Below are 57,671 nucleotides of genomic sequence, written 5' to 3'. Positions count from 1 at the left end.
TTAATCCTACAGCCAACGAATCTGTCAGTGCGTCATTAAGCCGCGCTGTGTCACGTGTGGACATCATGTTCATCCAAGCCAAGAAAAACGATGACGGAACTTATACCGAAGTTTCCGACAGCGCAGATGTATTTGGAGTGTCACAACTTGCCGACATCGAAATGCAGTTTACCGGACTGAACAGGAATGTCAACCTGCTCGGTACCAAAACAACAACGGACGAAGGCTCTTTGTTTAATGAGAATTTCACTGTTCCCGACCTGGGAAATACAGTCACCCGCGGTACCTCTACTGACGATACCAAAGTAGGTACCACCGGTTTTCTGAATTACGATAATATCAAGACGGATGACATCAAGACCGGTTCCGCGCATGTGCATGGAGCTTACTTGTTACCATACGATGAGGCTATCAATACCACAAACCTTACCTTAGTACTAACAAACGGCTTAGGAGACAAACGCACCATTGTTGCTCCGAAAAATCTCCCGTTGGAACGTAACAAGGTGACTCTCGTCAAAATTTATGTTTTAAGCGGAACCGTATTCAACACGGATGTCAAATTCAACGTAACAATTGATACGGCTTGGTTGGAAGCCAATTCTGTTGACGGTGAGATAAACTAAAAAACAGCGTTTATATACTTATGTGTATGCGGTTAATTATCGTTTCTCTAGCATTCCTGCCGTTGTTATTCTCCTGTTCCGGACAAGAGGAACTGACAACCAGTTCCGGCATGCCGGAAGAGAATATCCCGGCAGGGATTACAAGGGTCGCTTTCAAAAGCGGCCCCCAACCACAGTGTGTGTACATATTCCGTAAGGAAGGAAACAGCTTCCGGTATGATTCGACGATAACCGGCGGTTGGTCGGCAGAAGGAACAATGACTGCCCGGCTTCTGGTAGGCGATTATAAGTTCCTATTTACCGGTCCGTTAGATAATCAGACAAATGTGCTTCCGGCTTCCTTGGATCATACGGTCACCTTCGAGCAACTTTGCTTCGCTACCCTCACAGACAGCGAACATCCCGGGAATATTCTTCCCGCCGGTGAACTTTTTCTTCCGGAACCTACCGTTGCTGATTCTGTTTATACCATTGCCGGCGGCGATGAGATTGAATGTACGTTAAAAAGAAGAGTCGCCCAATTGACATTCATATTGAAAAGAGGATACAAAGAAGGGGATGACTACATTCCCCAACCTTATAGTGAAGGACATCATGTACTGGAGAATGTCCGCGAACTTCGGGTTGAGCTAACAGGCATTGCCCGGCAATGCAACTATCTGAATACTTCAGGAGAAGGTACACTTATCCGCAACTACTCCGCTACCGAATATGAAAGTATCGACACGCAAGGATTCGCAACGTTTACAGGCCCTTTTGTCTTTCCCACCGCCACCGGGACAGATGCCGGCCTGAACATCACACTCGTCCCCGTATCGGGAGAGCCCTATCCGCCCCTTCAACTGTCCGGCAAGCTTGAGGCCAACCGTAAACTGGAAGTCAGCCTATGGCTCACCTCTTCCTACTTTGATATAGGAGTAACTATCCAAAACCTTCCCATTTCCGGACGAACCAATGGAGATGAAGGAATATGGGAATAATAAAAATCATATAAACCAAACATCCTATGAAGAAAATACCCGTAAAATACATCGTCTTTTCCGGTTTGGCAACTATCATTGGAGGATTTTTCCACGCTTGCACGGAATCACAGTCGTTCACACCGGATTGGGTGGATAGCAAACCGGACATATCACTCCGGACAGACTTCCGGCAAGGAATCTCCGGCAACGGCTTGCTAACCAGACTTTATGTGTTCAGCAGTGAAAGCGGCAACAGCTATCGTCTTTCCGACTCCCTGCCACAAGTTATCAGCAGTTCTACCAGACTGAAGATCAGTCTGGCCGACCTGAATAAAAAGAACTACCGGTTCCTTTTTATCGCCACTCCGGAACAAACTCCCGAAATACACGTGAGACATTCCGACAATTCTCCTTTCGCTTTTGGTACCGAATGGGAAAAGGTGGCGATAGAAATGGCAAATGACAGCCTGTCAGTAGACAATTACTACGGGATTAAAGACCTCACAGGCAACGAAATTCTACAAACCGGAACCATTCAGGGAGAACTGACACGGCTAGTGGGACAGATGTTGTTTTGTTTTTATAAGGCAGGTCCGGGAGGCGTCAGTGACCCGGTTCCGATGAATGATAAAACAGTGGCATCGGTCATGGACAGGATTTCTTCTATTGACATTACTTATGAAGGAGTGCCGCGTCTGATAACATTTGACTCCGGCAATCACCCGGTTGTCTTGCCAGGTTCGAAAATTACGTTGAACCATACCATTCATTTCTCCCTGACCCCGGAAGGACAAAAGGTTCCGCTTCCCCAAACAAATGTTCCGGTAGAAGTGGCAGACTCTATTCCCGGTGGGGCTATACTAAAAGGTACCTGCCTACTGCCCACCCGACAAGAGGTTCGGGTATCAATGTTTTTTCATTATTACGATACCACTCCGATATGCAACCACACGGAAACCGCGCATATCCACGGGACAGAATGTTTCACAACCGGACTTCTGTCACTCCGTCTACCTCAAAATTCCGAATCACCGGGACTGGACATACTACCGGATCACTTCACCGTCAACAATGCCGGACTCCCGTGCAACCGGATAATAGATATCGACCACACATCGGACATAGAGGTAAATACCGCATGGAATTAACTTATAAAGATATAGAAAGAGTATGATAAAGGAAAAGATAATCGGAATGCTGGTCTGCATTTTCATCCTGTTGCTGGCATGCTCGGAACCGGACGAAAATGATAGTCTGATAAACAGAAACATTATGGGAAAAGACAAGGTGAATGTCTCCCTCAGCCTGTCATTACCGGAAATGCAGCTGGAAGGTAATACAGACTATCGCCCAATGTCCTCACGGGCAGCAGGGAATATCCGTTCTATTATTGCCAACTCCTACAAATGCCTGGTAATAAAAGAGATTGGCGATAAATGGTATGTGGATACACTGACCCAACGGAAATTAACGACAGCCGGAACATATGCCCAAGTATCCATCACAGACGATACCCGTTTCAATGACCTTCAATTGACATTACGTCCGGGACACTATCGGGTATTGGTAGTACTAAATCCCCGCTCAACTGTTTGGAATCCCAACTTGATTCCGGGAGCAATCGTCAAGGGTGCGGCTGATACTATTGCTCATGCCTATACATACAGTTACCAGACAGATCCCTTTTATGCGAATATCGGCAAACGGGAGGTACGCTATGAGGTCTTTGCAGGAACAGCGGAATTTACAGTGGAAAAAACATCCGGACTACACTCAAATCCCGTGAACGGAAATACCCACATCGCTTTCGCACGCAAAGTGGCACAACTGCGTTTCTTATTGAAAGACGAGGAATCTAAAGAAAATAAATTCAACTTTGTAACAACCCAGCATACCGTATATGCCACATTAAAAGCCACCCAGACGGAAAATCCTTTTTGTGACGGTCTGGATTGCTGGGGAGACGCTTATTACAATCATCACACTCCGACCACGGAGATCGAGATATGTACCAATATTGACCCGGATTGGCGGGTTGCCAAAACGGGAATACAATACAAAATGATTTCCGGTCATGTGACAATTTATTCTCCTTTTGTTTTTACGGATGACACCCGGCAAGTTGACTACCAACTGGAAGCGTTCAAGATTGCCGGACAATCCGGCCAGGGTGGTTTCACCTATGTATATTCGCAGCCGATTTCCGGTTTAAAATTGAAAAACAACGCCATCCGGCAATTCGTTTTCCGAACAACGGATGAAGTCGACCCGGATGCCGCTTCCCCACAATTGCAAGTGGGATTAGAATATTTGGAGGATGAAAGCAACCAAGATTTGTTCGATTCTGATTATGAATGTAACATACCCTAATTTCTTTTGATATGAATACCAGATTATTATTCTTGCTGTCTATAATACTGCTTGCAGGATGTGTTCATGAGACATTGGATCCATGTCCTACGGGAGACGTGAAAATCAACATTTACGTAGAAAAGTTCCAGGCAGTCACCCATGATTACCGGACAGACATGGAAGTTTCTTTCAATACCCGCATCAAAGACATTCATTATTTCCTGTTCAAAGACAACGCCCTGGCAGAAGAAGGACGTATCCCGGACTGCACAACCTACGTAGCTTCACCCTATACTTTTCAGCGTAAAGGACTTGCCTTTGGAGACTATTGCCTGGCCCTTGTGAGTAATTGTAGTGCTTACGTAGGCGGGAATGCACCTACCGACCTATTCTTTACCTATGCAGGTGTAGAAAATAAAGAAGATTATTTCGCTGTCTGTTTTCCCTTCCGGATAGATTGCGATTGCCCAAGCGAATATAACGCTTATATGGAGCGTGCACATGGAGTAATTCGTTATACATTCAGCGATATACCCGAAGACTTGACGGGAATCGAGATGACGATGACCAATTTAGGAAACAAAAAAATGATTGACGGAGATTACTCCGGACAAATGGAAGTAACCAAATTTATCCCGATAGAGAAACTCATGCATGCAGCAAATGAAGATGAAGATATCTCTGTTGTGCTAGGAACTTTTCCGACAACGGTTGGAATGCGTTCTGTTTATCGGTTAAGCCTGTACAGAAATGGAGAGACAGAACCTTCGTATAACGAAACCGTCACAGATACGCTGACAATCCGGAGAAATCAACTGTTGGATATCTCCACCCGGTTTACAGGAGATATCCCCTCTTTCGAAATACGGGTCAATACAACGTGGGACGGAACAAATTCGGGAGGAGAAACCGATATCAATTAACAGCATCTTATATGCAGAAAAGCCACAAGGATAACCGGACTAGTTTTCTCTTGTGGCTTTTATTCTTTATATAGTTAAGATTAGACTGTAATATCCAGCAAAACTTCCCCTTCGACATTCAGCACCTTAATCTGCAACTTATCTTTCTTCTTCTCCAGAATCATCACAGTAGCACTGTCCATCTTATACCCGCCACCAATAATGACCGGATAATTATTGCCCAACTCACCCTTCGGATGAAAAGCATATTTATGGGTATGTGCATTCAAACTCACATTGAAAGGTGCTTTCTCCAATAACTTAGTCCACAAATCGGCACAAAGATTCTTTTCATAATTACCATAAAGCGGAATATGATGAATAAGGATACGTTTCTTCGCTTTCTTGAATTCTTTGGCGGACAGTTCCTTTTTCAGGAAATCGACCTGTTCATTACGCAGTTGAGTAAAATCATTCAAGCCATAATATACCCAGTGGGAATCCAGTTTGTCTTCTCCGCAGTCGAGCATGACGATACGGGAATCTCCCCAGTTGAAAGAGCCGTAGGTCTTGTCTCCTACATAGTCGTAGTGGTCACGCAAACCAATAGAATATGCATTGCGGATTTCATGATTACCGCGCATAAAGAAAGTCGGTATACGGTCGCCATGAACACCTTCGGTCAGTTCGCTGATAAAAGTAGTAGCTTGTTCATGATCGACAGGGTCGTCCACACAATCACCGTTGAAAACTACGAAGTCATAATTGATATTCTGTATTTGCTTGCACAAGGCACGGAAAGTTTGCGTATGCTGATGCAGGTCATTAAAAACAATGGCAGTAAAAGAGTCTGTATCCGTTGTCGGAAGGGTGAACTCACTGAAAAACGACTGTGCTGTATTGCCGAACACCTTTTTATATGCCTGATAAAGCAGCATTTCCTGTGAGCATACACGATAATAATACTTCTGACCGGGTTGCAAACCATCTATACGTATTTTGTGCAAGTAGTTATTGCAAACCACCTGTCCGTCTACAATGGTACGTGCACGTTTCAGTCGGATAGTGTCTGTACCATATTCCACCCAACAATATGCAGGGACGGTAGTTTCCCACATTACTGTAATGCCATTGCCTACCGGATTCTGTAAATAGGGTTTCGTGCGGAATATTTTGTCTGCTTTTTCGGCAGTACGCAGTTCTACAAGTATAGGACGGTGGTCGGAAGCCACAGGCTCATTCAATACCCGGGCAGATATAAGAGCAAAGCCGTTCGCGTTTGATTTTAATGCTGTAATATAGTCTATCGTTTCCTTAGGTTCAGGGGCCGGATAAGTATGCTGTTTGGGATTGGAAAGTATCTGAAAATCCTTTTGCAGTTCTTTAATAAAGCCGGATTCAGGTTCGGCATTCATGTCTCCGGCCAGGAAAAGAGGCTTTTTATAAGGAGCAGTAAACGACTTCACCATCTTCAATGATTCCATTCGGTCTTCTTCCGTCAACGACATATGGGTACAACAGTAAATATAATCCTCAAACTCCGCGAGAATCAAGGCACGTTCCTCTTCCCTTCCCGGTAAAGGTATAGTTTGCAGACGTATGGGAACTTGTTTCGTCAACAGTCCAATTCCATATTTTCCACCATCAAAATTAATGGCGGGTGCAAAGTAGGCATGCATTTGTGTGCGGTCGGCAATTTCTCCTAATACATACTTCTGTCCGCTTCGACTTGTCATACTATCCACTTCCTGTATAGCCACCACATCGGGAGAAGCGTTGTTTATCACATTCGCTACACGCTGGAAATCACAGACATTATCCATGCCATTTGCATTTTTGATATTGTAGGTCATCAGCTTTAATGTATTCTGAGCCTGTAACGGAAAAATAAATAGAGTAGCAATAATTAATAAAAGATTCTTTTTCATGTTTCTCATTTTGGGGGTTAATGTTAAGCGGCTCAAAGGTAGTGAAAAAACAAAAGGCCGCAAAGATATGTGTCCATACCTTTGCAGCTTTTACCATGAATTGTTTGTGTGTGACTATTATATCTGCAAGTTTCAAATAATACCCCGCACCCTATCATCAAATGCGGAAAGCGCAGCTTTCGCTCCTTCTCCCATAGAGATAATGATTTGCTTATATGGTACGGTCGAAACATCTCCGGCTGCATAGATACCCGTCACATTAGTACGGCAATGTGCATCAATCACAATTTCACCCGGGCGATTGGTTTCCACCACTTCACGGAATACACTGCTATTCGCAGAAAGTCCGATTTGTACAAACACACCATCCAGTTCAAAGAGACGTTCTTCTTCTGTTTTACGGTCTTTGATGCGCAGGGCAGTCAGTTTATCACTGTTTCCTATCACTTCCGTAGTTTGAGAGCTTACAAAAACCTCTACGTTCGGCAATGATTTAAGTCGCTCCTGAAGTACATTATCAGCTTTCAATTCATCCATAAACTCAAAGACAGTAATTTTAGAGCAGATACCTGCCAGGTCTATAGCTGCTTCGATACCGGAATTTCCGCCGCCAACTACCGCTACATGTTTTCCTTTATAAAACGGCCCGTCACAGTGAGGGCAGAAAGCAACACCGCGACCTATATATTCCGCTTCTCCCGGAACGTTCAGTTTGCGCCAGCTTGCACCGGTTGCAATAATCAAGGCAGGAGCCTGAAACTTCTCGCCGACAGAAGTAGTGACCAGCTTTTGTTTTCCCATAACTTCCACCTTTTCCACTTTACGATGTTCAAGTAAATCTACGGGATAACGCAATAAATGAGTTTTCAGATTGTCGGCAAGCTCGTTTCCTGTTGTCTCGGGTACAGAGATTAAGTTCTCGATGCCGACTGTTTCCTTCACCTGTCCGCCAACACGCTCGGCTACAATGGCCACACGCAATCCTTTACGGGCGGAATAAATGGCAGCCGATACACCTGCGGGGCCTCCACCGACTACAATCACATCATATTCCTTCACTTCCGCTTCCGCTTTGGTTTCATCAATACCGTATTGTTCTTCCAGTTTCGCAAGCAACTCACCGAATTCACCACGACCTACATGAAGCAGTTTGCCATCTGCAAAGACAGAAGGTACTCCCTGTATCTTCAATGCATCCACTTCATCCTGATAGAGCGCACCGTCTACCATCTCATGGGTGATGGAAGGATTCAGTGTAGTCATAGCATTGAGAGCCTGTACTACGTCAGGACAGTTCGTACAAGTCAGTGAGACGTAAGTCACCAAATGTATCGGGCCTTTCAGTGCTTTCACCCGGTTGCAGACAGCCTCATCGGGGAAGTTCTTCCCTTTGCCGTCCAAGTTTAGGATAGCCAGTAACAGCGAAGTGAACTCATGTCCGTTGGGAATCCCACGGAAGGTTATTCCTGTACGGTCGCCGTTCTTCAACAAAGTAAATTTCAGCCCGCCTCCTTCATTCACCTCACAAGTGATGTGGTCGGAACAATCCGCTACATCTCCCAGCAGTTCTAACAATTCCGTTCTGTTCTCGTGACTGGATGATACCGATATATCAAAAGTAAAATTCGCCTCCAGTCCGGCAAATATACCCTTCAGTTGTTCTTTTAATGCAGATTCTAACATACCTGTTCTCCTTTCGTTTTTTGAAAAGAAAGGCCGGCAGCGTTTCCCGTTACCGGCCTTCCATCATCATCATTATCAAAGTTCTATCAAATCTTACCTACCAGGTCGATGCTTGGTTTCAGGGTAGATTCACCCTTCTTCCATTTGGCCGGACAAACTTCCCCGTCATGGCTGGCTACAAACTGTGCAGCTTCTACCTTACGAAGCAGTTCGCTCGCATCACGGCCAATGTTGTTATCATTCAATTCCACCACTTTAATCTTTCCTTCCGGGTTGACAACAAATGTACCACGGTAAGCCATACCTTCTTCTTCGATATAGACACCCAACGCACGGCTCAAAGCGCCGGTCGGGTCTGCCAACATCGGGTATTGGATCTTGCGGATACTTTCAGAAGCATCATGCCAAGCTTTGTGTACGAAGTGAGAGTCAGTGCTTACCGAATAGATTTCTACGCCCATCGATTTGAACTGATCGTACTTTTCAGCCATATCCACCAATTCGGTAGGACATACGAAAGTAAAGTCGGCAGGATAGAAGAACAGAATCGCCCATTTACCTTTCAGGTCATTGTTGGTTACAGTCTTGAAAGCTCCGTTGTGAAAAGCCTGAACACTGAATTCAGGAAGTTGAGAATTTAAAATTGGTTCCATAATCTTTATTGCTTTTATTGTTATTAATTGATTTGACTTATAACATCAGAAACTTCGTTTTGTTTCTTGTTTCTGATGCAAAGATAAAGGCGGAAGACCCGCCTTTGCAAAAAAAGTCCAATCGAATAATTCTATGCGGTGATAGATGAAACCGATAAGTCCGTAAAAAGTTCTATTTTTAAGATTCTCATCACAACCGGGATTGTAAAATTCTCACTAAGAGAAGAAATAGTGTATAAAACAACGAATATATATACTATTACTTAGCCTTTTATGCATATAAACAAGACGGATATGCATAAAACAGCCGTTTTCCGGATTGTTTCCCAGTGAGGTACAAAGTGTTTCCCGTAATGAAACAAAGTGTTCCCCGGTGAGGAACAAAATGTTTCAAGGCAAGAAACAATTCGGACACGATAAAGAAGGATTTCAAACACCTATTTGAAGCATTATTTACCCTAGTTGGCATAAGAGCAAGAAATAACCGGCATCATCATTTTCAAACAGAGCCCTCAATATTCCTTTCCACAAGCACCAATAACCAGCAAAAGAGCGACACATTAACAGGAAACAATCCAATATAGCAACATCTGCAAACTTATCAGTGCCAAATCCTTCGATTTTTTTCCTTCAGGCCTATTCCGGATCGTATATTTCAGAAAATAGAATGATTGAATATACAATTTTTCATATCTGGTCTTTTTCCGGACTATTTATAAATCAGCACTCCTCTCCCCTAATTTTAAGGCGTACGCAGATAATTTAAAAGAGAAGTTTGTAATTTGGTAAAGAGAAAAGTACTATAAGTCAAAGCCCGAATATTATAAATCGCTTTATTTGCATCACCATTTAAGTCTATTTGTATTTATTCTTATTATAAACTTTAATATCTGCACTATGAAGAGAAAGGTACTATTAAGCACATTGTTCCTAATGCTCCACATGACGGTAGTATTAGCACAGCAAGTAACTATTTCAGGGCAAGTGTTGGATGAGAAGAGCGAACCTCTGATCGGTGCTACGGTAAATATCGAAGGCACTACCAACGCCGTAATTACAGATTTAGAAGGAAAGTTCACAATAAAAGCGCTTCCTTCCGAAAAGATTGTCATCGGTTATCTGGGATATAAGCCCAAAACCGTGGCTATCGGGAAAAACCGCAGGTTCAATATAGTTCTTGACCCGTCGGTGACAGAGATGGACGAGGTAGTTGTCGTAGGATACGGCAGCCAGCGAAAAAGCGATATCGCAACCGCCGTAGCATCAGTCAACATAAAGGATATTGCCCAAAGCAGTTCGGCACAGACCCTGCAAGCACTGCAAGGCAAAATCAGCGGTGTACAGATTATCCCGACAGACGGCTCACTATCAAGCGGAATGACTTTCAGAATCAGAGGTGTCAACTCCATCACAGGCGGAACCCAACCTCTGTTTGTAATCGACGGCGTCTCTATGCCAACCCAACAAATTACGAATGAAGATACCGAAACGGTAAACAACCCTTTGTTAGGACTGAATCCGAACGATATCGAATCAATGGAAATATTGAAGGACGCAGCGGCAGCAGCCATTTATGGAGCTAAAGGAGCCAATGGCGTTGTCATCATCACCACCAAACGGGGAGCAGCCTCTACCAAACCTAAATTCTCGTTCAGCCTGACAGGAGGTTTGGATATGAATCCCAATATTCCGCTGGAAGTATTATCTCCGGAAGAGTACGCAAAGAAAATGCTTGATTACGGAACATACGATAGTCCGAACCTCATCAATTTCTGGCAAAACGTGATTGACAACAAAGGTTGGAGCGACCCGTCCGTACACAATTGGATGGATGAAATTACCCGGACAGCCAGGAAATATGAAGCAAACGCAAGTATATCCGGCGGAACAAAAGGGACAACTTACATGCTCTCCCTCGGATACCTGAACAATACGGGAATTATCAAACGCTCCGCATTCGACCGTTTCACCTCACGCCTGAACTTGAATCAGGAGGTCAATTCCAAAATCAATATCGGAATTAATTTATCTTATTCTACGTCCAAGGACAAGAATCCGGTCAGCGACTGGTCACAGTCGGGAGTTATCCTCAATGCCTTGCAAATTTCCCCTTTCCTGTTTTATCCGGGACTGGCAGATATCATGAATTACAGCAACGTCAATATCATGAGCCCACTGGTAGCAGTGGAGCAGGTCGACATAAATAACCGATACAGTGAACTAAACGGCAATATCTACTTCAACTACAAGATATTGAAAGACCTGACGTTCAGCACCAGTGCTTCCTACCGCCAATATTCTATGAACCAAGACAAGCTCTGGGGCTCGGACACATGGTACGGGCAATCGGAAAGGGGCCGTATGGAAATCAGCAACCGGGAAGAAAACAGTTGGGTGTACGAAGCACGCCTGCAATATGCCAAAAACATAAAGAAGCACTCTTTCTCATTAATGGGAGCCTTCGAAACCAGCAAATGGTCGATGAAAGACATCTACAACAAATCGACAAACTTTGAGGATATGGCTGTCGGTATATGGGGAATAGACAAAGGGCTGGTTACTTACGCTCCCAAATATACGTATGACAGCAACCAGATGGTTTCATATATCAGTAGAGGAACCTATACCTTCGACAATAAGTATGTATTAAATGCCTCCTTACGTGTCGATGGTTCATCCAAGTTCGGAATCAATAACAAATACGGATATTTCCCTGCCGTCAGTGTGGCATGGCGCGCTTCCGAAGAAGAATTCATCAAGAAGTTTGATTTTATATCCAATTTAAGGGTGCGTACCAGTTTCGGTATGACAGGCAACAATCAGATACCCTCTTACCAATCTCTGTCTCAGTTGGAGAATAACAAAGTAGTAATGAACGGAAGCTCGATAGAAATCGGTCGCTACCCTTCCAATGTCACCAATGACGACCTGAAATGGGAAAGCCAGAAACAGTACAACATCGGATTTGATTTCGGAGTATTGGACAACCGTTTCTCCATCACAGCAGACTTTTACTACAAAAGGATTGACGACATGTTACTGCAAGTAAATATACCTTCCACCTCCGGTTATACCAAAGCCTGGAAAAACGCAGGTTCGATGGAGAACAAAGGTATGGAATTCGCCATCAACGCAAACTGGCTGAAAGGCGCTTTCAACTGGTCGACGGACTTCAACATCTCCTTCTACAAGAATAAGATTCTGTCATTGGACAAAGGGCAGTACCAACAATTCTATGACAGGGGGATTAATGCCAAAATCACCAGTGACGTCTTGCTCAGAGTGGGCATGCCGGTAGGTATATACTACGGTTATATCAGCGACGGAACCTACAACAATGACGCCGAAGTCATCAACGGTTATCCCGGTCCTAACCTCGGGTTGGGACAGCTCAAAGTGGTCGACGTAAATAAGGACGGTGTGATTGACTCGAACGACCGCACCCCCATTGCGGACGTTAACCCCAAGCATACAGGAGGAATCGGAAATACATTCTCTTATAAAGGTTTTGATTTGTATGCCTTCTTCCGATGGTCATACGGCAATGACGTGGTTAACGGCAACGCATATTACCTCGTAGGCACGACCAGCATCAATAATGTACTGAAAAGTGTCTATAAAGATGTATGGTCTGCCAACACTCCTGATCACAATTATCCTTTGTACGGCAGAGGTACATGGGGAGAAAGCGTACTTAGAAGCGACCTTGTAGAAGACGGTTCATTCTTACGGTTGCAAACCCTGACTCTGGGCTATAACTTCCCTGCCAAACTAACCGGCAAAATGGGACTCTCCAAAATGCGTATAGCACTGACCGGAACGAACTTATGGCTCTGGACCCGTTACTCCGGCTTCGACCCCGAAGCAAATACCGGTTACGGAACAGTAGCCCGTCTGGCTCCCGGACTCGACATGAGCCCGTACCCGAGACCACGCTCCTTCTCGCTTTCAATCGAACTAGGGTTTTAATCATAAAAGAACAAGTACATGAATAAGTTTAACATATTAATTGCAATGCTTGTATGCCTGAACATTTGTGGCTGCTCCGATTTTCTGGAAGAAGACCCCAAAGGCAGACTGACAACTGACAATTTCTACAACAGTGAATCCGATGCGCGACAAGCCATCAACGGTGTTTACCGCAGATTATCCGACTCGTGGGTGACGGGATATAATATCAAGCAAATCCCCAACGACCTGCTGAAACGCGCAAGCTGGGACGAAGCAAGCGGACTAAGCAACTTCACATACGGTTCTGAAAACACCTATATCGCCGGTATGTGGCAAAATCACTATGCAGTGATTAAAGACTGCAACTCGGTGATAGACAACGTGACTGCCAATAAAGAGAAAATCAACAACTGGGAAAGATATGTCGGACAGGCACATGGCATCCGTGCTTTCCTGTATTTCGACCTTGTCAGGTGGTTTGGTGATGTACCGCTGGTATTGACCGATACCAAATCTCTTGACGGATTGGAGGTGACACGCACTCCGCAGAAAGAAGTATTCCGGCAAATCATAGAGGATTTCGAATACTGTATCAGTCACACAATGGATAAGGGCGACACTTCAAAAGGCTATCAATACGGCAGATTGACCAAAGACGCCTGTCATGGTTTCCTGGCTAAAGTATATTTATGGTTGGGTAGCGTAGCGCAACGGGACGGAAAAGAAATATCAGGCAATGCAGCCGACAATTTCAAGAAGTCACTCGAACATTCAAGTGCTGTTATTCAGGGCGGACGTTACAAACTGGTAGACTATTATCCGGATGTATTCAATGCCAAGACCCGGGACAAGGCACCGGATGAAGTTTTGTGGTGTGTTCAGGGATTGACAGGTGACGATACGGGAACATGGACAGGCATGATGTTCGGTATCAGAGGCAACCAGAACCTCGGAGGTTCGTGGGATAACATTTCAAGTTCGGACTACCACCGCATGATGTATGAACCGAGCGACTCTATCCGCCGTTTATGGAACTGCCCGCGAATGACCATACAAGACGACGGAACGTTATGGGGCTGGGACTACAAGATGTATTGGGACACAAGGGGCGACCAGAAGCTGAGCGAGGCCACGGAAAACAATAACTGGCTTCAATGGAGTATCGGCAAATTCAGACGATATCCGTTGGCAGACCCTTCATCATACAATTACACCAACTTCGGTATGGATGAACCTCTGCTCCGCTATGCGGACGTGTTACTGATGTACGCGGAAGCATACAACGAAGTCAACCACGGTCCCGGCGACTACCGACCTTCTTCAGGAATGGACATGAGCGGAATCTCCATACAGTCTGCTTACGACGCTGTCAACCTTGTGCGCAAACGTTCGCGAATCGCCAATGAAGGCATTATGCACCAGGATGTACTGCCCCGTAAATTAATTACCGACTATGCCACCGAAGTAGACGAATGTGTACCCGACTGGAAACCCGGAGCATACGGTTATATCTACGATGGAGTAAGAACTGCCTGGGAGTATAACAGATACGGCGATGATTATACAGCCTTCAGAACTGAAATACTTAACGAACGGGCACGCGAACTAGTAGCCGAGTCGACCGACAGGTGGTGCGACCTCGTCCGCCGCGGTATCCTGGTAAAGCAGATGCAGGCATGGCGGCAATACAACCCGTTCATCAGTAATACGGAACGGGAAATCACAACTCCCGGAGCTCCGGAGAATATCCAATCCCGCAATATGTTATTGCCCGTGCCCTTGAGTGAAATAGATGTGAACAAGAACCTGACTCAGAACCCGGGATATTAATCTTTTGTGTCAACTTAAAACGATAAGAGAATGAAAACAACCTATACTAAATTCATACTTCTGCTCGCAGCAACTACATTTATTGCGTGCAATGAAGAGAAAGCCCCCAACTTACATATCTCCGCCAGCGCAGACAAGACAGAGGTAAAGGTAGGAGAACCCGTCATATTCAGTATCCGGCATAATGCAATGGCCGTATCCATTTACACCGGAGACGACGGGCACGACTACAAGAGCAGTGCCTACTATCTACTGCAAGGAAAAACCAACGATGATTTACAAAACAACAATTATCGCCCTATCGATCCGGAAATTACGCCGTATAATTGTAACTTTGCCGATACACCCGCCGGTTCCACTTCCATTACGGACAATCTCGCAGAAGTTGTGAACGCAGGCAGTGGCGATAACCTGATAGGTTCGGAAGTCGAAATCGAGTATGACGAGTCCATTCAGCAGAATGTACTGAAAATCACATCCGTTCATCCCGAATGGTGGTATCAGGCACTCCGCCTGCATACGGACGCCAAACTGGGAACAAACAAAAAGCTGAATTTACGGATGAGATTCGACAAAGACATTCTGGAAGATGTCAGTTCGGGAGAGCAGCGTCCGGACATCACAACCTTTCAGGTAGTCATCCGCCTCGGCGGCATTGGAGTCGGTGAAACGGAGGTTATATTCAGAGATGAAACCGTCTGGGACATATACTGGAATCCCAATACCGCGTTTACGGACTACTCCGTTGATTTGTCAAGTGTTATAGACGCCTGGCAGGGAGCTACGGGAAAAACTATGGGTACATTGTCATACATACAGATCTTATTTACTCCTAGTAATAATGCCGGATATTTAGGCGATTACTACATAGCTTCCGCAAGTTATGGCGATATAGACTATATTCCGTTCTCCACAGGCCAGTCTCTGAACATCAATGACAACTCCGGAATATTGAAATATCAATATACGTATACGCAACCGGGTAATTATCAGGTAGTCGTAATAGGCACCAATACAAGTATGAAAAACTATTCGGATAGCGGGTATAAAGACAATGTAGGAAACAATATTCATGCAAGTGAATATGATTACAACACTCAGTTCTCTACCATTGACATAACCGTTCGTCCATAACACAGACGTTTTTTGCTTATGAGATATTATAAACAAATCATTCTGTCACTTATCGTTCTTTCCTGTGCATTCATAACCGGCAATGCACAGGAAGAACTCCTGTTCCGTCATCTGACCAGAAACGAGGGACTGCTACACGATAACGTGACCTGTATCGTACAAGACTCCTTAGGATATATGTGGTTCGGAAGCCATAGAGGGATTAATCGGTACGACGGATATTCCATTGATTCCTACAAGTACGAAAACGGTATTATAAATTCAGTCTATTATAACAGAGTTTATAGTATTCAGATAGTAGGCCGCTATATCTGGCTGGCTACAGAAGCCGGACTGGCTTGTTTTGATATCAGAACCAAGCAATTTGTCAGTTACCGGACAGAGTCTCAACCCGATCCCGCCTTTTATTCCAAAGTCAGGGTGCTCAAGCAGGGCATTGGTAATCAGTTATGGCTCATATCGGATAACCAAATCAGATTGGTAAAAATCGAATCTTCCGGAAAAGATAACGGGAAACCGGTCATTTCTGCCAGAAAGATAGGAGACACTTACAATTATATTTCCGACGAGTTGAACCCGAAGGTAGCAACAGACAGCTTGGGAAATGCCTGGATTTCGGGAAAAAGGTATCTGTCTGCCTACAAGGTTGACGCTGAGGGAGAACTGAAGTTTTCCGGCAATATGAATAATAACATAGGATCGGGAGTCAGGGATATTTGTTATGATAACGGAGATTTATGGATCATCTATCAGGAACATCTGGCTAAATATAAAATCGAAAACGACGGCAGTTATACACTAGCCAAGCAGGTCATGTTCCATACTCCGGGTGGAGTACTGTCCTTATGTGTTGACCCCGAATATGTATGGATAGGAGCAAACGAAGGGCTTTTCCAAGTATGGAAAAGCAATGAGTCCACCTCTGTCATGGAACATAAGCACTCACCGTCCAATCCCTATTCGGTAGGAAGTGACATCAACAATATCTTCCTCGACAGGGACAATAATCTATGGGTATCCGCCTGGACCGCAGGCGTGTCTTATGCCAATACAAGGACCCGTTTTTTCAAGACAGTCAGATACAGTCCTTTCAAAACGTCCGATACAAGTATCGGTTCCGAGTTTATCAGTTCCGTACATTACAGCAAGGATGGCCATGTATATATGGGAAGCAAGTTTGGCGGATTGAGCTGTTTCGATATCAGAACTAAAGAGGTAATATGGGATTATTGTCACCTTCCCCAGTTATTTCCGAGTATCACAAGTATACAGTCGGATAACAGGAATGTCTATGCAGCTGTCAGAGATAATATCGTCATTATCAATAAAAAGACAAGAGAAGTTACCCACTCACTGCGGACAATCAACGGCGGTTATATTTTCTGGCTGGATTTCGACAAGTTCAACCGTTTGTGGGTCACGACGTATGCCGGACTGGAGTGTTTCGAAGAGATCAACGGTCTATGGAAAAACACGATGACCTATACCAGCCGGACACCCGCTCCCTGTAATCTGTCCACCGACTTGCTTCACAACATATATAGCGACACAACTAAAAATGAACTCATTATCACATCGGCAATGGGTATCAACCGTGTCATATTCGATAATGAAGGCAAAGTAGTCCGTATCGTCAAATATCTGGCGAGAGAGAACGACGAGAACAGTTTAAGCAGTAACTACATCTGGCCTATCGACAAGGGAAGTGAATCTACTTACTGGATAGGCACCATGGGCAACGGGCTTAACAAAGTGACACTGATAGACAGACCCAACGGGATTTATGACTACTCAGCCGAAAGTTACGGGATAGAAGCCGGAGCTACGTCCAACGACATAGAGAGTATCGAAGTCGACAAGTTCGGGCGTGTATGGTGCGGAGGCTTTAACCTGAACTACTTCGACGACGGGATAAAACGCTTCAATGTATTCGACACAAACGATGGCTTACAAAGTTATGTGTTCGGTACTTCCTCTTCCGCCAAGGATGACGAAGGAAACATATACTTCGGAGGAGCCCACGGCCTGAACTACTTCACTCCTATTGCCGAAACTCCGCATAACACCTCATATCGTGTTTACTTTACCGGTTGCCATATCAACGGAAAACCTGTAGACTCGGACATCGAATTTTCCAACAGTCTTGAACTCAAGTATCCTGATAATAATTTCTCCGTCAACTTCACCTCATTATCTTACAGAAACCAGCACCACATACGCTACCGCTACAAACTGGAAGGATATGATAATGAATGGCGACATATAGAAGCAGGCAAGGAACCAGCCGTAGCTTATCAGAAAATTCCGTTCGGTTCGCATACCTTACTGGTGGAAGCAGGCGACTGGCAAACATGGAGTAATGAACAATATGCATTGCAGATTTACTCCCACCCCCCTTTCTGGATGACTTGGTGGGCTTATACCCTATATATCCTCGCCATTCTGGGACTGTTCTACGTAGGTTTCCGTTACTTCATCAAGTGGACTCAGATGAAGAATACGATTTCCATGCAGAAAGAACAGGAACGACAGAAAGAGGAAATGATGCAAATGAAAATGAGATTCTTCACGGATGTTTCTCATGAGTTCCGGACCCCGCTGACCTTGATAAGCCACGCTATCAATGAGATTGCTGAAGACGAGGACATTTGCACAAACAAATATGTAAATATCATAAAGCATAATACAGGCAAACTGTCAAACATGGTCAACGAACTGCTTGATTTTCACCGGGCAGAAGTGAAGTCCGCCCAACTCAGGACGGCCTATACTTCTATTCCTGAATACGTGAGCGATATTTACGAAGAATTCAAAGGTTGGGCGGAAGCCTCCGACATCCATGTGAACTTACAAATTGACAATCCGGAGATCGGGATGTGGATAGACCCGGAGCATTTCGGTAAAATACTGTCGAATATCCTTTCCAACAGTATACGCTATTCTCATGCCGGCAGTGAAATCAACATTCAGGTTGCTAAAGGATACATGAATGACATTGTTCCCCGCTATAAGGATTCTTTCTGGAATACCAAAGAAATGATTCCCGGCGAACAGGCGATAATAAGAGTGAGCGATACAGGGATTGGCATAGAGAAAGCCGTACTGCCTACCATTTTCAAACGTTTTCATCAGGTGCAAAATAATACAGGTAAACAGCATACCGGTTCGGGCATCGGGTTATCTCTGGTCAAGTCCCTTATCGAACTCCACCACGGCGGAATTATCATCAGCAGCAAGCCGGATACAGGAACCGAAGTTATCATAGCCCTGCCGATATCGGACACCTATCTGGCCAAAGAGGAAAAAATAGAAGAAAGTACTTTCGTACTAAAAGACTATTTATCAAACTATGCAGTAGAGTACGAACCATTGGAGATAGAAGAAACCACAGCCATCTATATGGAAGGCAAACCTACGATTCTGCTGGTAGACGACAACCACGAAATACTTATGATATTAAGGGAGTATTTCGTAAAAGACTATAATATCATCATGGCTATTGATGGACAGGAAGCCTTGGACAAATGCAACCGCAGCCTTCCGGACATTATCATTTCAGACGTAATGATGCCCAGAATGAACGGTATAGAACTGTGTGCAACTCTAAAGAAGAACTTACAGACTTGTTTTATTCCTATCATTCTGCTTACTGCAAAATCGCAGGTTGAGGACCAGATTGAAGGGATTGAAATGGGAGCGGATGCGTACATCCCCAAACCCTTCAACCCCAGACTTCTCAAAGCAAATGTCCGCAATCTTCTCAATAAGAGTCATCAGACACGGAATCTGTCTACCGCCAACAACGTCCGGCAGGAGATTCAAGACAAGAAACAGAGAGAAGTGTTTGACAAACTAGTAGAGTTGGTTAATGCCAATCTAACCGACCGGCAATTCTCTGTCGACCACCTCTGCCTCGAACTTGGGATGAACAGGAGCAAATTATATAGTTTTATCAAATCGACAACCGGAATGTCTTTGGGAAATTACATCCGTAAGATTCGGTTGGACAAGGCAGCAGAATTGTTAAGAACCACCGATATGTCAATCAGTGAAGTCGGTTATGCCGTCGGAATCGAAAGTCCGTCTTATTTCACGAGAACATTTAAAGAACAATTCGGCAGTTCACCTTCCGAATTTATCAAGCATTAGTCACATTAATATTTATATTATGAAGAAATTAATCCTCAGTATCCTGGCATTCAGCCTCGCTACAACCGCTTTGCCACAACAGGTAAAAGAAATAGAAATCCTTCCCAATGAAAAATGGTGGGGAGGAGCTACCGACCTCGGCAATAAAATGCCTTTCTGCGATAACACAATAGAAGCCGACCTGCAAACCCAGAATTTTAATAACCAGACTACCCCGTTACTTATCTCGAATAAGGGACGTTATATCTGGTGTGACGGTCCATTCCGGTTTCAACTGAGAGACGGCAAAATCCGCATAGAATCCGCCAGAGGAACAATAGAGTGCGCTACCGCGGGAAACACATTAAAAGAGGCTTACCTAGCCGCTTCCGGAAAGTATCTCCCACCCGCCGGTATATTGCCGCCCGAACTGTTCTTCTCAAAACCGCAATACAATACCTGGATAGAGCTTATATATAATCAGAATCAAAAGGATATCCTGGAATATGCAAGAAGTATTATCGACAACGGATTTCCTACCGGCATACTGATGATTGACGATAACTGGCAAAAAGATTACGGAAACTTCAACTTCCGCCCGGACAAGTTTCCGAACCCCAAAGCAATGGTTGACGAACTTCATGCCATGGGATTTAAAGTGATGTTATGGGTAAGTCCGTTTGTATCACCCGATAGCGAAGAATTCAGGTATCTAAAGACAAAGGGATATCTGGTAAAAAGAAAAGGCAGTGACCAGCCGGCAATTCTCGATTGGTGGAACGGTTCCAGTGCCTGCTATGACCTGAGCAATCCCGACGCTTATAACCATTTACGGAGTACGCTCAAGAAAATGCAGCAAGACTATCATATCGACGGTTTCAAATTCGATGCGGGAGACCCAGAAAGATATCCGGAAAAAGAGGTGGATGTTTTCGACCGCCAATCGTATGATACCGAACAGACTTATTTATGGGCTAAGTTGGGGCTAGAATTTCCTTATAACGAATTCCGAGCCTGTTGGAAATTAGGTGGCCAGCCTTTAGTGCAGCGTCTGGGTGACAAGAAATACTCATGGAACGGAGTGACAAGCCTGGTTCCCTCAATGATAGCTGCCGGTCTGTTGGGATATTCGTATGCCTGTCCCGACATGATTGGCGGTGGAGAATATTCCAGTTTTCAGGGTATTGATGCGTCCGGTTTTGACCAGACATTGATTGTACGCTCCTGCCAGATACATTCCATGATGCCGATGATGCAGTTTTCAGTAGCCCCCTGGCGGATTCTAAGCAAAGAGAACCTGGAAACGTGCATCAAGTATGCCAAATGGCATGAGCAACTAGGTGATTATATACTCTCACAGGCAAAAAATGCCTCTATTACAGGAGAACCTATTGTACGTCACATGGATTATGCCTTCCCTAATCAGGGATTTGAAGAATGCAGGGACCAGTATATGTTGGGGGATAAATACCTGATAGCCCCCATTATGTCCAGCGACAATACACGTACAGTAAAACTCCCCAAAGGTAAATGGAAAGATGATCTGGGAAAAGTCTATAAAGGAGGTAAAACGTATACCCTCGATGTCCCTCTTTCACGGCTTCCCTGGTTTGTAGAAGTTAAATAATCCCGAATATTCACACTTCATATATAGTATCCCATGAAAAGACTCTTGTTATCTCTTTTTTGTATTCCGGCTCTGTTATTGACTTTCTGCAATGACAAAGTAAACTCCAAAGAAGAAACAGAATCTCCCGCTTTCAGTGCACCGGATCAACTGGAGAAAGTAACATACCAACCCTCGGAGGAAATAATTTGTAACCCGGAGAGAGGATTCTTCACTCATCAGGAATATGCCACGGACAATAACCACTCCATTACCCCTGCCTTCTTGAAAGAATGTCGGGAGAAAGGCATGAGCCTTATATTCACCGCCTACTACATGAGAGATTTCAAAGATAAGTTGATTTCCGAAGAATATCTGCAACGGATACGCAACAATATGTTGGCTCTCAGAAAAGGAGGAGCAAAATCTGTATTACGCTTTGCATATACTTCCTCTGAAAACGAAAAACCATGGGATGCTCCCTGGGAACTCACGGAACAGCATATCCAACAACTAAAACCCATTCTGGAAGAATTTTCGGATGTAATATGTGTACTCGAAGCCGGATTTGTCGGGGTATGGGGAGAATGGTACTATACCGACCATTATAACTACCAGCCTAAAAAGGGAGAGTACGCTCCCCGCCGTAAGGTACTGGACGCCCTTCTGAAAGTGATGCCTAAAGATAGGATGATAAGTGTACGGTATCCGGTAGCCAAGTTATTTACTTTCAATATTAACTACACCGACACCATTACCAGGAAAACGGCTTATAATGAATCCGACTTATCTCGTATAGCTTTTCACAACGACTGTTTTCTGGCCGACATAGACGATATGGGCACTTTCGGAGAGAATCCCGATTACAGAAAATTCTGGGAATGGGAAACAAAGTATGTAGCGATGGGCGGTGAGACTTGTAAACTGTCGGAGTATTCAAACTGTGAGAATGCGGTAGTTGACTTCGCCAAATATCATTGGTCTTATATCAATATTGATTATCATCCTGGTGTCATCAATCAATGGGAAGACGAACAATGTATGAACGAAATACAAAAGCGTCTGGGGTATCGCTTCACTCTCTCCGAAGGGTACTTTACTCCCAAAGGAGAAATAGGTTGTCCTTATGAGGTGGTGATAAAGTTACAGAATACAGGTTGGGCTGCCCCATTTAATCCGAGAGATGTCGAGATTGTATTTGTCCACAAAAAGAAGAAAGAGAACAAGTATAAGAGCAAGCTTAAAGAAGACCCGCGTTTCTGGTTTCCGAATGAGCAGATTACCATTCAGGCTCGATTCGGACTGCCGGAATCAATGCCAAGCGGTGAATATGATATTTATTTGAATCTTCCCGACCCCAGACCAACCATTTCGGCACGTTGGGAATACAGTATACAATTAGCTAACAAAGATGTATGGAACAAACAATACGGATATAATAAAATACACAGTACAATGTTGGTTACTAATTCAAATAAAGCACCTTTCGTTGGAGAAAGTTTAGAAAAGTTCCAGGTAAAATAATTCAAAGAAAAGTCTTCTTTGAGGGAAAAAGGAAAGGCAGGCAAAAGCGATACACCTACAAAGTTTGTCGTTTTTGTTTTTTTAGGTACTTTTGTAATCGAAAAAACCAAAATGCAGTATCTGCCCAAGAATTATGAAGCATCCCCTATCCCAATTCCTATACTGTCCCGAATGTGGTTCATCTCATTTCGAAGTTAACAACGAGAAGTCCAAAAGATGTGCCGACTGCGGTTTTGTCTATTACTTTAATCCCTCTGCTGCTACCGTGGCACTTATCTTGAATGAAAAGAACGAGCTGCTCGTTTGCCGACGTGCCAAAGAGCCTGCTAAAGGGACGCTCGACCTGCCCGGCGGATTTATAGATATGAATGAAACAGGCGAAGAAGGTGTTGCCCGCGAAGTGCTCGAAGAAACGGGATTGAAAGTAAAAAAAGCTGTTTATCAGTTCACACTGCCTAATATTTACATCTATTCAGGTTTTCCTGTACACACTCTCGATATATTTTTTCTCTGCACAGTAGAAGATATGAGCCATTTTTCGGCAATGGATGATGTGGCAGATTCTTTCTTCCTGCCTCTCTCTGAAATTAATCCGGAAGATTTCGGGTTGGATTCTATACGACGGGGACTTAAAAAGTTCTTATCAAGTAGATAATTCGTTAAAATATAACAAATTAGAGAAACATATCCCATTCTATTCTGTCTAATATTTTAATGAGCTTTAAATTAATAGCTATTAAAATACGTCATTGAAAGATATGTAGTACTTTTGCATAAATACCCGATTATGAAAAAAGAAATTACCAGACTCATTTGCGCGGCTATCTGCTGCGCACCCATTATAGGATTTGCCCAGACAGGTGACAAGTTCACTTCGGCTGACAACCTTTATAAAGAAGGGAAAGAACTTTTCCAGGAAAAGAATTATGCCGCTGCCCTGCCGGCACTAAAGGCATTTGTAAAACAAAAGCCAACAGCCAGCCTGCTTCAAGATGCGGAGTATATGCTGGTCAGTTCGGCATACGAGTTAAATGACAAGAACCGTATCGAATTGCTCCGCAAATATCTCGACCGCTATCCCGATACTCCGTTTGCCAATCGTATCTATTCATTACTGGCTTCCTGCTATTTCTACGAAGGAAAGTACAATGAAGCGATGGCGCTTTTCAATTCTACCGACCTCGACTTGCTCAGTAGCGAAGAACGCGACGACCGCACGTATCAATTAGCTACCTGCTATCTAAAAACTGATAATCTGAGAGAAGCGGCTATTTGGTTTGAGACGCTGCGCGCCAACAGTCCCAAATATGCAAAAGATTGCGATTACTACATTTCTTATATCCGTTACACACAGAAACGCTATAACGAAGCATTGAAAGGTTTCCTTCCGCTGCAAGACGATCCGAAATACAAGGCTCTCGTACCTTATTATATCGCTGAAATCTATGCACAGCTCAAAAACTATGATAAGGCACAGATTGTAGCGCAGAATTATCTATCGGCTTATCCGAACAATGAACATGCAGCGGAAATGTACCGTATTCTCGGAGATGCTTATTATCACTTCGGAGAATACCATAAAGCGGTAGAATCATTCAATGATTATTTGAACAAAGACCATTCGGCTCCCCGCCGCGATGCCCTTTATATGCTGGGACTTTCTTACTATCAGACGAAAGTGTATTCCAAAGCAGCCGAGACACTCGGTAAAGTGGCAACTACCAATGACGCGCTCACACAGAATGCTTACCTGCATATGGGACTCTCCTATCTGCAACTGGCAGAAAAGAACAAAGCCCGCATGGCTTTCGAACAAGCGGCAGCATCCAATGCCAATATGCAAATCAAGGAACAGGCAGCTTATAACTATGCCCTTTGCCTGCATGAGACTTCTTTCTCCGCTTTTGGTGAATCGGTCACTGCTTTCGAAAAGTTCCTGAACGAATTTCCGACTTCTCCTTACGCAGAAAAAGTCAGCAGCTATCTGGTAGAAGTCTATATGAATACCCGCAGCTACGATGCTGCATTGAAATCAATTGACCGGATTGCCAAACCGAGTGCACAGATATTGGAAGCCAAGCAAAAGATATTGTTCCAATTGGGAACACAGTCCTTTGCCAATGCTGATTTCGAACAGGCTCTGAAATACCTGAATCAGTCCATTGCCATCGGGCAATACAACCGTCAGACCAAAGCAGATGCTTACTATTGGTGTGGAGAATCTTACTACCGTCTCAACCGGATGATGGAAGCCGCACGCGACTTCAACGCTTATCTGCAACTGACTACCCAGCCCAATAACGAGATGTATGCGCTTGCCAATTATAACCTAGGATACATCGCTTTCCACCGGAAAGACTATACGCAAGCAAGCAATTATTTCCAAAAGTATGTCCAACTGGAGAAAGGCGAAAACGCAACGGCTTTAGCCGATGCATACAACCGTATCGGTGACTGTCACTTGAATGTACGCAACTTCGAGGAAGCCAAGCATTACTATTCACAAGCCGAACAAATGAATACTCCTTCCGGAGACTATTCTTTCTATCAACTGGCTCTTGTATCCGGTCTACAAAAAGATTATACCGGTAAGATTACCTTGCTGAACCGTCTCGTAGGAAAGTATCCCGCTTCTCCTTATGCCGTGAATGCTATTTACGAGAAAGGACGGTCTTATGTATTGATGGATAATAACAGCCAGGCAATCACTTCTTTCAAGGAGTTGCTGAACAAATATCCCGAAAGCCCGGTCAGCCGGAAAGCTGCGGCGGAAATCGGTCTGCTGTATTATCAGAAGGGAGATTACAATCAGGCTATCGAAGCCTATAAGCAAGTCATCGAGAAATATCCGGGCAGTGAAGAAGCCCGTCTAGCCATGCGTGATTTAAAGTCAATTTATGTAGACTTGAACCGTATAGATGAATTCGCAGCTTTAGCGAATGCCATGCCGGGACACATCCGCTTCGATGCCAACGAACAGGATTCACTGACATATGCTGCCGCAGAAAAGATTTATATGCGGGGACGGATGGAAGAAGCCAAGACAAGTCTCAACAAATATTTGCAGACTTTCCCGGAAGGAGCATTCAGCCTGAATGCACATTACTATCTCTGCCTGATTGGAAACGAGCAGAAAAACTATGATATGATTCTTCTCCACTCCGGTAAATTGCTGGAATATCCGAACAATCCGTTTGCGGAAGAAGCCCTTATCCTGCGTGCCGAAGTGCAGTTCAACCAACAACAGACAGCAGAAGCACTGGCAAGCTACAAGATGCTGAAAGAGAAAGCGACCAACGTAGAACGTCGCCAGCTTGCCGAAACGGGGATACTCCGCTGCGCCTTCCTGTTGAGGGATGATATTGAGACCATCCATGCAGCTACCGATTTATTGGCTGAACCTAAACTTAGTCCTGAACTGCGGAATGAAGCTCTTTATTATCGGGCTAAAGCTTATGTCAAACAAAAGGCGGATAAAAAAGCCATGGATGATTTCCGCGAACTGGCAAAAGACACCCGTAATCCATACGGAGCCGAAGCTAAATACCTGGTTGCACAATCTTTGTTTGACGCGAAAGAATATGCTGCCGCGGAAAAGGAACTGCTCAACTACATAGAACAAAGTACACCGCACGCTTATTGGCTGGCACGTAGTTTCGTCCTTTTGTCCGATGTATATGCCGCTACGGGTAAAGACCTCGACGCATGCCAATATCTGCTGAGCCTGCAACAGAATTACCAGGGTAACGATGACATAGAAAGTATGATCGAAAGCAGACTTGCCAAGTTGAAAGGTGCAAATTAAAAGTTGAAAATAAAAAAGTAAAGAATAAGATGAAACATTCTCTATCTATAATAGGCGGACTTGCATTGGCAATTTCCATGCCATCCGTCCTTCAAGCCCAAACTACCCAGCCCAAAGATACGACCATGAATCGTACCGTTGTTGTGGAACAAGAATATAATCCGGATATTATGGACGCATCAAAAGTAAACGTCCTGCCCAAAGTGGAAGAGCCGACAGTGAGCAAGAAAGAGGTGGAATATGCCACGACTTTTTTTCCGGCAACTTCTGTTCCGGCAGGTTTGATGAATCCTTATACCGGAAAAGAAATCCAACCCGGAACAACTCCCGGATATGTGCGTGCCGGATACGGTAATTTAGGTAATCTGGATGTTCTTGCCAATTATTTATTCCGTCTGTCGAAAAAAGATAAGCTGAATGTACGTTTCCAAATGGATGGAATGGATGGTAAGTTGACTCTTCCTTTCACAGATGGTGAAAAATGGAATGCTTTTTACTATCGCACACGTGCTAATGTGGATTATACACATCAATTCAACAAACTGGATTTGAATATTGCCGGAAACTTCGGCCTGAGCAACTTCAACTTCAGACCGGGAAGTGTAAACAGCAAACAGAAGTTTACTTCTGGTGACTTCCATGCCGGCATCCATTTCATTGATGAAACAGCACCGCTTCGTTTCAATGCCGAAACGAATCTGCTGATGTATGAACGTCAGCATAACATGTTCAATGAGAATGATGCCAATACAGCCCTTAAAGAGACAATTGTACGTACCAAAGGCGATGTCACAGGAGCTATCGGTGACCAACAGTCCGTAACCATCGCTTTAGAAATGAATAATCTCCTATACAGTGGATATACAAAAAATATTTCTACCGGAGACGAGTATTTCAAGAACTATACAACGCTTCTTCTGAATCCTTATTATGAACTGGATAATGATGACTGGAAATTACACATCGGTGCCAATGTAGACCTCTCTTTTGGATTCGACAAGTCTTTCCGTGTTTCACCAGACGTAACTGCACAATATATTTTCTCCGACAGCTATGTGCTTTATGCAAAAGCAACGGGTGGCAAGCTATTGAATGATTTCCGCAGGCTGGAAAGTATCTGTCCTTATGGCGAATTGCCAGATGTAAATTCCACTGCAACTTTGGGATATGTACAGCGTCCTTATGACACTTACGAGCAAATCAATGGTACAATCGGATTTAAAGCGAGCCCCTATCCGGGACTTTGGTTTAATGTGTACGGCGGTTATCAGAATCTTAAAAACGACTTATCGTATTTGGGATTTGACCCAAGCAAGACAAATCATTCCGGTTCTTATCTCACTTTTGCTCAAGACAATACGGATAACTTCTACCTCGGTGGTGAAATCAGCTATGATTACAAAGACATTTTGGGAATATCAGCCAAATACACTTATCGCAATTGGGACAGTAAAACCGAAAAGTATCTGTTGGCAGTGAAGCCTGTCAGTGAAATGTCTTTCAATGTACGTATTCATCCGATTTCCGCTTTAAATATAAATCTCGGTTATGATTATGTGAACCGAAAAGAAGTGGAAGGATATTCAAAGATGACTGCAATCAACGATTTGCATATCGGAGCAAGTTACAATGTATTCAAAGGAGTATCTGTTTATGCACAGGTACATAATCTGTTGAATAAGAAGTATCAATATTATCTGGATTATCCTGCCCAAGGATTCAATTTCTTAGGGGGATTGAGTTTCCGGTTCTAAGGGGGGGGGGAGTAATCAAAGAATAGTGTCAATGATTGTTTGAAATTAACCCATACAGTAAACATGAAGAAAGAAATAATTTTTGTACTGCTGAACGAGTTCGCAGACTGGGAAGGAGCTTATATTGCATCCAACCTGAATGCAGGCGTCAAGCCCGGAAGTCCCATTAATTATGTAGTAAAGACCTTATCTATAAGTAAAGAGCCCGTCGTATCCATCGGCGGGTTCAAAGTCTTGCCCGATTACGGCATAAATGATATGCCGGAAGATTATGCAGGATTAATACTAATCGGCGGTATGCGTTGGTTTTCGCCCGAAGCAGAGCAAATAGTTCCTTTGGTCGAAAAAGCATTAAAAGAAAAGAAGTTAGTTGCCGGAATATGCAACGCTTCCGTTTTTCTCGGCTCGCACGGATTCCTCAATAATGTGGAACATACGAGTAACGGACTTGACTATATAAAGCAATATGCCGGAAATGGATATACCGGCGAAGCCAATTATATCAACAAACAAGCCGTAAGAGATGGCAATATTGTAACAGCCAACGGACTTGCACCACTGGATTTCTGCCGTGAAATACTTTATGTATTAGAAGCAGATACTCCTGAAAACATAGAAGACAGTTACAATTTCTATCAGAATGGATTCCCGTCGAAGTAAATCGTGAAATGATATTCGCAAAGATAAACGAGAAAACAAATTATCCAGGCGAATCCCGTACAAAAGAACAAGAAAATAGGAAAGCTCCCTTTTTTTAATTGCCACTCAGGGCTTTCCACCAATATTTATCCAAGTATCCATCTTCAATGTATTTATGCCAAAAGTGCCTTACCTCAATTAGCATCCTAACGGGATTAAACTAATTGAAGTAAGACACTTTGCACGAAGCGACTGCAAACTGCAGGATTTACAACTTCCGAATATTTTCTATCTACGAACTTGCTATTTATCTTTCATTTTAGCAAAGAGAATCACATTGTTTCCCTTTTCATCCAACGACTTCACTAATGCCTGAGTACGTTTCCAATTGTTGCCGTGCAGGGATGCAAGTAAGGCCTGCTTGCAAAAAAACAGGCAAGAGTATCCTTGTACTTACGAGTTAACTGCCGGCTACTGTCTGCCATCATCAATGCTTGTTCATAATCCTTATTCCTGGAATACGCCACCCTTTTAAGACCATACAAATTGTGTTCTTAATGTATCGTTCAGCAGTTCTTCCCGCAGAAGAGCATCCGAAACCAACAGTGCAGAATCAGGTTGGTTACGATATAAATAGGAAGCGCTTTGCTCTATAAGCGCTTGCATACGTTGGTATAACTGCCCATTTTCCGTATAGCGGTGAATGGCAGTCTGCAATAAAGAATCTACAGGTTTCCCGGTCTTCCACAAAGTAGCCTTATAGGACAGAAAGTAATAATCACCCTGCTCTTTAGAAGATAAATTCTCCGGCTTGTCTATTTGTTGCAAATAAAAGAGAATACTATCGACGGAAACATTCTCCATCTGCATAGCCTTTTTCAGAACAGGAGACGGTGAAGAGTGGCAGGCGGTCAATGTGATAACCCATCCGGCAAGTAGAAGTACACTATGATAATTCATAATTCCTTAATTTTGATTTACCAGGCTAATAGTAAGTTTATACCGCTTTTATATATACTACCGAACGTCCGGTTCCATACTTTTCCAATATCCCCTGCTCGATAAAAGCGTTGATGTCCTGCAATGCCTGTGTCTTTGTCTTTCCTACAAGTTGTGCATAATCCTGTCGGTTAATACACGAATGTTCTTCTAAAAACTTTTCCAACCGCTGCAGACACTTTTTCTCAGGCAACGGATTCTTCACACGAAATGGCGAGTGATAACGTTGCAACTCGAGTTCGCTCTCAATATCCTTCTTAAACTGCCGGTTGACACGGAAATTAATATCTTTCAGAGATACGGATGGTGAACGCAAGTTATTTGCATCCATCATTTTCTTGTCAACACTCAATGAAAGAGTGAAATAACCGATATCTCCCAGTTCTACTGAGAATCCTTTTAAGAGTAAATGTCTCAACTCTTTTGATATAGCTTCTATAACACCTACCACTTGCGCATGAGGCATATGCTGAAGCATAGTCACCTGTTCCACAAATTCTTCAGCCGTATAACTGCCCTTCAAAACGACACGTGCGTGCAAAGGTAGTTCTTCTCCATTCTTATCAGGATTGGGAGTCTCATAAAGGTCATAATTAACACTCATTACTTAGTAGTTTTTCATTGGGAAAGATTAATTTCTCTCTTCCCATATATTATTTATTCAATTTGCTATTCAGTTTTCGTTTGACAGTTGTCAAGCGATAGTTCAACAGTTGTCAAGCGTTCGTTTGACAACTGTCAAACGAAAACCAGCATACTAATGAGGCAAATGTACGTAGAATATATAGATACTAATCTATATAAACCGGAATTTAATTTCATTCGATAAATTATTCCCAAGCTATCATTAGTATCAACCCCTTATCTATTTATCGGAATATATCAGTTCCCCACACTTTGAGACTGTTTCTTCCTTTCCCGCCTATAATTTCATAAAATGGCTTTCTGCACCATCACAAGCCATTTTATAGCTATTTGTGCACCTTATTTGGTGAATATTGCACATCCATTTTCCACACCTCATCTAACTTTGCAGTATTGTTAAAAGCCAACAAAAGCATCAAGTGTTGACCTTACTTTAAATCAAGCAGATTATTAACTTAACATATTATTAATCTTTCATTATTAACCTAATTAAATTAAACAGTATGAGAAACGCGCGTAATTTAAGATTCCGTTTTCTTATTATGTTTCTTTTGTTCATACCGATAATGTATGCCTTCCCCCCAGAAGGTATTACTATCAAAGGTAGGGTAACGGACGAAACACTCAAAGAAGGCGTTCCCGGTGCTAATGTAACCGTAAAGGGCACAAGCATAGGAGCAATTACAGATTTCGACGGCAACTTCACAATCGTCGTCCCAAACAGAAAGTCGGTGTTGAGCATCTCTTTTATCGGGTATGTGACCCAGGAGATTGTAGTGGGAAACAGGACATTTATTACAGTCAGCCTGAAAGAAGACTCGCAAAACCTCGGTGAAGTGGAAGTGGTAGCCATCGCCTACGGTAATCAGGACAGGCGGATGCTTACGAGCGCCGTCTCCTCTATTGACAACAAGGAGTTGATTAAATCGCCGGCAACAAGTATCACAAACATCCTTGCCGGTGCATTGCCGGGCGTATCTTCCGTACAGACTACCGGACAACCGGGTAAGGACGCCGCCGCCATTTACGTACGGGGTGTCGGTTCACTGAACGACTCACAATCCAAACCCTTAGTTCTGGTAGATGGTGTAGAACGTGCCTTTTCGCAAATCGATCCCAATGAGGTGGAAACTATCTCCGTGCTGAAAGACGCCTCTTCTACCGCAGTATTTGGAGTAAGAGGTGCGAATGGTGTCATATTGATTACTACCCGTAGAGGTAAATCGGGAAAGACACAGATTTCCGCCAGTACCAAGCTAGGCTTGCAGCAACCCATTTCACTGGTAGAGCAGACGGGAAGTTACGAATTTGCCCGGTTCTGGAACATGAAGCAGGAAATGGATCATGTCACCAATCCCAAACTTTACTTTACGCCGGAGCAGATAGAGGCCTATCGTACAGGCTCCGACCCTCTCATGTACCCCAACATGGACTGGAAAAAGTACATCTTTCATAATGTCTATCTCCAGAGTCAGAACAATGTCAATATTTCCGGTGGTAATGACAACGTGCGGTATTTCGTATCGGTAGGCTATACCTATCAGAACGGACTTCTGAAAGAGCTTCCCGGACAGTTGTATGACAACAACTACCGCTACAACCGATATAACTATCGTGCCAACATCGATGCGAACCTGACCAAGACCACCACCATGAAACTGGGCGTAGGCGGTGTGCTGGGCAAGATACAAGAACCCCGTGATGTCCAGTCGGGTACGGGTAACGACCCCAATGCCTGGGTGATAGCACAGATATGGTCGCATCCGTTTGCCGGACCGGGATTTATCAACGGAGTACGCACATTGGTTCCCGATGATCTGGTACCACTGGGAGAGGTAATGCGCGACGGTATGTTCGTGTTCTATGGAAAAGGATACAACCAAACGTATGACACAACGCTGAATATGGACCTGGACATCACGCAAAAACTGGATTTCGTCACTCCGGGACTGAGTGTTTCCGTAAAAGGAGCCTACGACAATCAGTTCAAACTATATAAGGAACGCGCCGGAGGAGCCATAGAATCACAGACAGTGTACTATCAGTCTTATTTCGACTCCAGCGGAAATATGCCCCAGACCGACCCTGATTATGACAAGACACACATTTTCGTTCCTTCCGGCAGCGATACTCCGCTGACCTATTCGGAAAGTAGCGGACGGGCACAGAACTGGTATCTCGAAGGACGCATCAACTACGACCGGACATTCGGTGACCACAAAGTATCCGGCCTTGTCTTGTACAACCAGTCCCGCAATTACTATCCGGACAGCTACACGTATCTGCCGCGCAACTATGTAGGATTGGTGGGACGTGCCACGTATGCTTATCAAAGCAAATACCTGTTCGATGTAAACGTAGGTTATAACGGTTCGGAGAACTTTGCACCGGGCAGTACACGTTTCGGTATTTTCCCCTCATTCTCAGCCGGATGGATAGCCACTGCCGAGAAGTTCATGGAAAACCAGAAGGTAGTGGATTACTTGAAACTCAGGGCTTCATGGGGACGTGTAGGTAACGATAAGGGCGTAGATTCCCGCTTTATGTATATGCCTGCCGTATGGGGCGGCTCCGGAAGTTACAGTTTCGGTACTAATAATCCCATATCCCAATCGGCATCCGCCATCTCAAGCATGGGTAATCCGGAGGTGACTTGGGAAACAGCGGAGAAACAGAACTACGGTATCGATGTCAAGTTCTTCAACAGCCGCCTGTCCGCCACTTTCGACTACTTTATCGAACACCGCACGGGTATTCTTATCTCTCCCGAGTCCACTCCGAGCATTATCGCAACCTCTCTGCCCAACCTTAATATAGGTAAGGTGAACAATCACGGTTACGAAATCTCCCTGGGCTGGCATGACAGGATAGGAAAAAATTTCAGCTACTACATAGACGGCAATGTCTCCTTTGCCCGCAACAAGATTCTCTATATGGACGAGGTGCCCAAGCAATTCGCCTATATGAACCAAACCGGCGGGTCTACCGGACGTTACAGTGGATTGTATAACTTTGTCCGTCTCTATCAGTACAGCGACTTTACAACTAATGCCGGCGGTGAGCTGGTTCTGAATCCGGAGCTCCCGCAACCTTCCGTAAAGGTATATCCGGGCGATGCCATGTATGCCGACCTGAATGGCGACCATGTTGTAGACGGAAATGACAAATGCGTGACCGGCTTTGCCACCCGTCCGGAATATGTGTTCGGCATGAACATGGGCTTCAATTGGAAAGGCTTTGACCTCTCCATGCAGTGGGTAGGCTCTAAGAATGTCAACAGAATGTACGAAATCGAATACCGCATCCCGTATACCAACGCCGGAAAACGCGGCCTGCTAACCTACTTTTATGAGGGTTGCTGGACAGAGGAAAACCAATTGGGCGCTGTCTATCCACGTGCATCGGAAACTTCGGAAAGCTGGAACTCCGAGCCCTCTACCCTCTGGCTGGCAGACGCTTCTTATCTCCGCCTGAAAAGTCTGAGCCTCAGCTACACGCTCACCGGAAAGAAATTCCTGAAGAAACTGGGACTTACTTCGCTCGGATTCAACTTCAGCGGCTATAACCTGCTGACTTTCTCACCGCTTAAATACCTTGACCCGGAAAGCAACCCCGACAACTATGGAGAGTATCCGCTGATTAAGGTCTACAGTTTTGGTTTAAATCTTAACTTCTAAAAGAACAACTTTATGAATAGTATACTAAAAGGATTCATGGCACTAGGATGCCTGCTGATGGCTTCTTCCTGCTCTGAAATCAGCTTCGGTGACAAATTTCTGAGCAATCAGCCCGAAAGTTCCGGAGCCACCACCGAAGAGATGTTCTCTTCGAAGATAAACGCGGAAAAGGTACTGACGAAAGCATACACCGGATTGCCTTACGGACTGCCTACCACTTCCGACTGGAAGTTGGGTGTGAATATCCTCGAATCCCTTACCGACTTATGCTACAGCTTCCGTGACAACATCAACGACGGTCCCCTGAAACTCTATTATAACGGAGCGCTCAGTCCCACCAACGTTCCCCGAAGTGCTGCCTACCGCTACGGAAGCAAAGCCGACTGGACTGCTATCCGCTACGCCTGGTGCTATATCGAGAACGTAAAGAATGTGCCTGACATGTCGGATAGTGAAAAGAGCCAGCGTATCGCTGAAGCGAAAACCGTCATAGCCCTTTGCTACTTCGAGATGCTTCGCTATGTAGGTGGCGTGACATGGATAGACCACTATGTGGATGTCAACGAAGAAATGAATTTCCCCCGCATCACATTCGCCCAGACCGTGGAGAAGATTGTAGCCTTGCTCGACGAGGTCATCAACTCCAATTTAAAATGGAAACAGGATGATGCGGACGACGGACGCATGACCAAGGCAGGAGCCATGGCACTGAGGTTCAAAGTGCTGCAATGGGCTGCTAGCCCCACTTTCAATTCTGACAAGAAATGGCATCCCCAAGCGGACGAATATACCTGCTACGGCAACTATAGCGCCCAACGTTGGGAAGCTGCGAAGACAGCGGGCGAGGCTTTCTTTGCGGAAGTAGAAAGACAAGGCGGCTACTCGCTGATCCAACCGGAGGAAGAGACACACCGGGCAAGACGTCTTGCCTACCGCCGGGCATACTACAACCGCGGCGGTACGGAAATACTGATTTCCACCCGCCATGGATATGGTGCCAACACTATCTGGGAGTATATTGACAGTCGCCCCTGGGGGTATCTTCCCACATTAAACTATGTCGATATGTTCTCTTGGGCGGACGGAACCGATTTCCCGAAAGACTTCGACTGGAAGGCTCCTTCCCGTCAGCCTTTCTTTACCGTAGGCGATATGGAACCTACCCGCGACCCGCGTCTGTATGAGAATGTGGCTTGCCCGGGAGACACGTATTGCAATGGAACAGTCGCTCCCGTACATCTCAATCATCCCGACTACAAAGCCGGTAGCGGATTCATGACCATGAAGTTCATCCTGCAAGAGAACAGCGACCGTGAAGGACCGATACAGTGGCCCCACACCCGTCTGGCGGAAATCATGCTGGGATATGCGGAAGTGCTCAATGAGGTGAACAAGCGCCCGAACGACGAGGCTTACAGAATGGTGAACGAGGTGCGGAAAAGAGTAGGACTCTCCGAACTTCCCAAGAATATGAACCACGACGAGTTTCTGGAAGCTGTGCTGAAAGAAAGGGCGTTGGAACTGGGATTTGAAGAGGTGCGTTGGTTCGACCTTGTGCGCAGAGGTCGTGAAAATGATTTCAGGAAGCAACTTTACGGACTGAGAAGCAGAGGTAACGACCAGCACAATCCAACATCGTTCACTTTCGAGAAAGTAGAGCTGAACGACCGTTTTTGGGTAGACAATTGGGACACCAAGTGGTATCTGGCCCCAATACCTCAAGAAGAAATCAACAAGAAATATGGAATGACCCAAAATCCGGGTTGGTAAATTGATATGCAAACTAATATTCTATTGAACAATGAATAAAATAAACTATATATTAACCACTCTGCTCCTGGGAGGTTCGGTAGCTCTACATGCACAGACACCGGCAGCGGCTTCGGATATGCAGCTGGCTGACACCCTGAGCGTAGGATACCGTATGAACGTATCTTCCCGGACCAGTAGTTATTCTGTCAGCGGAGTCAATGCTTCTGCATTCGAAAAGTCTCCGCACATAGACATTAGCAAAGCACTGTATGGGAAAGTGGCAGGACTGAACGTATATCAGGGTACAGGCTCGTCAGCCGACAACGTTTCTTCCCTCTCCATACACGGCCATGCTCCATTGATATTAATCGACGGTTTCCCTCGTGACATCACCGACATCAGTTCTATGGAAATCGAATCGTGCTACGTACTGAAAGATGCCGCTGCTGCCGCCCTCTATGGGATGCGCGGTGCTAACGGTGTGATACTGATTACGACCAAACGCGGCACAAGCAACGGATTGAAAGTGAAAGTGGATTATAACTTCGGCGTCAACACCCAGTTCCGCTCTCCCGACTTTGCAGACGCTTATACGTATGCAAACGCCCTCAACAGCGCACTGAGCGGAGACGGCCTGTCCGCACGCTACACCACCCAAGAACTGGATGCTTTCCGCACAGGCATCTATCCCTATGACTATCCGAACGTAGACTGGTGGAACGAAACGTTGAACAAAACGGGATTTACCCACAACCTGAAAATGGCTTTCAGCGGAGGTAGCGAAAAGTTCCGTTTCTATACGGTAGTGGATTACTATCGTGACCGTTCGATGCTGAAAAAAAACACGGAAGATACGCGTTACGATACCACACCCACAGACACACGCTTGGCTGTGCGTACCAATCTGGACGTGAACGTGACTAAAAGCACTTATCTGAAACTCGGAATCGCCGGAAAGCTGAAAGAACTCCGGGGAACCCGTTACGGGCGTAACGCTATTTTCAATGACATTTACGGTATTCCTTCGGCCGCATTCCCGATTCGCCATGAGAACGGAATCTTTGGCGGAAGTTCAGTCTACGGAGACAAAAATCCGGTTGCCTTGCTGAAACATTACGGACATATCCGTAATGTCTACGGAAGCCTGCTCGCCGACTTGAGCGTCCGTCAGGAACTGGAGATGCTGACCAAGGGATTGGCACTTGAAGCGGCTATTTCTTTTGATAACATCGGTGGAATGTACGAAACCAGCAGCAAAAGTTACCGATATATGAATACCGGAGCCAGCATTGCCGAGGACGGTACATTGATAACGACACCTACTATCTGGGGTACAGACTCCGAAACCCTGGGACACAGCCAGCCTTTTGAAAACCTGTTGTTCAGAAGTAACTTCCAGGCAAAAGCGGACTACAACCGTACCTTTGACAAACACCGGATAGGAGGAGCGCTGATTTACGACATGCAGTCAGTGAATAGAAACGGCAGAAACAATTCACAAAAAAATCTGTCGGTTTTAGTGAATGCCACTTATACTTACGACGACCGTTATACACTCAATGCCGTATTCAACCGTTCCGGTTCGGCTTACTTGCCGGATGGAGATAAATTTGCGAACTATCCCGCCGTGTCTGCCGCCTGGATTGTATCCAATGAAGCATTCATGGAGAAAATAACTCCAATTAATCTCTTTAAGATTCGTGCCTCTTACGGTCTTTCCGGTTGGGACGGAAATCTGAGCCACGAATTATGGCGCCAGTCATACGGTTACGCAGCCGGTTATAACTTCGGCGAAAATGCCGGAAGTGTTTCAGGCGGCAGCGAAGGCGATTTACCGGTAGTCGGACTGGTAGCGGAGAAATCGAAAAAAGCGACTTTCGGATTTGACCTTTCCGCTTTCAACAACCGGTTGGACGCCACAGTGGAAGGTTTCTACGAAAAACGTTCGGACATACTTGTGTCCGGTGCCAACTCTACGTCCGGCATCATCGGTGTCACAGTGGGACAAGTGAACGAAGGAGTCTACAAATACAAAGGATTTGACGCCTCTGTGAACTGGAACGACAAGGCCGGTGATTTCCATTACAGCATCGGAGCAACCATGTCGTACCTGAACTCGGAAGTTGTCAATGTAAACCAAGCCTATCAAGAATACGATTACTTGTACACCCAAGGCAACCGTGTGGGACAGATGTACGGTCTGGAAGCCATAGGGTTCTTCAACAGTCAGCAGGAAATCAACAACAGTCCGCAGCAAACATTCTCGGATATCGCTCCCGGTGACGTGAAGTACAAAGACCAGAACGGTGATAACCGCATTGACGAAAAAGACGTGGTGAAAATGTTCGGTTCCTCACTTCCGCGTTTCTACTTCGGGTTCAACCTGAATTTATCCTATAAAAGATTCGAACTTTCCGCCGATTTCCAGGGAATGACAGGTGTAACGGTCTCCTTGCTTGACAGTCCGCTTTACCAACCGCTTGTGGACAACGGAAACATCTCGAACACTTTCCTGAACGAGGAAGTTTGCTGGACGCCGGAGAACAAAGCCAAAGCCACCATGCCCAGACTGACTACACAGGAAAACCAAAACAACTACCGCGCCAGTTCATTGTGGTATCGTGACGGTTCGTTCCTGAAATTACGCAATCTGCTGGTAGCTTACACGTTCCCGAAATCTCAGACCCGCTTTGCCGACTTACGGGTATTCGTGCAGGGCACTAACCTGTTCTCGATAGATAACATCCATTTTGCCGATCCGGAACAGCTCGGTATTGCTTATCCGTCGGCAAGAAGCTATTGGGCGGGTGTGAAACTTAATTTTTAAACAGAAGTAAATGAACATTATGAGAACCAAATACATCATCTTAACCATTTTGTCTTCGTTGAGCCTTGCTTCGTGCAATTATCTCGACTTTGATGAAACAGACGGTTTGAAGACAAAAGAAGACATGTACAAGTATTTCGGTACAAGTAAGGATATGCTGTCACACGTATACTCATACATGCCGCAAGGATATACGTTTTTTGCTACCGAAGGAATATTTTCCGAAGAGAGCTATTCCATGCGCGACTGCGCCTCAGACGATGGTGAGTTCGGCGCTTACGCCGCCAACATCCAGAACGCGAACAACGGCAATTGGTCATCCATCAAAACGTATGACGCCGCTTGGACACTGTATCGTGGCATCCGTGCCGCCAATAGTTTCATCACAGAGATTGCCCAAGCGGACTTCACACGTTATGAACACAGCGGCGGCCAGTATCAGAACTGGATGAAACAATTGAAATACTTCCCTTATGAAGCCAGAGTACTGCGTGCACACTACTTCTTTGAACTGGCACGCCGCTATGGTGACATCGCCATGCCACTGGAAGTGCTTACGGAAGAAGAGGCGAACACGATTGGGAAAACACCGTTTGCCGAAGTGGTTAAATTCATTGCCAGCGAATGCGATGAAGCAGCCAATAACCTACCGGATGATTATGTAGATGAACCGGGAGCAGAAATAGGGAGGGTAACCAGAGGTTTTGCGATGGCAGTGAAATCAAAAGCATTGCTGTATGCAGCCAGCCGCCTGCATAATCCTTCTATGGATACCGAGTTGTGGAAACAATCCGCCAAAGCATCGCTGGATATTATTAACACAGGGCTTTATTCTCTTGACGGTCAAGAAAGTGCCAACAATTTCGCATCAAAAGAGGTAGTACTGATGAGACTCAATGCTGAATCTACAGACTTCGAGAAATATAATTTCCCTCTCCGTTTCACCTACGGAACACGTACATCCAGAATTGCTTACAGCAACTTCCCGTCACAAAATCTGGTAGATGCCTTTGAAACCGCCAACGGCTACAAAGTGACACTGGAAAACACCGGCTGGGTTTGCAATGACCCTGACTTCAATCCGCAAGCTCCTTATGAGAACCGTGACAAACGCTTTTATCGCACGATTCTTACCAATGGAATGACATTTAAGGAAAGTACGATAGAAACTTTCAAAGGGGGTGTCGATGACGGTATTGTGTCGGAAGGCGGTTCGCCCACCGGCTATTTCCTGCGCCGGTATATCCAGGAAAGTACCAATTTTGAACCGGGCAAGGAGTCTGCCAACAAACACCATTGGGCAATCTACCGCTATGCCGAAACCTTGCTCACCTATGCGGAATCTATGGTTAACGCTTTCAATGATGTCGACTATACCGATGAAACTTATACATATTCAGCATTGTGGGCTATCAACGAAGTAAGAAAGAATGCCGACATGCCGTTACTCACCTCTATGGGAAAAGATGAGTTCATGGAACGTCTGTATAACGAATGGCGTGTAGAGTTTGCTTTCGAGGATCACCGCTTCTGGGATGTACGCAGATGGAAGATTGCTGATACCACCCAACGCGAACTATACGGAGTAAAGATTGAGAAACAACCGGACGGCACGCTGAATTTTTATAAGAACCTTTATGAAAACCGTACGTGGAGAGACTGTATGTATCTCTATCCGATACCTCAAAGCGAATTATATAAGAATACAAACTTGAATCCTCAAAACACAGGATGGTAATTTATTGTCTAATCCAATATAAATAAGATATATGAAAAAGTTATATAACAACACATTATTGCAACTGATTCTTGCACTGTGCACATTCAGTTTTGTAGCCTGCCAGGAGTTCGATATCGACTCACAGCCGGAAGGGCCTCTCAACATCCAGATAGACGCACTGGAGTCTTACACCGCTTTGGCTACTTCTCCGAGCAACATCGTTTTTAATATCAGTTCCAACACTCCTTGGACAATCGAAAGTGACCAACAGTGGTGCAAGCCCACTCCCTCTATGAGCGCAGCCAGCTCACTGGTTTCGGAGATTGTAGTAATGCTCGAAAATAATACAGGAAAGCAAAAGCGTACCGCCCGGCTGACTATCAAGGCGGAAGGCATCGAGGGAACCAAGGTAGTGACTATCGAACAGGCTTCGAAAGAAGATTTGGTAGTGATTCGTCCTACGGACATCGTTCCTACCGAAGGTGGCGTGGTTTCATTCAATATTATCTCCAACAAGCCATGGGAAATCATTACTACGACCCAATTCCTTGAAAACATTGATAAAACGTCCGGTACGGGAAATGAGAATGGTGAAAAAGAAAATATCACCATTACTGTCCCCCAAAATACAGGAGCGATAAGAAGTGCGGAAATTACTGTGAAAACAGCTTTCCAAGAGGAAACGTTTACTATTACACAAGACGGTATAGTCATTGAGACCAAGAATGAGGAAGATGCCGTGAACACAATGAACGGAGAAGGTGAAGAGAAAACTATAGAAATCAACTCCAGTGTAGAATGGAAAATAGAAATTCCGGCTGAATACAAAGAATGGCTGAGTGCGGAAGCAGACGGTAATCAGTTAAAACTTTCCGCAACGTTTAATAACTTATTCGTTCCGCGCACCGGACATATCCTGTTGTATCCCAAAATGAATGTTCCGGGATTTGAAGGTGTACCTATTGAAGTGACACAACCCAGAAATATATCTCTTAACAGAGGAGAGGAAACAGTCGATCCGGTGACGGGATATGCTACTATCCAAAGTACAGGCGCATCCAGATTTGTATCCAATTTTGGTTTTAGAAAAGGAAAAGTTGTTTGGGAGTTTGACAAAGTAGATATGCCGGACAGCAATGGTTCAATTGAACTTAACGGAGATACATGGTCATGGGGTGACGGTTCCGGTTACATCAAAGCTTGGCTGAGACCGGAAAGTTCGGAGATGACTTCAAACATTGATGCATGGGACGGAGCTTATTTTAAACTGCAAGACTTTAATATAAATATTAATGACATTAAGTCCATTGCCATTGAAGCTAAGGATGATCCGGAAAATGAAGGCAAAATATGTCTTATACTTTACGCCAACGAACAGGAGGTGGCAAGAATGAAAAATAAGACGGATATTTATACAGCTAATCCGAGTTTCCGCGGACAACAGTTCTACTTTGGATTTGAAAATGATACAGACCAGGTTTGTACGATGACATTCAAATCCATCAACTTTGAGTCTTATGAATAACACTAAAAACAGAAAGTGAATATGAAATCAATTATACATAAAACAATATACCGGGCTTTACTTCTTTTGGCATTGCCTGCAACAGGTTTCCTGTTGCAGAGCTGCGAAGATGAAAAAGCAGAGAAGTGGGTAGACTTGCGTTATAGAGTAGAAGACTCTTACGTGGTTGAAGCCTCCAATCCGGAACCGTTCTCTTTCGAAGTCAAGTCCACAGACCCGTGGGAAGTATTCGGAAAATATGACTGGTATACTCTCTCACCATCAACGGGTGAAGCGGGTAAGATTTATAAGGTAACTGTCACCTGCAAAGAGAATACCGCACTGGACGACCGTACAGACACTATTCATATCAAGAGCGACTACTGGACAGGCAAACGCTTTCTACTCACTCAGAAAGGTACTGCTTATCTGAATGTAGAAGGTGTGGAAATGATTAACCAAGAGGGCGACGCAATGACGTTCAACGTGCTCAGTAACCAAAAGTGGAGCGCCGAAGTGACAGAAGGCGACGTCTGGCTCTCTGTCCGAGGCAACAACGGGAAGATTGAAGGCGAGCAAAACGGACAGATTACAGTAGAGGCAACCCCCAACACAGGTGAAATGAGAACGGGTGTAGTAACCATCTACGACCGTCACAGCAAAGTAGCCATGGAAGTGCGATGTACGCAAGACGGTGTGCTGCTGACACCGGAAACGCCGGAAAACGGCAAATGGTTTGCCATCTACGAGCAGGAGCAGGAACTACGGATTTCCGTAGAATCCAATGCGGAATGGACTGTCTATAAGGAGAATGAACTGGACGACACATGGTACGACTTCGAGAAAACGTCCTTCTCCGGTTCTGAAGGGCTGGTAATCAACGTATCCGAACATACAGGCTCCAGCGTCCGTACGGGAACAATCATACTGGCTACCAAAGCCGCCGAAGGCGCTACGCCGCTGACCAAGACCGTGAGGTTCAAGCAGGCGAACCCCAAACGTCCTGAAGTGCACAACATGGATGTTACATTAGGCACTCAATACGGTCCCGGTAGCCTGATGCCCGGACGTTACAACTTCTATTTCGAACCTTTCAATGCCAACTTCGAACTCTTCTTCATGTGGGGAGATGTGGAACTCCGTTTCCATGTCAGTGACAACACTACCCTCTTGAGTACAAGGCCTTGGTGCAGCGATGTGTTCGACGATAGATCTGATTGCCGCCACACTGTAGATTCCAGTCAACCCAATGTGCTGTCATTTGAACTTCAAGAGAGTGTGACACCTACCGGCAGTTGGCTCTACACCGAGTGGATACTGAACGATAAAGTAATCGCCAAAGCAACCAGTGACGGTATAAGCGATGCGGACGGTACGGGTGACACTTGGAAAGTGCCGTTCTCACAACTTAGTTCCGGCGGGAGCTTCCTTGTCAGGGCAACGAGCGGCAGTCTCGTCTTTACCAAATGGGAATACGTGGCTCCATTAAACTGGGGAGACTGATTCTTTCTTAGCTAAAAAAGCGCTTGCCCGCCTGACAACTATCCGGGCAAGCGCTTATAAAACTCATAATATGTAAAACAAAAAAAAGAGTATGATGAAAAAGAAATTATTATTTATACTGAGCCTGGCATTCATCGGTATTTCCTGCTTTGCATGCCTGGACGATGAAACAAAGTATGTCACCCAAAAGAAAACTAATTATCCGCTTACGGCTTTTGCCGTAGCAGTGAATAACGTACAAACGGGTACTACCTCCTATTATCACGGCAAAATAGACCAAACCACCCACAGGATAGAAATCGGAACCATCGAAAATGCGAATGTCATCACCGGCGTAGATTATACACTGATGGACGGAGCTGCCATTTCACCGGATCCCGCCACTTTTATACAGAACTGGCAGAAAGAGCAGAAGGTGACTGTCACCACCGCAGACAATCAATCGACGACTTACACCATTGCACTACCGAAGTATGATGAAACGTTGAGAGACATTATCTTTATAGACGATTTCAATGTAAACGGCATTCCCAATCCTGACAGTTGGGTACTCTGTCAAAGATCAACATCAGACTGGTGTGACGAGATGTCCGAAAGCTACGACCAGGCTTATGTAGAAGACGGTAAACTGATACTGAAGGCAGAAAAAATAGGCAACGAATATCGTGCCGGCGGCATCGAGTCAATGGGTAAGGTCGACTTTACTTTCGGACGGGTTGAAGTCAGGGCGAGAATCCCCAACCATCCGGACGGAGCCTTCCCCGCTATCTGGTTGATGCCTCAGAAGTCTGCCCCTTTATATAGCAGTTGGCCGAATGGCGGTGAGATTGACATTATGGAACATATCCGGCAAGAAGACGTGATTTATCAGACGGTGCATACCCACTATACCTATGATTTGAACATCAAAGACCCTATCAACTCGACATCGGTAACTTGTAACTACGAGGACTGGAATATCTACGCCGTCGAATGGACAGAAGACAAAATTACGTTCTCTGTCAACGACCAGGAAACTTTTTCTTATGAGAACCTCAAACTGGCAAACGAAGAAGAAATGAAGCAGTGGCCTTTCACTAAAGATTCTTCTTTCTACATCATTCTGAACATGGGACTCGGTGGAAAAACAGACTCATGGGCAGGCCCTATTGACGATACTAACCTACCTGCTATCATGGAAGTGGATTGGGTAAAGGTTAGCAAATTAAATAAATAGTTTTTCTGATTAAGGTAAAACCAAGTTTTTAGGAACTTCTTTATGAAAGGGGAATGAAAGCATAAACATACTTTATGACTTTCATTCCTCTAATTATCACGAACCGATTTCCAAGTATCAATCACGGTGTAGTGTCACTCCCCATTTTATCCTGTTTCCGGTAAGCAGAAGGAATTTCCCCTTTAATAGATTTGAATACCTTGCTGAAATAACGTAAGGAAGAGAACCCCACTACTTCAGAAATCTCAGTAATATTCATAGTGGTAGTAGTAAGCAACATGATGGACCGTTCGATACGCTGTTTGTTCACATAGTCCACAATTCCCATACCTGTGACAGCTTTCACTTTATTAAACAACAACGAACGACTGATACACATATTGGTAGCCAGAAACGCGACATCCAGTTCCGGGTTACTCATATTGTCCGCAATCAACGTGTTCAGCTTCAGCAAGAAAGTTTCATCAGCATTACTAAAACTCATATCTTTATGTGTCAACAATTTGTCATCCCTATATCGCGTCCTGATTTGTTCGCGCTGCCGTAGTTGGTTATGAATCAGTGCCAGCAAACCGTCTATCTCAAAAGGTTTCGGAAAAAAGACATCCGCTCCGGTCTTATAACCAGTATACATATTTTGCGAATTATGATAAGCAGTCAATAAGATGAATGGAATATGGCTGATTTCCAAATTAGTCTTCACTTCCTTACATAATTCAAACCCATTCATCCGAGGCATCATGACATCACTGATAATAATGTCCGGCAATCGGTCTTTGATCTGCTCCAACCCTTCTTTGCCATCCTTAGCAACGTATACACGAGCAAAATAATTACCCAGCGTTTCTTTCAGATAGTTTCGTAATTCGGAAGTGTCTTCTACCACCATCACCGAATATTTCTTCAAGAAGATATAATCAACTTTGTCCGGCTCATTCACTTCCACTCCCGTAGTTGTATCTGCCTGCAATGGTTCCTGTCGCCCGTATGTATCCGCCAGTAACGGCAGCTCGAAGTAAAACACCGCCCCTTTCCCGGCTGTGTTCAAAGCACCCACTTTTCCTTTATGATGAGCAATAAGGCTCTTCGCATAAGAAAGACCGATACCACTTCCTCCCTTCTCATGTATCCCTTGATAGAAACTGGAAAAAAGAGAATCTGTATCTACCATATTTAGTCCCATTCCTTCATCCTTGACAGAGACTCGCACCCAGTCTTCTCCCTCCGACAGACAGGTAATCAATGTAGTGGTGGTATCAGGCTCGCTAAATTTGAGCGCATTCATCAGGAAATTAGAAAGAACAAACTCACACTTGCTTTTATCAAAAGAAACCTTTCCTATCCGCTCATCCAGTTCATACTCCAGCCGGATACCCTTTACACGATATTCATCGGCAAATTTATCTCCGACAGACCGTACCCACTCATTCAGAGAATGGGGCAGAATATGTAACATATCCTTTCCTTCCTCCAATTTCCGCACATCAAGCACCATGTCGATAATATTCTTCATTTGATATGCCTGCTTATAAATCGGAACCAACTGCTCTTCCACCTCACGGCCGTCGCCCGGTTCATGATTGATAATACGTTTCAACGGCGCACAAATCAGAGTGAGAGGTGTGCGAAGTTCATGACTGATATTCGTCAAGAAATTAATTTTCTCTTCATACATTTTGTTTTTCAGACGCAGAATTTCCCGTTTCTGTTTGGCTTTCTTTTTCCGGTAAAAATAGAAAGTAATTCCGTAAATTATTACTCCCATCAATATGCACAGCCCTGCATAAAACCATTCGCTCTTCCACCAAGGGGGGACAACCACAACATGAAGAACCGGTTGCTTCACACTCCATCCCCCATTGCGGGTATAATAAGAAGCAGTAATTGTATACTCCCCTATGGGTAGATGATTAATAACCAAAGAGTTTGAATTAGAATTTGCCAAGTCCTGCCCGATTTCTTCGATATTAAAGCGAAAAAAGTTTTTACGAAACACATCTCCCTCGTTCAACAGCACTTTCAGTTGTAAGGACGAGAAATTCCATGGAACACGGATCGTTTCAAAAGCTTTCTCCCGCTTGTCGGACAATGGAACCGGCAGTCCATTCAGCAGTACATCCAATAATTCAACGGTATGTTCTCCTTCCGTATCTAAATGAAAGGCAGAATTTATCACTGTCATCCCCATAGTACCACCCAGAAAAACATCTCCGTTACGAGCTAGGAGAGTAGCCTGAAAAAGATATTCATTAGGCAAAACCCCATCTACTTCGTCCAACGTAACAAAGTTCCCGGTAAGAGAAGAATACACAAACAAATATCGCCTCGTTCCTACCCATACCCGATGCTGACTATCAGTCACCACAGAAGATACTTCTTGAAACAGGCTTGTCTTGATCAATTCACTCTCCCCTGTTCGTGGGTCACAACGTACCAGCCCTTCGGTAGATGCCAACCAGAAAATGCCATCTTCGTCACGCGATGCATCATTAATAATATATTTTCCTCGATAAATCGTCTTAAAAACCCCTTCCGAAGAATCGTATTCGCATATGTTCTTCAAGTCGGCAAGATAAGTTTTCGTACCCACTGTTGCTATAATCAACGGGGAGTTTCGTTCATATTCGCTCCCCATACTAGCGACAATATCGAATTGATGGCGAGTAGTGTCGTATACAAAAATATGTTGTCCGCTGAAAATAATCTTGTCCGACGTTATCCGCCGGATGTTGACAGAAAAGCCATCAATACATTCACGATCATTTGTCTCTTTATCAACCAATACGAAAGGACGTATCCGCCCCGTCAACTTATGAAAAATAAAGAGCCCTTCATTGAAAGAGGAAAATAATAATTCGTCAGGAGTATACTCGACAATAGCAACCACTTTCTTGTACATAGTAGAGGGGTAATGCTTAAAAGTCCCTGTCAATGGATCAAACCGATTGATTCCACCACCGTCAGTCCCCACCCAAACCATCCCGTCAGTATCTTGAAAGAAACTATTAATGGTCTGATTGCTCAACCCATATAAATTGCCGAAAGGAACATTCCGATAAGAACAGGCAAACACATTCCTTATACCAATCAATCCCCTACGAATACTCCCCGCCCACATGTTATTGGCAGGATCCAGATAAAGCCGATAGATGGTATTGGCAGGGAACGAATGGACGTCATCCTGTTTCTGCTGAATGTCAGTAAACGAAAAATCATCCAAAGAAATGATACTAATTCCACCGCCATCGGTTGCTACCCAAAGCTGATTGTCTTTTTCCACGATATCGTGAATAACATCGTATGTCAGCAACGAATTGGATGTTGTAAAATGTTTTAAAAGTTTGCCATCCTGATAACAATACAGCCCACTACCATAAACACCTACCCACAGCCGTTCATGAGAATCTAAGAAAATAGCAGTATAGCTCTTTGAGGTAAAAGTTTCTATTTTCTTTAACTCACGGGTTTTAATATTGAAAGAATATATGCCATTCCAACATGAATTGAGCAAGACATGTTCATCATCATAACGCACCATATCCCAAAAAGGGACATAGTAAGCAGGATCTTTTGCATAATATAAAGGTTCAAGTTTCTTAGTGGCATAATCATATTTATAAATATCACCTGAACCGCCCAACAAGACACCTCCTTCTACCAATAAACAGGAAGCAACATAAATCGGTTTGCCATTATTTGACAAGGTTTTAAAATTATCATTCTCTCTATTGTAAAGACAAATACCAACTGTCGTAGCTACCCATAAATTACACAAAGAATCTTCTGCTATAAAAATTATATTATCTGAAGGTAAAGTACTTTCATCTCCCGGCCGATGCAAATAATGTTTCAAATGATCGCGATCGTAACAATTCAAGCCGGACTCCGTACCAATCCACAAGTAGCCTCTATAATCATTCAGGATACATTGCACCCTTGACTGCGAAAGTCCTTCTTTAATTCCAAGCTGTTTATAATAATAGTAAGGTGACTGGCTTCGAATGGAATGCACCATTCCGATAAAGAAGAACATTAAATATATTTTCAACAGAACATTGTTCATATTTAGTATGATATGTAATATGAAATGTAAATATAAGCAATTCTATTTTAATAAAACTGTTTCATATCAAATTCTCACCATAATAAAGCACTTTTTTTATTATGGTATCCACCTCCTCTACCCTGAAAGGGGAAAACACAGTTACAACCAAATTATATCGAACTGACGTTATTTTACTAAAAAACATTAGATTCTCCTTATAATATAAGGTAAGGAGAATCTTTTTTTCTACTTTTGTCCCCGAATATTGTGGTACAAGCCATTATAAAAGAAAGAATTATGCAGAAAAACCTTGTCATTGTAGAGTCTCCGGCAAAAGCAAAAACGATTGAGAAGTTTCTTGGGAAAGATTTCAAAGTCCTTTCAAGTTACGGACACATACGCGACCTGAAGAAGAAAGACTTCAGCATCGACGTAGAGAAGAATTTTAAACCCAACTACGAAATCCCGGCAGACAAAAAGGCTTTGGTCAGCACACTGAAAGCAGAAGCGAAAGAGGCGGAAACCGTATGGCTCGCATCCGATGAGGACCGCGAGGGAGAGGCTATCGCCTGGCATCTGTATGAGGTCTTAAAACTAAAACCGGAAAACACAAAACGAATCGTATTCCATGAAATTACGAAGAGCGCTATCTTAAAAGCTATCGAGCAGCCACGCGATATTGACATCAATCTCGTGAATGCACAGCAGGCACGACGTATCCTGGATCGTATCGTAGGTTTCGAACTTTCTCCCGTACTTTGGAGAAAAGTGAAGCCGGCCCTTTCGGCAGGACGCGTACAGTCGGTTGCTGTCCGCCTGATTGTTGAGCGTGAGCGCGAAATCCATGCTTTCAAGTCGGAAGCGGCTTATCGTGTGACCGCCGTATTCCTCGTGCCCGACACGGACGGAAAACTGGTGGAGATGAAAGCTGAACTGGCTCGCCGCATCAAAACGAAAAAAGAAGCAAAGGCTTTCCTCGAAGCTTGCCAAGGAGCAAACTTTGCTATCGAAGATATCACTACCCGCCCGATAAAGAAAACACCGCCCGCACCGTTCACTACGTCTACATTGCAACAGGAAGCTGCCCGCAAACTGGGATATACCGTTGCACAGACGATGATGCTGGCGCAGCGCCTGTATGAATCGGGATTTATCACTTATATGCGTACGGACTCTGTCAACCTGTCGGAATTTGCAACGATAGGCAGCAAGGACGCCATCATCAAGATGATGGGCGAACGTTATGTGCATCCCCGCCACTTCGAAACAAAAACCAAAGGGGCACAGGAAGCACATGAGGCAATCCGTCCTACCTATATGGAAAATCAATCCGTAGAGGGCTCGGCACAGGAGAAGAAACTGTACGACCTGATATGGAAACGTACCATCGCTTCGCAAATGGCGGACGCGGAACTGGAAAAGACAACTGCGACAATTACAATAAGCGGTAGCAGCGACGTGTTCACTGCTATCGGTGAGGTGATTAAATTTGACGGATTCCTGCATGTTTACCGTGAATCTCACGATGATGACAGCGAACAGGAAGATGAAAGCAATTTGCTGCCTCCTTTGAAGAAAGGCCAGAAACTGGAACACGGCCCTATCATCGCGACCGAGCGTTTCACTCAACGCCCGGCACGTTATACGGAAGCCAGCCTTGTACGCAAACTGGAAGAGCTGGGTATCGGACGTCCGTCTACATACGCTCCTACTATTTCAACGATTCAGCAACGCGAATATGTGGAAAAGGGAAATAAGGACGGAGAAGAACGCAACTTTAATGTGATGACACTGAAAGACAATCAGATTAAAGATGAAAATCATTCCGAAATTACCGGTACGGAGAAAGCAAAACTGTTCCCGACGGATATAGGTACGGTAGTCAATGACTTCCTGACTGAATACTTCCCGGACATTCTGGATTTCAACTTTACAGCAAGCGTAGAAAAGGACTTTGACGAGATTGCCGAGGGCGGTGTACAATGGACTTCTATCATGAAAACTTTCTATGATAAGTTCCATCCGTCTGTAGAAAGCACATTGGCTATAAAGACAGAACATAAGGTAGGAGAGCGCATGCTGGGAAAAGACCCGGAAAGCGGCAAGCCTATTTCGGTCAAAATCGGACGCTTCGGTCCCATGGTACAAATCGGTACGGCAGAAGATGAAGAGAAACCACGTTTTGCACAGATGAAAAAAGGACAATCCATGGAAACCATCACGTTGGAAGAAGCTTTGGAGCTGTTCAAGCTGCCTCGCACGTTGGGCGAATATGAAGGAAAGACTGTCAGCGTAGGTGTCGGTCGCTTTGGTCCTTATGTGCTACACAATAAGGTGTATGTATCACTTCCGAAAACATTGGATCCGATGGAAATCACGTTGGAAGAAGCAGAGCAACTGATTTTGGAGAAACGCCAGAAGGAAGCTGAACGCCACATCAAGAAGTTTGAGGAAGAACCGGAACTCGAAATCCTGAATGGACGCTACGGGCCTTATATGACCTACAAAGGTTCCAATTATAAGATTCCTAAGGATATCGTTCCGCAGGATTTGAGTTTGCAAAGTTGTTTGGAACTAATCAAGATACAGGACGAAAAGGGAACCGCTTCAACACCGAAAAGGAAATTTTCTAAAAAGAAATAAAGAGTTGTTTGGTTAAAGCTAAACTTCTCCATATATTTGCCCATTAATTTCTTTATTTTCAGACATGAAACAAACAATATCTGTAAAGACATTAATGGGCATTTTTTGTATCCCATTGATATGTGGCTGTGTTGACAACCAGCGTGATTTATTCGAAGAACCGGAAAAGCCTTCAAAAGACGAGTATTTTGATTTCGACATGAATCAGAGTCTGACAATAGACGTCGACTATGGTTTTAAGAATGAGTATGCCGTTCTTTTCGAGATTTACGACCAGATTCCTGTTGAAGTAAACAACGAAACCGGCACTTCAGTGAAAAAGAGTATAGAACCTATTTATCGGGCTACTACTGATAAGTATGGTAAGTTCAATGAAGAAGGGGTTACCATTCCATCCTCCGTGTCGGAAGTATGGTTGTCTTCTGACTACTTGGGTGCAGCCTCGCCTGTAAAAATCGCAATCGGGGCGGACAAACGCATTTCTTTCAATCAGGATGCATATATCCAGTCTCTGCTTGCCAAATCTCCAGCACTTAGCAGAGGAATCACCACTAACGAACATAAATATCTGGACGACTGGACACTTCTGCCCGGTGTAGACTGGGATGATAACGGACGACCGAACAACCTGTCGGCAGAGAAAAATATTCCGCCTGCCAGCGTACTTTATAATATAAAGAGCGTTTTCAATAATAAAGATGGTAAGAACATTACAAATACTCATCCTGAATTCTTTGATGGTAATATGATTTCAGATATTCCCATCACAAAGGAAACTGAAGTCAGCTTGGTATTCGTTAACAGTACAGCGGGCTGGTATAACACAGTCGGATACTATACATATCCTACTAGAAAAACGCCTACCGTAGATAATATCAAAAAAATAATGGCATTCCCTAACGCTTCTCCCGTTTATAAATCAACCGGTGTAGGCGCTTTAGTTTGCGGTGACGAAGTTAAACTAAAATACTGGAACGACACCAAGAATCAATTTGAAGATAAGTTTCCGGCAGGTGTTACTATTGGCTGGTGTCTGCAAGGCATGGGATTCAGAAACAAACCATTAGACGGGCATGTACAAGGTGACCTTGTAACTGGCATGGGAACCCGTTATTCTACCACTGGCTTAAACGAAGCAGGCAAAGATGGCTTGAAAAGACAAAGAACCGTATCACTTCGTGAAGAGCCATCCAATCAAATCGTTGCCATAGGTTTTGAAGATAATATAGACCTCGATTATTGCGACGCTATTTTCTATATTCATATAGCAGAGAAGGACGCCATTGATGAAGGTGTAATTCCTCCATTACCTGTTGACCCTGAAGCTCCTCCTACTGATGAGGATAATTATACTGTGCGTTCCGGAACATTATTATTTGAAGATTTATGGCCGGAGCAAGGTGATTATGACATGAATGACGTAATGATACGCTATACAAGCAAAGTATATAAATCAATACTGACTAACCGTGTTTATAAAATCGTTGATGAATATACTCCTTTTCATCGTGGTGGATATTTAGCAAACGGATTTGGTTATCAGTTGCACAACATTTCCAATAGTGATGTTAGCAAGATAACTATCGAAAGTCCTTCTTATACGCAGAAATCTCAATATATGAGTGGAGATAGAGAATCGGGACAATCCCATCCTACCATCTTGCTCTTTGACGACATGCTAATATTCAACGGAAAAGAAGAGGCAGACCGTAAATACACCGTTACCATTCAGGTAAATGATGTATCTGAGAAGAGTGTCCTGCCACCCTACAATCCGTTTATCTTTGTAGAATCTGACAAGACCAGAGGAAGAGAAGTGCATCTGGTGAAGTATCCTCCTACGGATAAAGCGAACCTTTCCTTGCTGGGTACTGGCAAAGACGTTTCACGTCCGGATGAAGAATTGTATTATGTTTCAGTAGATTTAATGCCTTTCGCTCTCAACATGCCGATTGCCGATTTCCCGATTCCCGAAGAAGGAGTGAGAATAGACGAGTCTTATCCGCAATTTGCAACATGGGTTAAATCGAATGGAAAACAATCGACAAATTGGTACAAGTATCCCAAGAAATAACAATCTGAAACTATAAACCCGTTCTTCTTTCAGAATAAAGGACGGAATAAAAACACATACGGGGCTCCTCTCATTATGAAAGGAGCCCCGCATATTATAAAAATAGCTCTTACATTCTGGAAGGTACTTCGATACCCAGCAAACCCATTCCCAAACGAACGACTTTCGCTACATTGGCGGACAGAGCGATACGGAAGATTTTCACCGCTTCGTTCTCTTCACGCAGAATGCTATAGTCATGGTAGAACTGGTTGTATTCTTTCACCAGGTCATAAGTATAGTTGGCAATGATAGACGGACTGTAATCTTCACCTGCCTGCTTTACTACAGCGGCAAAGTCGGCAACCATCTGAATCAGTCCTTCTTCTTTTTCACTCAATTCAATGCCGGCAGGAATCTGCTCAGGTATCACAATACCTGATTCGGCGGCTTTCCGAAGCACAGACTGGATACGTGCATAGGTATATTGAATAAACGGGCCTGTATTACCGTTGAAGTCGATAGATTCTTTCGGGTTGAACGTCATATTCTTACGGGCATCGACTTTCAGGATAAAATACTTCAATGCACCCAAACCGACGATACGGGCAATATCATCCGCTTCTTCCTGTGTCAAACCATCCAGTTTGCCAAGTTCCTGCGACGTTTCTTTGGCAGTGGAAATCATCTCTTCCATCAGGTCGTCGGCGTCTACTACTGTACCCTCACGGGATTTCATCTTACCTTCCGGCAGTTCCACCATTCCGTAAGAGAAATGCACCAGTCCCTTACCCCACTCGAAACCGAGCTTGTCAAGTAGAATGGAAAGCACCTGGAAGTGATAGTTCTGTTCATTACCTACTACATAAATCATCTTGTCAATGGGATAATCGGCAAAACGGAGTTTAGCCGTACCGATGTCCTGCGTCATATAAACAGATGTACCGTCACCACGGAGAAGCAGCTTATGATCCAGTCCTTCGGCAGTCAGGTCGGCCCATACGGAACCGTCTTCTTTCTTGTAGAAGAAACCTTTTTCAAGTCCTTCCATTACCTTTTCTTTTCCTTCGAGGTAGGTATTGGATTCATAATATATCTTGTCGAAGCTGACACCCATCTTCTTGTAGGTTTCGTCGAATCCAGCATATACCCAGTTGTTCATCATTTCCCACAATCCGCGTACTTCCGGATCACCGGCTTCCCACTTCACCAGCATATCGCGGGCTTCCTGCATCAACGGAGATTCGGCTTCGGCCTTTGCCTTCGCTTCATCGTCACTCATTCCCTGCGCTGTAAATTGAGCCATCAGCTCCTTTACTTCCGCCTTATAATGCTTATCGAAAGAGACATAATAATCACCTACCAAGTGGTCGCCTTTCTTGCCGGAAGTTTCGGGAGTTTCACCGTTTCCGTATTTCTTCCATGCCAACATGGATTTACAGATATGGATACCACGGTCGTTTACAATATTGGTTTTTACCACTTTATTGCCGTTCGCAGCCACGATATTTGCCAACGCGTTACCTAAAAGGTTATTACGCACGTGTCCCAAGTGAAGCGGTTTGTTTGTATTCGGAGAAGAATACTCAATCATCACCAACGGAGAAGTTTCAGTAGCCTGTACCAAGCCGTATTGTTCATCTGCCTGAATCTCATTCAGCAACTCAATCCATGTAGCCGATGCAATAGTCAGGTTCAGGAAACCTTTTATCACATTAAAAGCGGCGACAGCCGGCTCGTTTGCCTTCAGATATTCACCGATTTCCTGTGCCGTTTGCTCCGGCCCCTTTTTTGACATCTTCAGGAAAGGGAATACCACCAGTGTCAAATGTCCTTCAAATTCTTTCTTCGTTTTTTGCAACTGCACCATCTTTTCAGGGACTTCCTGACCGTAAAGTGCTTTGAGTCCGCTAAGGACGGACGCTACAAGTTTATCTTCTATCTTCATATTTACAATTATTTTCTGTGCACAAAGATACAGGATAATTTATAAAGGTTACTCTTCTGAAGAAGAATTATTCTTCGCACCACGCTGATATATAGAAGGTGAGACGCCAAATTGCATCTTAAAACGCCTGCTAAAATAGCAAATAGCACAATTATTCCATACTTTCATACGTATGTCCATTATATATGAATAAAAAACGCACTATTTTAGCAACGGAAACAAGAGAGATAAATATTACTTATTACATATTCTAATTTTATCCTGAAATGAAAATAACTTTATTAAGCCTTTTAGTGCTGGCAGCAGTGAGTACAAAAGCACAAAACTTACCACAAACTTTTAAATTAGCCGACTCTCCATGCTACTCGGAAAAGAACGGATATGGATTCGACCGCGTAGACACTACCCCAAAAGACAGTAAGGCGCCTTTCTATTTCTCTGTACGTGTTCCGGATGGGAATTATCGTGTCACGGTACGTTTGGGAAGTAAAAAGCGGGCAGGAAATACCACCGTACGGGCAGAATCCCGCCGCTTGTTCGTTGAGAATCTGCCTACTAAAAAAGGAGAGTTTATAGAAGAAGCATTTATCGTCAACAAACGTAGTCCCCGCATCTCCGCCACAGAATTCGTAAAGATAAAAGACCGCGAAATAAATAAATTAGATTGGGATGACAGGCTGACAATCGAGATTAACGGAGACGCGCCCGTATGCGAAAGTATTCGCGTAGAAGCTGCCGATCCTTCTATCCCTACCATTTTCTTATGCGGAAACAGCACGGTAGTAGATCAGGAGAATGAACCTTGGGCCAGTTGGGGGCAAATGATTCCTCGCTTTTTCAACTCCGGAATAGCCATTGCCAATCATGCCGAAAGTGGTGAAAGTGCCAATACATTCATTGCGGCAAAACGACTTAAGAAAGTGCTTTCTGAAATGAAGAAGGGTGATTACCTAATGGTAGAATTCGGACATAACGACCAAAAACAAAAAGGTCCCGGCAAAGGAGCTTATTACTCTTTTATGACTAATCTGAAAACATTTATCGACGAGGTGCGCGCAAAAGGCGGACAACCGATATTGCTTACCCCGACACGTCGCCGCAAGTTTGATAAAGAAGGCCGCACTGTCAATACGCACGATGAATATCCGGATGCAGTACGCTGGATTGCAGCAAAAGAAAATGTTCCCTTGATTGAATTGAATAATATGACCGGTACACTGTATGAAGCACTGGGCGAGGAAGAATCTAAAAAAGCCTTTGTACATTACCCAATGGGAAGCTTCCCCGGACAGACGAAAGAATTGGCTGACAATACCCACTTCAATCCTTACGGTGCTTATCAAATAGCTAAATGTGTGATAGAAGGAATAAAAAAGGCAACACCGGAATTGGCGAAATACCTGAAAACAGATATTCCTTATGATCCGGCCAAACCGGATAACATAGAAAGCTTCCACTGGTGTCCGGCCCCGTTCTGCGAAATGGAAAAGCCCGATGGCAATTAAGATAACACGACACATTTATTGTCCGATTCTATCTTTCTGAACCGGACAATAAAAAAAGAGGTTGTGTCAAAACGTTGGCACAACCTCTTTTATATTTTACAGTTCTGCTATATTTTCTTTTGGCTATGCTGCTTTTTCCTCATGCATTTGGCAACAA

General features: G+C 44.3%; 32 protein-coding genes (1 of these 32 running past the window's edge). 25 read left to right on the top strand and 7 right to left on the bottom strand.

Annotated elements, in window-relative coordinates; genetic code table 11:
• The 5 genes in view from AB5443_RS20100 to AB5443_RS20080 are tightly spaced (at most 26 nt apart) and all read left to right on the top strand, a layout consistent with a single transcriptional unit that may run on beyond the window.
• Positions 1 to 626: the 3' portion of a hypothetical protein gene (locus AB5443_RS20100; RefSeq protein ID WP_277134875.1), read on the top strand. 511 nt of this gene lie to the left of the window's left edge; 626 of the gene's 1,137 nt are visible here — the last part of the coding sequence; the start codon falls outside the window, past its left edge; it ends in the stop codon at positions 624 to 626.
• 26 nt (positions 627 to 652) lie between these two features.
• Positions 653 to 1,606: a FimB/Mfa2 family fimbrial subunit gene (locus tag AB5443_RS20095; protein WP_277134874.1), complete on the top strand. Its 954-nt coding sequence runs from the start codon at positions 653 to 655 to the stop codon at positions 1,604 to 1,606.
• A 26-nt stretch (positions 1,607 to 1,632) separates the two neighbouring features.
• On the top strand, positions 1,633 to 2,736 hold the full coding sequence (locus AB5443_RS20090) for a DUF5031 domain-containing protein (protein WP_277134873.1): 1,104 nt from the start codon (positions 1,633 to 1,635) through the stop codon (positions 2,734 to 2,736).
• A 22-nt stretch (positions 2,737 to 2,758) separates the two neighbouring features.
• Positions 2,759 to 3,958 (top strand): hypothetical protein, encoded by a 1,200-nt coding sequence (locus AB5443_RS20085; RefSeq protein WP_277134872.1) that lies wholly within the window; start codon positions 2,759 to 2,761, stop codon positions 3,956 to 3,958.
• Positions 3,959 to 3,969: 11 nt separating this feature from the next.
• Complete coding sequence (locus AB5443_RS20080) at positions 3,970 to 4,863, top strand: hypothetical protein (protein ID WP_277134871.1); 894 nt, start codon at positions 3,970 to 3,972, stop codon at positions 4,861 to 4,863.
• An 80-nt stretch (positions 4,864 to 4,943) separates the two neighbouring features.
• Here the strand turns inward: AB5443_RS20080 and AB5443_RS20075 are convergent, their stop codons facing one another.
• The 3 genes from AB5443_RS20075 to ahpC form a co-directional block, all read right to left on the bottom strand.
• Positions 4,944 to 6,770 (bottom strand): endonuclease/exonuclease/phosphatase family protein, encoded by a 1,827-nt coding sequence (locus AB5443_RS20075; protein ID WP_277134870.1) that lies wholly within the window; start codon positions 6,768 to 6,770, stop codon positions 4,944 to 4,946.
• A gap of 132 nt (positions 6,771 to 6,902) precedes the next feature.
• The gene (gene ahpF / locus AB5443_RS20070; RefSeq protein ID WP_277134869.1) at positions 6,903 to 8,453 is read right to left on the bottom strand and encodes an alkyl hydroperoxide reductase subunit F; all 1,551 of its coding nucleotides are present in this window, start codon (positions 8,451 to 8,453) and stop codon (positions 6,903 to 6,905) included.
• An 86-nt stretch (positions 8,454 to 8,539) separates the two neighbouring features.
• A complete protein-coding gene (ahpC, locus tag AB5443_RS20065) occupies positions 8,540 to 9,106 on the bottom strand; it encodes an alkyl hydroperoxide reductase subunit C (protein WP_022136546.1) in 567 nt (188 codons plus the stop codon).
• Positions 9,107 to 10,003: 897 nt separating this feature from the next.
• Between ahpC and AB5443_RS20060 the strand changes: the two genes are divergently transcribed.
• The 10 genes from AB5443_RS20060 to AB5443_RS20015 all read left to right on the top strand — a co-directional run bounded on the left by AB5443_RS20060 (position 10,004) and on the right by AB5443_RS20015 (position 29,498).
• Positions 10,004 to 13,075: a TonB-dependent receptor gene (locus AB5443_RS20060; protein WP_277134868.1), complete on the top strand. Its 3,072-nt coding sequence runs from the start codon at positions 10,004 to 10,006 to the stop codon at positions 13,073 to 13,075.
• A gap of 18 nt (positions 13,076 to 13,093) precedes the next feature.
• Positions 13,094 to 14,887, top strand: coding sequence for a RagB/SusD family nutrient uptake outer membrane protein (locus AB5443_RS20055; RefSeq protein ID WP_277134867.1), 1,794 nt, complete (start codon positions 13,094 to 13,096; stop codon positions 14,885 to 14,887).
• A 30-nt stretch (positions 14,888 to 14,917) separates the two neighbouring features.
• The gene (locus AB5443_RS20050; protein ID WP_277134866.1) at positions 14,918 to 16,021 is read left to right on the top strand and encodes a DUF5017 domain-containing protein; all 1,104 of its coding nucleotides are present in this window, start codon (positions 14,918 to 14,920) and stop codon (positions 16,019 to 16,021) included.
• An 18-nt stretch (positions 16,022 to 16,039) separates the two neighbouring features.
• Complete coding sequence (locus AB5443_RS20045) at positions 16,040 to 20,170, top strand: response regulator (protein WP_277134865.1); 4,131 nt, start codon at positions 16,040 to 16,042, stop codon at positions 20,168 to 20,170.
• A 19-nt stretch (positions 20,171 to 20,189) separates the two neighbouring features.
• Positions 20,190 to 21,776, top strand: a complete 1,587-nt coding sequence (locus tag AB5443_RS20040; RefSeq protein WP_277134863.1) for a glycoside hydrolase family 31 protein — start codon at positions 20,190 to 20,192, stop codon at positions 21,774 to 21,776.
• Positions 21,777 to 21,809: 33 nt separating this feature from the next.
• On the top strand, positions 21,810 to 23,279 hold the full coding sequence (locus tag AB5443_RS20035; RefSeq protein WP_277134862.1) for a DUF4832 domain-containing protein: 1,470 nt from the start codon (positions 21,810 to 21,812) through the stop codon (positions 23,277 to 23,279).
• Positions 23,280 to 23,412: 133 nt separating this feature from the next.
• On the top strand, positions 23,413 to 23,934 hold the full coding sequence (locus tag AB5443_RS20030) for an NUDIX domain-containing protein (protein ID WP_277134861.1): 522 nt from the start codon (positions 23,413 to 23,415) through the stop codon (positions 23,932 to 23,934).
• 132 nt (positions 23,935 to 24,066) lie between these two features.
• Positions 24,067 to 27,084, top strand: a complete 3,018-nt coding sequence (locus tag AB5443_RS20025) for a tetratricopeptide repeat protein (RefSeq protein ID WP_277134860.1) — start codon at positions 24,067 to 24,069, stop codon at positions 27,082 to 27,084.
• 29 nt (positions 27,085 to 27,113) lie between these two features.
• On the top strand, positions 27,114 to 28,838 hold the full coding sequence (locus AB5443_RS20020) for a TonB-dependent receptor (protein ID WP_277134859.1): 1,725 nt from the start codon (positions 27,114 to 27,116) through the stop codon (positions 28,836 to 28,838).
• A gap of 63 nt (positions 28,839 to 28,901) precedes the next feature.
• The gene (locus AB5443_RS20015; RefSeq protein WP_277134858.1) at positions 28,902 to 29,498 is read left to right on the top strand and encodes a type 1 glutamine amidotransferase family protein; all 597 of its coding nucleotides are present in this window, start codon (positions 28,902 to 28,904) and stop codon (positions 29,496 to 29,498) included.
• Positions 29,499 to 30,008: 510 nt separating this feature from the next.
• On the opposite strand, the gene AB5443_RS20010 is transcribed toward AB5443_RS20015, so the two are convergent.
• Both AB5443_RS20010 and AB5443_RS20005 read right to left on the bottom strand, forming a co-directional pair.
• Positions 30,009 to 30,437 carry a hypothetical protein gene (locus tag AB5443_RS20010; protein WP_277134857.1) on the bottom strand — a complete coding sequence of 143 codons (429 nt, stop codon included), beginning with the start codon at positions 30,435 to 30,437 and terminating at the stop codon, positions 30,009 to 30,011.
• Positions 30,438 to 30,474: 37 nt separating this feature from the next.
• Positions 30,475 to 31,080: a DNA-binding protein gene (locus AB5443_RS20005; protein WP_277134856.1), complete on the bottom strand. Its 606-nt coding sequence runs from the start codon at positions 31,078 to 31,080 to the stop codon at positions 30,475 to 30,477.
• Between the two features lie 544 nt (positions 31,081 to 31,624).
• On the opposite strand from AB5443_RS20005, the gene AB5443_RS20000 reads away from it, so the two are divergent.
• The 7 genes from AB5443_RS20000 (at position 31,625) to AB5443_RS19970 (ending at position 45,320) form a co-directional block, all read left to right on the top strand.
• Positions 31,625 to 34,798: a TonB-dependent receptor gene (locus AB5443_RS20000; RefSeq protein ID WP_277134855.1), complete on the top strand. Its 3,174-nt coding sequence runs from the start codon at positions 31,625 to 31,627 to the stop codon at positions 34,796 to 34,798.
• Positions 34,799 to 34,810: 12 nt separating this feature from the next.
• The gene (locus tag AB5443_RS19995) at positions 34,811 to 36,568 is read left to right on the top strand and encodes a RagB/SusD family nutrient uptake outer membrane protein (RefSeq protein WP_277134854.1); all 1,758 of its coding nucleotides are present in this window, start codon (positions 34,811 to 34,813) and stop codon (positions 36,566 to 36,568) included.
• A 31-nt stretch (positions 36,569 to 36,599) separates the two neighbouring features.
• Positions 36,600 to 39,377, top strand: coding sequence for a SusC/RagA family TonB-linked outer membrane protein (locus tag AB5443_RS19990; RefSeq protein ID WP_277134853.1), 2,778 nt, complete (start codon positions 36,600 to 36,602; stop codon positions 39,375 to 39,377).
• A gap of 19 nt (positions 39,378 to 39,396) precedes the next feature.
• Positions 39,397 to 41,115: a RagB/SusD family nutrient uptake outer membrane protein gene (locus AB5443_RS19985; protein ID WP_277134852.1), complete on the top strand. Its 1,719-nt coding sequence runs from the start codon at positions 39,397 to 39,399 to the stop codon at positions 41,113 to 41,115.
• 31 nt (positions 41,116 to 41,146) lie between these two features.
• Positions 41,147 to 42,622: a BACON domain-containing carbohydrate-binding protein gene (locus AB5443_RS19980; RefSeq protein ID WP_277134851.1), complete on the top strand. Its 1,476-nt coding sequence runs from the start codon at positions 41,147 to 41,149 to the stop codon at positions 42,620 to 42,622.
• A gap of 21 nt (positions 42,623 to 42,643) precedes the next feature.
• On the top strand, positions 42,644 to 44,104 hold the full coding sequence (locus tag AB5443_RS19975; protein ID WP_277134850.1) for a BACON domain-containing carbohydrate-binding protein: 1,461 nt from the start codon (positions 42,644 to 42,646) through the stop codon (positions 44,102 to 44,104).
• Positions 44,105 to 44,198: 94 nt separating this feature from the next.
• The gene (locus AB5443_RS19970) at positions 44,199 to 45,320 is read left to right on the top strand and encodes a DUF4971 domain-containing protein (RefSeq protein WP_277134849.1); all 1,122 of its coding nucleotides are present in this window, start codon (positions 44,199 to 44,201) and stop codon (positions 45,318 to 45,320) included.
• A 121-nt stretch (positions 45,321 to 45,441) separates the two neighbouring features.
• Here the strand turns inward: AB5443_RS19970 and AB5443_RS19965 are convergent, their stop codons facing one another.
• Positions 45,442 to 49,383 (bottom strand): two-component regulator propeller domain-containing protein, encoded by a 3,942-nt coding sequence (locus tag AB5443_RS19965; RefSeq protein ID WP_346348309.1) that lies wholly within the window; start codon positions 49,381 to 49,383, stop codon positions 45,442 to 45,444.
• A 279-nt stretch (positions 49,384 to 49,662) separates the two neighbouring features.
• Between AB5443_RS19965 and topA the strand changes: the two genes are divergently transcribed.
• Positions 49,663 to 52,008 carry a type I DNA topoisomerase gene (topA, locus tag AB5443_RS19960; protein ID WP_277134847.1) on the top strand — a complete coding sequence of 782 codons (2,346 nt, stop codon included), beginning with the start codon at positions 49,663 to 49,665 and terminating at the stop codon, positions 52,006 to 52,008.
• A 64-nt stretch (positions 52,009 to 52,072) separates the two neighbouring features.
• Positions 52,073 to 54,082, top strand: a complete 2,010-nt coding sequence (locus AB5443_RS19955) for an LruC domain-containing protein (RefSeq protein WP_277134846.1) — start codon at positions 52,073 to 52,075, stop codon at positions 54,080 to 54,082.
• A gap of 109 nt (positions 54,083 to 54,191) precedes the next feature.
• Here AB5443_RS19955 and argS read toward each other — a convergent pair whose 3' ends face one another.
• Positions 54,192 to 56,009 (bottom strand): arginine--tRNA ligase, encoded by a 1,818-nt coding sequence (argS, locus tag AB5443_RS19950; protein ID WP_277134845.1) that lies wholly within the window; start codon positions 56,007 to 56,009, stop codon positions 54,192 to 54,194.
• Positions 56,010 to 56,275: 266 nt separating this feature from the next.
• On the opposite strand from argS, the gene AB5443_RS19945 reads away from it, so the two are divergent.
• Positions 56,276 to 57,514 carry a rhamnogalacturonan acetylesterase gene (locus AB5443_RS19945; RefSeq protein ID WP_277134844.1) on the top strand — a complete coding sequence of 413 codons (1,239 nt, stop codon included), beginning with the start codon at positions 56,276 to 56,278 and terminating at the stop codon, positions 57,512 to 57,514.
• Positions 57,515 to 57,671 lie beyond the last annotated feature (157 nt).

It is taken from the genome of Bacteroides sp. RTP21281st1_H5_RTP21281_210402 (assembly GCF_040918965.1).
Lineage (GTDB): Bacteria > Bacteroidota > Bacteroidia > Bacteroidales > Bacteroidaceae > Bacteroides > Bacteroides congonensis.
The sequence above is the reverse complement of the archived record's forward strand: the minus strand, read 5'-3'. Positions and strand labels throughout refer to the sequence as shown.

What these genes read in the sequence shown, in the direction of transcription:
- ahpC (WP_022136546.1), bottom strand. Translation starts at nt 9,106, where the DNA reads ATGGAACCAATTTTAAATTCTCAACTTCCTGAATTCAGTGTTCAGGCT.
- AB5443_RS19955 (WP_277134846.1), top strand. Translation starts at nt 52,073, where the DNA reads ATGAAACAAACAATATCTGTAAAGACATTAATGGGCATTTTTTGTATC.
- AB5443_RS19970 (WP_277134849.1), top strand. Translation starts at nt 44,199, where the DNA reads ATGAAAAAGAAATTATTATTTATACTGAGCCTGGCATTCATCGGTATT.
- AB5443_RS20035 (WP_277134862.1), top strand. Translation starts at nt 21,810, where the DNA reads ATGAAAAGACTCTTGTTATCTCTTTTTTGTATTCCGGCTCTGTTATTG.
- AB5443_RS19990 (WP_277134853.1), top strand. Translation starts at nt 36,600, where the DNA reads ATGAATAAAATAAACTATATATTAACCACTCTGCTCCTGGGAGGTTCG.
- AB5443_RS20010 (WP_277134857.1), bottom strand. Translation starts at nt 30,437, where the DNA reads ATGAATTATCATAGTGTACTTCTACTTGCCGGATGGGTTATCACATTG.
- AB5443_RS19985 (WP_277134852.1), top strand. Translation starts at nt 39,397, where the DNA reads ATGAGAACCAAATACATCATCTTAACCATTTTGTCTTCGTTGAGCCTT.
- argS (WP_277134845.1), bottom strand. Translation starts at nt 56,009, where the DNA reads ATGAAGATAGAAGATAAACTTGTAGCGTCCGTCCTTAGCGGACTCAAA.
- AB5443_RS20000 (WP_277134855.1), top strand. Translation starts at nt 31,625, where the DNA reads ATGAGAAACGCGCGTAATTTAAGATTCCGTTTTCTTATTATGTTTCTT.
- AB5443_RS19975 (WP_277134850.1), top strand. Translation starts at nt 42,644, where the DNA reads ATGAAATCAATTATACATAAAACAATATACCGGGCTTTACTTCTTTTG.
- AB5443_RS20005 (WP_277134856.1), bottom strand. Translation starts at nt 31,080, where the DNA reads ATGAGTGTTAATTATGACCTTTATGAGACTCCCAATCCTGATAAGAAT.
- AB5443_RS20045 (WP_277134865.1), top strand. Translation starts at nt 16,040, where the DNA reads ATGAGATATTATAAACAAATCATTCTGTCACTTATCGTTCTTTCCTGT.
- topA (WP_277134847.1), top strand. Translation starts at nt 49,663, where the DNA reads ATGCAGAAAAACCTTGTCATTGTAGAGTCTCCGGCAAAAGCAAAAACG.
- AB5443_RS19980 (WP_277134851.1), top strand. Translation starts at nt 41,147, where the DNA reads ATGAAAAAGTTATATAACAACACATTATTGCAACTGATTCTTGCACTG.
- AB5443_RS20090 (WP_277134873.1), top strand. Translation starts at nt 1,633, where the DNA reads ATGAAGAAAATACCCGTAAAATACATCGTCTTTTCCGGTTTGGCAACT.
- AB5443_RS20055 (WP_277134867.1), top strand. Translation starts at nt 13,094, where the DNA reads ATGAATAAGTTTAACATATTAATTGCAATGCTTGTATGCCTGAACATT.
- AB5443_RS20015 (WP_277134858.1), top strand. Translation starts at nt 28,902, where the DNA reads ATGAAGAAAGAAATAATTTTTGTACTGCTGAACGAGTTCGCAGACTGG.
- AB5443_RS19965 (WP_346348309.1), bottom strand. Translation starts at nt 49,383, where the DNA reads ATGAACAATGTTCTGTTGAAAATATATTTAATGTTCTTCTTTATCGGA.
- AB5443_RS20075 (WP_277134870.1), bottom strand. Translation starts at nt 6,770, where the DNA reads ATGAAAAAGAATCTTTTATTAATTATTGCTACTCTATTTATTTTTCCG.
- AB5443_RS20050 (WP_277134866.1), top strand. Translation starts at nt 14,918, where the DNA reads ATGAAAACAACCTATACTAAATTCATACTTCTGCTCGCAGCAACTACA.
- AB5443_RS19945 (WP_277134844.1), top strand. Translation starts at nt 56,276, where the DNA reads ATGAAAATAACTTTATTAAGCCTTTTAGTGCTGGCAGCAGTGAGTACA.
- AB5443_RS20025 (WP_277134860.1), top strand. Translation starts at nt 24,067, where the DNA reads ATGAAAAAAGAAATTACCAGACTCATTTGCGCGGCTATCTGCTGCGCA.
- AB5443_RS20095 (WP_277134874.1), top strand. Translation starts at nt 653, where the DNA reads ATGCGGTTAATTATCGTTTCTCTAGCATTCCTGCCGTTGTTATTCTCC.
- AB5443_RS20080 (WP_277134871.1), top strand. Translation starts at nt 3,970, where the DNA reads ATGAATACCAGATTATTATTCTTGCTGTCTATAATACTGCTTGCAGGA.
- AB5443_RS20040 (WP_277134863.1), top strand. Translation starts at nt 20,190, where the DNA reads ATGAAGAAATTAATCCTCAGTATCCTGGCATTCAGCCTCGCTACAACC.
- AB5443_RS20085 (WP_277134872.1), top strand. Translation starts at nt 2,759, where the DNA reads ATGATAAAGGAAAAGATAATCGGAATGCTGGTCTGCATTTTCATCCTG.
- AB5443_RS20030 (WP_277134861.1), top strand. Translation starts at nt 23,413, where the DNA reads ATGAAGCATCCCCTATCCCAATTCCTATACTGTCCCGAATGTGGTTCA.
- AB5443_RS20060 (WP_277134868.1), top strand. Translation starts at nt 10,004, where the DNA reads ATGAAGAGAAAGGTACTATTAAGCACATTGTTCCTAATGCTCCACATG.
- ahpF (WP_277134869.1), bottom strand. Translation starts at nt 8,453, where the DNA reads ATGTTAGAATCTGCATTAAAAGAACAACTGAAGGGTATATTTGCCGGA.
- AB5443_RS19995 (WP_277134854.1), top strand. Translation starts at nt 34,811, where the DNA reads ATGAATAGTATACTAAAAGGATTCATGGCACTAGGATGCCTGCTGATG.
- AB5443_RS20020 (WP_277134859.1), top strand. Translation starts at nt 27,114, where the DNA reads ATGAAACATTCTCTATCTATAATAGGCGGACTTGCATTGGCAATTTCC.